The 41061-nt window shown below is 71.3% G+C and carries 38 protein-coding genes (1 of these 38 cut by a window edge); 24 read left to right on the top strand and 14 right to left on the bottom strand.

The features are described 5' to 3' along the window. Positions 1-438: ArsR family transcriptional regulator (locus AB0M30_RS28050; protein ID WP_364589296.1), on the top strand; the 438-nt coding region annotated here is incomplete at its 5' end. Further along, positions 435-1688 carry an MFS transporter gene (locus tag AB0M30_RS28045; RefSeq protein ID WP_364589294.1) on the top strand — a complete coding sequence of 418 codons (1254 nt, stop codon included), beginning with the start codon at positions 435-437 and terminating at the stop codon, positions 1686-1688. The genes AB0M30_RS28050 and AB0M30_RS28045, both read left to right, overlap by 4 nt. On the opposite strand, the gene glp is transcribed toward AB0M30_RS28045, so the two are convergent. Beyond that, the gene (glp, locus tag AB0M30_RS28040) at positions 1642-2835 is read right to left on the bottom strand and encodes a gephyrin-like molybdotransferase Glp (protein ID WP_364589292.1); all 1194 of its coding nucleotides are present in this window, start codon (positions 2833-2835) and stop codon (positions 1642-1644) included. The two genes, AB0M30_RS28045 and glp, sit on opposite strands and share 47 nt — an antisense overlap. A gap of 74 nt (positions 2836-2909) precedes the next feature. Between glp and AB0M30_RS28035 the strand changes: the two genes are divergently transcribed. The 5 genes from AB0M30_RS28035 to groL all read left to right on the top strand — a co-directional run bounded on the left by AB0M30_RS28035 (position 2910) and on the right by groL (position 7938). Beyond that, entirely contained in the window at positions 2910-3587 is a 678-nt protein-coding gene (locus AB0M30_RS28035) for a TIGR00266 family protein (RefSeq protein ID WP_013230282.1), read from the top strand. Beyond that, positions 3587-4210, top strand: coding sequence for an AIM24 family protein (locus tag AB0M30_RS28030; protein ID WP_364589289.1), 624 nt, complete (start codon positions 3587-3589; stop codon positions 4208-4210). The genes AB0M30_RS28035 and AB0M30_RS28030 overlap by 1 nt, the downstream gene beginning before the upstream one ends. A 111-nt stretch (positions 4211-4321) precedes the next feature. Next, positions 4322-4528, top strand: a complete 207-nt coding sequence (locus AB0M30_RS28025; RefSeq protein WP_003085446.1) for a cold-shock protein — start codon at positions 4322-4324, stop codon at positions 4526-4528. Between the two features lie 66 nt (positions 4529-4594). Beyond that, on the top strand, positions 4595-6082 hold the full coding sequence (locus tag AB0M30_RS28020; RefSeq protein ID WP_364589286.1) for a serine/threonine-protein kinase: 1488 nt from the start codon (positions 4595-4597) through the stop codon (positions 6080-6082). A 227-nt stretch (positions 6083-6309) separates the two neighbouring features. Then, positions 6310-7938 (top strand): chaperonin GroEL, encoded by a 1629-nt coding sequence (gene groL, locus AB0M30_RS28015; protein ID WP_013230279.1) that lies wholly within the window; start codon positions 6310-6312, stop codon positions 7936-7938. 52 nt (positions 7939-7990) lie between these two features. Here groL and AB0M30_RS28010 read toward each other — a convergent pair whose 3' ends face one another. Next, entirely contained in the window at positions 7991-8311 is a 321-nt protein-coding gene (locus AB0M30_RS28010; RefSeq protein ID WP_103336389.1) for a hypothetical protein, read from the bottom strand. A 172-nt stretch (positions 8312-8483) separates the two neighbouring features. Beyond that, positions 8484-8699 (bottom strand): PspC domain-containing protein, encoded by a 216-nt coding sequence (locus tag AB0M30_RS28005; protein ID WP_364589282.1) that lies wholly within the window; start codon positions 8697-8699, stop codon positions 8484-8486. A 228-nt stretch (positions 8700-8927) separates the two neighbouring features. On the opposite strand from AB0M30_RS28005, the gene AB0M30_RS28000 reads away from it, so the two are divergent. Further along, complete coding sequence (locus tag AB0M30_RS28000) at positions 8928-9539, top strand: nucleotidyltransferase domain-containing protein (RefSeq protein WP_364589279.1); 612 nt, start codon at positions 8928-8930, stop codon at positions 9537-9539. A gap of 14 nt (positions 9540-9553) precedes the next feature. Here AB0M30_RS28000 and AB0M30_RS27995 read toward each other — a convergent pair whose 3' ends face one another. From AB0M30_RS27995 to AB0M30_RS27985, 3 genes are all read right to left on the bottom strand, one after another. After that, positions 9554-10483, bottom strand: coding sequence for an o-succinylbenzoate synthase (locus AB0M30_RS27995; RefSeq protein WP_364589276.1), 930 nt, complete (start codon positions 10481-10483; stop codon positions 9554-9556). 9 nt (positions 10484-10492) lie between these two features. Beyond that, positions 10493-11338: a DUF72 domain-containing protein gene (locus AB0M30_RS27990; protein ID WP_364589323.1), complete on the bottom strand. Its 846-nt coding sequence runs from the start codon at positions 11336-11338 to the stop codon at positions 10493-10495. Positions 11339-12474: 1136 nt separating this feature from the next. Then, entirely contained in the window at positions 12475-13236 is a 762-nt protein-coding gene (locus AB0M30_RS27985; RefSeq protein WP_364589274.1) for a DUF4253 domain-containing protein, read from the bottom strand. A 237-nt stretch (positions 13237-13473) separates the two neighbouring features. On the opposite strand from AB0M30_RS27985, the gene AB0M30_RS27980 reads away from it, so the two are divergent. Next, positions 13474-13866, top strand: coding sequence for an ankyrin repeat domain-containing protein (locus tag AB0M30_RS27980; protein WP_364589271.1), 393 nt, complete (start codon positions 13474-13476; stop codon positions 13864-13866). Between the two features lie 6 nt (positions 13867-13872). Here AB0M30_RS27980 and AB0M30_RS27975 read toward each other — a convergent pair whose 3' ends face one another. Further along, a complete protein-coding gene (locus AB0M30_RS27975; protein WP_364589268.1) occupies positions 13873-15519 on the bottom strand; it encodes a DNA repair helicase XPB in 1647 nt (548 codons plus the stop codon). An 89-nt stretch (positions 15520-15608) separates the two neighbouring features. Here AB0M30_RS27975 and AB0M30_RS27970 point away from each other — a divergent pair, with 89 nt between their 5' ends. After that, complete coding sequence (locus AB0M30_RS27970) at positions 15609-16244, top strand: hypothetical protein (protein WP_364589265.1); 636 nt, start codon at positions 15609-15611, stop codon at positions 16242-16244. 86 nt (positions 16245-16330) lie between these two features. Here the strand turns inward: AB0M30_RS27970 and AB0M30_RS27965 are convergent, their stop codons facing one another. Further along, positions 16331-17296, bottom strand: coding sequence for an ABC transporter substrate-binding protein (locus tag AB0M30_RS27965; protein WP_364589262.1), 966 nt, complete (start codon positions 17294-17296; stop codon positions 16331-16333). A 186-nt stretch (positions 17297-17482) separates the two neighbouring features. Between AB0M30_RS27965 and AB0M30_RS27960 the strand changes: the two genes are divergently transcribed. From AB0M30_RS27960 to mdlC, 8 genes are all read left to right on the top strand, one after another. Further along, positions 17483-20305 (top strand): nitrate- and nitrite sensing domain-containing protein, encoded by a 2823-nt coding sequence (locus AB0M30_RS27960; RefSeq protein ID WP_364589259.1) that lies wholly within the window; start codon positions 17483-17485, stop codon positions 20303-20305. Positions 20306-20317: 12 nt separating this feature from the next. Further along, positions 20318-20995: a copper homeostasis protein CutC gene (locus tag AB0M30_RS27955; RefSeq protein WP_360163935.1), complete on the top strand. Its 678-nt coding sequence runs from the start codon at positions 20318-20320 to the stop codon at positions 20993-20995. A gap of 160 nt (positions 20996-21155) precedes the next feature. Continuing rightward, complete coding sequence (locus AB0M30_RS27950) at positions 21156-21626, top strand: hypothetical protein (protein WP_364589256.1); 471 nt, start codon at positions 21156-21158, stop codon at positions 21624-21626. A gap of 44 nt (positions 21627-21670) precedes the next feature. Continuing rightward, entirely contained in the window at positions 21671-22633 is a 963-nt protein-coding gene (locus AB0M30_RS27945) for a hypothetical protein (RefSeq protein WP_364589253.1), read from the top strand. Between the two features lie 167 nt (positions 22634-22800). After that, on the top strand, positions 22801-24450 hold the full coding sequence (locus tag AB0M30_RS27940; RefSeq protein ID WP_364589250.1) for a S53 family peptidase: 1650 nt from the start codon (positions 22801-22803) through the stop codon (positions 24448-24450). Between the two features lie 81 nt (positions 24451-24531). Continuing rightward, the gene (locus AB0M30_RS27935; protein ID WP_364589247.1) at positions 24532-25383 is read left to right on the top strand and encodes a helix-turn-helix transcriptional regulator; all 852 of its coding nucleotides are present in this window, start codon (positions 24532-24534) and stop codon (positions 25381-25383) included. Beyond that, on the top strand, positions 25383-25541 hold the full coding sequence (locus AB0M30_RS27930) for a DUF397 domain-containing protein (RefSeq protein WP_364589244.1): 159 nt from the start codon (positions 25383-25385) through the stop codon (positions 25539-25541). Before AB0M30_RS27935 ends, AB0M30_RS27930 begins: the two co-directional genes overlap by 1 nt. A gap of 9 nt (positions 25542-25550) precedes the next feature. After that, entirely contained in the window at positions 25551-27137 is a 1587-nt protein-coding gene (mdlC, locus tag AB0M30_RS27925; protein WP_364589241.1) for a benzoylformate decarboxylase, read from the top strand. 70 nt (positions 27138-27207) lie between these two features. Here mdlC and AB0M30_RS27920 read toward each other — a convergent pair whose 3' ends face one another. Genes AB0M30_RS27920 through AB0M30_RS27905 form a run of 4 tightly spaced genes read right to left on the bottom strand, consistent with a single transcriptional unit; the run spans position 27208 to position 30697 of the window. After that, positions 27208-28068, bottom strand: coding sequence for an ABC transporter ATP-binding protein (locus AB0M30_RS27920; protein WP_364589238.1), 861 nt, complete (start codon positions 28066-28068; stop codon positions 27208-27210). 19 nt (positions 28069-28087) lie between these two features. Further along, entirely contained in the window at positions 28088-28921 is an 834-nt protein-coding gene (locus AB0M30_RS27915) for an ABC transporter permease (RefSeq protein WP_364589235.1), read from the bottom strand. Next, complete coding sequence (locus AB0M30_RS27910; protein ID WP_364589232.1) at positions 28918-29688, bottom strand: ABC transporter permease; 771 nt, start codon at positions 29686-29688, stop codon at positions 28918-28920. Before AB0M30_RS27910 ends, AB0M30_RS27915 begins: the two co-directional genes overlap by 4 nt. Position 29689: 1 nt before the next feature. Further along, positions 29690-30697, bottom strand: coding sequence for an ABC transporter substrate-binding protein (locus AB0M30_RS27905; protein WP_364589229.1), 1008 nt, complete (start codon positions 30695-30697; stop codon positions 29690-29692). Between the two features lie 723 nt (positions 30698-31420). On the opposite strand from AB0M30_RS27905, the gene AB0M30_RS27900 reads away from it, so the two are divergent. The 6 genes from AB0M30_RS27900 to AB0M30_RS27875 all read left to right on the top strand — a co-directional run bounded on the left by AB0M30_RS27900 (position 31421) and on the right by AB0M30_RS27875 (position 38825). Then, the gene (locus AB0M30_RS27900) at positions 31421-34567 is read left to right on the top strand and encodes a nitrate- and nitrite sensing domain-containing protein (RefSeq protein ID WP_364589226.1); all 3147 of its coding nucleotides are present in this window, start codon (positions 31421-31423) and stop codon (positions 34565-34567) included. A 20-nt stretch (positions 34568-34587) separates the two neighbouring features. Beyond that, positions 34588-35049 (top strand): roadblock/LC7 domain-containing protein, encoded by a 462-nt coding sequence (locus AB0M30_RS27895; protein ID WP_013230256.1) that lies wholly within the window; start codon positions 34588-34590, stop codon positions 35047-35049. Between the two features lie 25 nt (positions 35050-35074). Then, positions 35075-35854, top strand: a complete 780-nt coding sequence (locus tag AB0M30_RS27890) for a DUF742 domain-containing protein (protein WP_103336418.1) — start codon at positions 35075-35077, stop codon at positions 35852-35854. After that, positions 35835-36443 carry an ATP/GTP-binding protein gene (locus tag AB0M30_RS27885; RefSeq protein WP_013230254.1) on the top strand — a complete coding sequence of 203 codons (609 nt, stop codon included), beginning with the start codon at positions 35835-35837 and terminating at the stop codon, positions 36441-36443. The genes AB0M30_RS27890 and AB0M30_RS27885 overlap by 20 nt, the downstream gene beginning before the upstream one ends. Positions 36444-36845: 402 nt before the next feature. Beyond that, positions 36846-37262, top strand: a complete 417-nt coding sequence (locus AB0M30_RS27880; protein WP_003085368.1) for a roadblock/LC7 domain-containing protein — start codon at positions 36846-36848, stop codon at positions 37260-37262. A 6-nt stretch (positions 37263-37268) separates the two neighbouring features. Beyond that, on the top strand, positions 37269-38825 hold the full coding sequence (locus tag AB0M30_RS27875; protein WP_364589223.1) for a DUF742 domain-containing protein: 1557 nt from the start codon (positions 37269-37271) through the stop codon (positions 38823-38825). On the opposite strand, the gene AB0M30_RS27870 is transcribed toward AB0M30_RS27875, so the two are convergent. Both AB0M30_RS27870 and AB0M30_RS27865 read right to left on the bottom strand, forming a co-directional pair. Continuing rightward, positions 38822-39394 (bottom strand): hypothetical protein, encoded by a 573-nt coding sequence (locus AB0M30_RS27870; protein ID WP_364589220.1) that lies wholly within the window; start codon positions 39392-39394, stop codon positions 38822-38824. The two genes, AB0M30_RS27875 and AB0M30_RS27870, sit on opposite strands and share 4 nt — an antisense overlap. A gap of 56 nt (positions 39395-39450) precedes the next feature. Beyond that, positions 39451-41061 carry the 3' portion of a helicase-associated domain-containing protein gene (locus tag AB0M30_RS27865; RefSeq protein ID WP_364589217.1) on the bottom strand. It continues 627 nt past the right edge of the window, so the window shows 1611 of its 2238 coding nt (coding positions 628-2238); the start codon falls outside the window, past its right edge; its stop codon occupies positions 39451-39453.

The following is a 41061-nucleotide window of genomic DNA, read 5'->3' as shown; positions in this document are numbered from 1 at the left end:
GCGAAGACCGGCCAGGCGGTCGGCAACGTCAGCCACCACATGAAGGTCCTGGCCGCCGCGAAGCTGGTCGAGGTGGCGCCGGAACTGGCCCGTGACCAGCGGGAACGCTGGTGGAGGCGCAGTGCGAAGGTGCTGCGGTGGGCCGCGGGCGACTTCCCCGGCGACCCGGTCGCCGAAGCCGCAGAGGTCCTCGTGCTCGACCACCAGACGGCGGTCGCCCGCGACTGGATCGCGAACCGCGAGACCTACCCCGAGGAGTGGCGCGGTGCGCCGTTCAGCATCGACACGTGGGTCCGGCTGTCCAAGGACGAGCTCGACGAGCTGAACGAGCGGATCTTCCTCCTGATCAGCGAGTTCGAGAACCGCACCGAACCCGGTGACGGCGTCGAGCGCCGCCCGGTCTTCTTCGCCGCCCGGGCGTCGCTGGGCCAGCCGTGAAGGGGCTCTGGGGGAACAGGGACTTCCGGCTGCTCTGGACCGGCGAGACCACGAGCATGCTCGGCAGCATGGTCGCGAGCACGGCGTTGCCGCTGGTCGCGGTGGTCACACTGCAGGCGAGCACCTTCCAGGTCGCCCTGCTGACGGCGGCGGCCTGGCTGCCGTGGCTGGTGATCGGCCTGCCGGCCGGTGCCTGGGTCGACCGGCTGCCGAAGCGGCCGGTGATGCTGGCCTGCAACACGGCCTCGATGGCGATCTTCGGCAGCGTCCCGCTCGCGGCGGCCGCCGGGATGCTGACCATGCCGTACCTGCTGGGCGCCGCCCTGCTCGGCGGGGTCGCGAAGGTGTTCTTCACCCTCGCCTACCGCGCTTACCTCCCGGTCCTCGCCGGCGACGGCGAACTGCTCGAAGGCAACGCGAAGCTGCAGGGCAGCGAGTCCGCGACCCAGGTCGCCGGGCCCGGCCTGGCCGGGCTGCTGGCCCAGGCGTTCGGCCCGGTCAGCGGCATCCTGGCCGACGCGGTCAGCTTCGGCGTCTCGGTCCTGTGCGTCCGGGCGATCCGGGCGCGCGAAGTCCTCGTCCCGGCCGGACGCTCGCCGCTGCGCAGCCAGATCGCCGAGGGACTCCGGTTCGTCGTGCGCGACCGGTACCTGCGGTCGCTGATGACCTTCGGTGCCGTCTCGAACCTCGCGCTCACCGGCTACAGCGCCATCCAGATCGTGTTCCTGTCCCGGACGCTCGGCGCCGCGCCCGGGCTCGTGGGCCTGGCCCTGGCGCTGGGCGCGTCCGGCGGGGTGCTCGGCGCGGCCGTGGCCGGCCGGCTCGCCGCGCGCTTCGGTGCCGTGCGCGCGTGGCTGCTGTGCGAGGCCTTCGCGGCACCGATGCTGCTGCTCGGGCCGCTGAGCGGACCCGGCTGGGGCCTGACGCCGTTCGTGCTCGCGCTGTTCGGCGTGTGCGTCGGCGTGGTCGCCGGCAACGTCCTGGTCACCACGTTCCGGCAGCAGTACTGCCCGCCCGAGCTGATCAGCCGGGTCAACTCCAGCATGTCGATCGTCAACTACGGGTCGATCCCGCTGGCCGGTGTCCTCGGCGGCGTGCTGGGCGAGGCGATCGGTCTCCGCGAGACGCTTTGGGTGGCCGCGGGAGTTTCGATCCTCGCGTTGCCGCTGCTCGCGCCCTACCGGAAGCTGCGGGACTTCCCGGTCAGAGCAGCAGGACGTCCACCTCTTCCCCAACCGCTGCCGTCGTGACGTCTTCGGGCAGCACGATCAGGCAGTTGGCCTGCGTGAACGCGGCCAGCAGGTGCGAGCCGGGGCCGCCGCGCGGTCCGACGACCCCGGTGACCTCCCGGTCGGACGGCGTGAACACGCCCCGGCGGTACTGGCGGCGCCCGGCCGGCGAGCTCATCGCCTCGGTCAGCCGGGCGCGCACCCGCCGCCGCGAGACGTCGGTGTGGCCCAGCGCCGCCAGGATCGCCGGGCGCAGGAACGCCTCGAACGACACCAGCACGCTCACCGGGTTGCCGGGCAGCGCCACCACGGGCACGCCGTGCCAGCGCCCGCTGCCCTGCGGCCCGCCGGGCTGCATCGCGATCTTCGCGAACTCGACGCCCTGGCCGGTCAGTGCGTCCTTCACCACTTCGTACGCGCCCGCGCTGACGCCACCGGAGGTGACCAGCAGGTCGGCGCCGGCCAGCTTCGGCTCGATGACCTTCCGGAACTCCTCGACGTCGTCGACGACGCTGCGGACGACCTCGACCTCGCAGCCGAGGTCGCGGATCGCCGCGGCGAGCATCACGCTGTTGGACTCGTAGATCTGGCCGTGGCGCAGCGGGGCGGGCGCGTCGATCAGCTCGGTGCCGGTCGAGGCCACCAGCACCCGCAGCGGCCGGTGCACCTTCACCTCGGCGAGGCCGACCGCGGCCGCGAGGCCCAGCTGGGAGTGGCCCAGCACGGTTCCCGCGTGCAGGGCGACGTCGCCGGCGACGACGTCCTCGCCGATGTGGCGGATGTGCGCGCCTTCGCGGGCGGCGGCCGAGAACGTCACCGTTTCGGTGCCGCCGTCGGAGTCCTCGACCATCACGACGGCGTCCGCGCCGGGCGGCAGCGGCGCGCCGGTCATGATCCGGTGCGCGGTGCCGGGTTCCAGGGGCCGGACGTCGACCCGGCCCGCCGGGATGTCGTCGGCGACCGGCAGGGTCACCGGAGCCGCCTCGACATCGGCGGCGCGGACCGCGTAGCCGTCCATCGCGGAGTTGTCGAAGGGCGGCAGCGAGACGCCGGCGCGCACGTCCTCGGCCAGGACGAGCCCGGCCGCGGCGGCGAGGGGCAGGGTGGTCGCGGAGGCCGTGCCGAGCAGCCCGGCAACCCGGTCGCGGTAGTCGTCGACGGAGATCACCGGACCATCCTCCACCCCGGGAGGGGGCGTGCAAGACTCTGCGTCGTTCGAGAGCACGCCTCAGGGGAGCACGCATGCAGGTCGGAATCCGTCAACAGCCTTCGTTCGCCGTCGCCCGGCTGATGCTGGCGCCCGGCGAGCCGTGCCAGGTCGAGTCCGGCGCGATGATGGCCACCAGCTACGGCGTGCAGGTGCAGTCGCAGGCGCAGGGCGGGATCATGAAGGGCCTCGGCCGCGCGTTCCTCTCCGGCGAGTCCTTCTTCATCTCCACCTTCACCGCCCCGCCGAACGGCGGCTGGGTCGACGTCGCCGCCAACCTGCCCGGCGACATCCAGGTGATCACCCTCGACGGCCGCACCGGCTGGGCCGTCACCCGCGGCTGCTGGCTCGCCTCGTCGCACGGCGTGCAGACCGAGACCAAGTGGGGCGGGATGAAGAACCTGATGGGCGGCGAGGGCGGCTTTTTGACGCACGCCACCGGACAGGGCCAGCTGCTCGTCAGCTGCTACGGCGCGGTCGAGACGATCACGCTGCAGCAGGGCGAGATGGTGACCATCGACACCGGGCACGTCGTCGCGTACGCCGACACCGTGCAGTACCAGATCCGGAAGGTCGCGCAGGGCATCATCCAGTCGATGAAGAGCGGCGAAGGCCTGGTGTTCGACTTCGTCGGTCCCGGCCAGATCATGACGCAGACGCGCAACCCGTCCGCGCTGGTCGGCTGGATCGTCTCCCACGTCCCGTCACGCTGATGCGCGTCCAGACCCGGCACACGCCCGCGTTCGGCGTCGCCCGCGTTCTGCTCGAACCGGGCGAGGCCGTGCGGGCCGCGCCGGAAACCTTGCTCGCCAGCCGGTTCGGGGTCACCGAGACGCCGGTGGGCCGCGGTGGCGTCCGCGCGGGCAAGAGCACGACGGTCCTCTACACCGCGCCGTCCGACGGCGGCTGGATCGACTTCGCGCCGCTGCGCCCCGGCGACGTCTACCCGCTCGACGTCAGCGGTGGCACGGGCTGGTCGGTCCACCGCGAAGCGGTGCTGGTGCGACCTTCGTCGGTTCGTCACGACACCGGGTGGGTGCCGCTGCAGCAGCTTTTCGGCGCCGATTCGGGATTCCTCGAGCACTACAGCGGGACCGGGCCGCTCGTGCTGGCCGCGCCCGGCCCGGTGGACGCGTTCGAGCTCGGCCAGGGCGAGCTGGTCACGGTCCGGCCCGACTACCTGCTGGCCTACCCGGACTCCGTCCAGTGCCGGTTGCGCGCCCTCGATCCGGGCGGCTCGCAGTCGCTGCGCACCGGCGAAGGGCTCGCGATCGACTTCGCGGGTCCCGGGACGGTGCTCGTGCACGCGCGGAACCGGCGCCTTTCGGGTTCGTGATCTTCGGACGAATTGCCCATTGCCGAGGGGAATAATTCCGGTAGCGTGATTGGCACTCCGCCGCTGGCATCCGCTCGGGCCAGCGGATCCTTTGTGCTGAGGGAGGGCGCCGTGGCTGTCGGCACCGTCAAATGGTTCAACTCGGAAAAGGGCTACGGGTTCATCGAATCCACGGAGGGGCCGGACGTGTTCGTCCACTATTCGGCCATCCAGTCCGAAGGATTCCGCACTTTGGACGAAGGCGATCGCGTCGAGTTCGAAGTGCAGTCCGGCCGCGACGGTCGTAGCCAGGCAGCCGACGTGCGCAAGGTTTCGTAACACGGCCGCTTCAGCTGATCGGTGAACCCCCGGCAGCCGCCGAACCAGGGGCGTTAGGCTGCGGGCGTGACAGGCGATGTGTCGGGGGACCTCACCGGTCGCCGGCTGGGCAACTACCGCATCGACGGGGTGCTCGGCAAGGGCGGCATGAGTGTGACCTACAAGGCCACGGATGTGCGGCTCGGCCGCAAGGTGGCGCTGAAGGTCATCGGTGACCACCTCGGGGCCGACGCCGAGTTCCGCGAGCGGTTCGTCGACGAGGCGCGCAACACCTCGGCGATCGACCACGCCAACGTCGTGCCGCTGTACGACTTCGGCGAGCTCGACGGCATGCTCTACATCGCCATGCGGATGGTCGACGGCGGTGATCTCGCCGGCCTGATCTCCGGCGGCCCGATCGCCCCTGCGCGCACCCTGACGATGCTCGACCAGGTCGCGGACGCCCTCGACACGCTGCACAACCGTGGTCTGGTCCACCTCGACGTCAAGCCGGCGAACGTGCTGGTGACGAAGAAGGAGACTTCGCGCGAGCACGTGTACGTCGCCGACTTCGGGCTGACGCGGCGCGGCGCGACCGGGCATCGGACGCGCGGTGGCGACTTCCTCGGCTCCCCCACTTACGCGGCCCCCGAACACCTGCGCGGGGAACCGCTGGACGGGCGCACCGACCAGTACGCGCTGACGTGCGTCCTCTACGCCTGCCTCACCGGCCGCCCGCCGTTCAAGGGCGACGTCCCGACGGTGATCAAGGGGCACCTCAACGGCGAGCCGCCCGCGATCTCCCGCGCCGTCTCGCTGCCGCCGGCGATCGACGAGGTGATCCGGCGCGGCATGGCCAAGAACCCGGCCGACCGCTACGCCAGCTGCGTCGAGATGATCGCGGCCGCGCGCCGCGCGCTCGGCCCGCTGGCGACGTCCGACACCCCGCCGGGGCCGCCGGGCTCCCATTCGGGCGGAATCCCCGCGCCGCAGCGTCCTGGTCAGGTACAACAGGGGCCGCACCAGAACAGCGCAGCGCAGGGAGAGGGGGCCCCCGTGCACCCGTACGGAGGACAGCAGCAGCCCGGCTACGGCCAGGGGCCCGGACCGCAGGGACCCCCGGGGCCGCCCGGGCCGCCGCCGCAGGGTCCGCCGCCCGGGTACGGCTACCCCCAGCAGCAGGGCCCGCCGCCCGGGATGCCGCCGCAGGGACCGCCCCCCGGGTACGGCTACCCGCAGCAGCAGGGCATGCACCCGCAGGGCCCGCCGCCCGGCTACGGCCCGCCCGGCGACCCGATGCGGCTGCGCCCGCCCCTGCCCGCCGGCGGCGCGGGTGCGTTCCACCAGCCGAAGAGCAGCGGCGGCAAGAAGTGGATCTTCCTCGTGCTCGGTCTCGTCGTGGTGGCCGGCCTGGTGGTGGGCGCCATCTTCCTCTTCGGTGACAACGGCGGCAGCGGTGGCGGCGGCCAGACGACGGCGCCGAACATCCCGGTCGGCCCGGGTGACTCGCAGGCCAACCCGACGTCGTCGCTGAACGCCCCTCCGACGTCGATCAGCATCAAGCCGGGCAACTGATCGTGCGGCGCTGAGCAGGTCTTCTTGCACTCTCCCCGTGAGAGTGCTAAACACGAACCTGGCACTCGACGCCGTCGAGTGCCAAAGGTCGGGACGGTGAGGCTGCCCCCCACCCGGGTGCAGTCGTCCGTCGCGGGCACCGAGCCTGGCCGAGGAAAGAGTCCTGCTGCCGCCGCTGCAAGTAGTCAGCGCGGCGGTGGCGCCCAATACCGGAGGACCACACCGCAATGGCCAAACTGATTGCGTTCGACGAGGACGCCCGCCGCGGTCTCGAGCGCGGCTTGAACATCCTCGCCGAAGCCGTCAAGGTGACCCTCGGCCCGCGGGGCCGGAACGTCGTGCTCGAGAAGAAGTGGGGCGCGCCGACCATCACCAACGACGGCGTCTCCATCGCCAAGGAGATCGAGCTCGAAGACCCGTGGGAGAAGATCGGGGCCGAGCTCGTCAAGGAAGTTGCCAAGAAGACCGACGACGTCGCGGGTGACGGCACCACCACCGCCACCGTGCTCGCCCAGGCCCTGGTCAAGGAAGGCCTGCGCAACGTCGCGGCCGGCGCCGACCCCATCAGCCTGAAGCGCGGCATCGAGGCGGCCGTCGAGGCCATCACCGAGCAGCTGCACAAGGCCGCCGTCCAGATCGAGACCAAGGAGCAGATCGCTGCTACCGCCTCGATCTCGGCCGCTGACCGCACCATCGGCGAGCTGATCGCCGAGGCGCTGGACAAGGTCGGCAAGGAAGGCGTCGTCACCGTCGAGGAGAGCAACACCTTCGGTCTCGAGCTCGAGCTCACCGAGGGCATGCGCTTCGACAAGGGCTACATCTCCGGTTACTTCGTGACCGACCCGGAGCGTCAGGAAGCCGAGCTCGAGGACCCGTACATCCTCCTCTTCGGCTCCAAGATCTCCACCGTCAAGGACGTGCTGCCGCTGCTGGAGAAGGTCATCCAGTCCGGCAAGCCGCTGCTGATCATCGCCGAGGACGTCGAGGGCGAGGCCCTGGCCACCCTGATCGTCAACAAGATGCGCGGCACCTTCAAGTCCGTCGCCGTCAAGGCCCCGGGCTTCGGTGACCGCCGCAAGGCGATCCTGCAGGACATCGCGATCCTGACCGGTGGCCAGGTCATCTCCGAGGACGTCGGCCTCAAGCTGGAGAACGCGGACCTGTCCCTGCTGGGCAAGGCCCGCAAGGCCGTCATCACCAAGGACGAGACGACCATCGTCGAGGGTGCGGGCGACGCCGACCAGATCCAGGGTCGCGTCAACCAGATCCGCGCCGAGATCGAGAACTCGGACTCGGACTACGACCGCGAGAAGCTGCAGGAGCGGCTCGCGAAGCTGGCCGGCGGCGTGGCCGTCATCAAGGCCGGCGCCGCGACCGAGGTCGAGCTCAAGGAGCGCAAGCACCGCATCGAGGACGCGGTGCGCAACGCGAAGGCCGCCGTGGAAGAGGGCATCGTCGCCGGTGGTGGCGTGGCCCTGATCCAGGCCGCCGAAGCCGCGTTCGCGGGCCTGAAGCTCGAGGGCGACGAGGCCACTGGCGCCAACATCGTCAAGGTGGCCGTCGAGGCCCCGCTCAAGCAGATCGCGATCAACGCCGGCCTCGAAGGCGGCGTCGTGGTGGAGAAGGTCAAGGGCCTGCCGCAGGGTCACGGCCTCAACGCCGCCACGGGTGTCTACGAGGACCTGCTCGCCGCCGGCGTGCCGGACCCGACGAAGGTCACCCGCTCCGCGCTGCAGAACGCCGCGTCCATCGCGGCGCTGTTCCTGACCACCGAGGCCGTCGTGGCGGACAAGCCGGAGAAGGCTTCGGCCGCTCCCGCCGACCCGTCCGGTGGCATGGGTGGCATGGACTTCTGATCCACGCGCTTTTCGGGGAAAGCCCGGTCCGCTTCGGCGGGCCGGGCTTTTCTTATGGCTTCGTGAAGAACCAGACGGCGTAAGCGCCGACGATCACGACGCCGAGGGCGAGCACGCCGAGGCCCCCGAGCCACGCCGTGCTCTTCTGGTCCGCTTCCAGCCCGACGACGATCGCGCCGATCCCGGTGAGCATGACCCAGATGGCCAGCCCAGCGGCGGTGTAAAGCACGACCTTGGCGGCTTTGACGCCGTCGGTGTCGCCGGAGGCCAGCACGCTGTAGGCGGCGAAAGCGGTCAACCCCAGCCCCGCGAGCAAGTACAACCCGCCCAAGATCCCCACGACGACCTTGGGGGCGGTCTTTCCGTGATCCACGAGCGCGAACCCTAACCCCTCGAACGGGATTCGCGTCGTGGTTTTGGGCCACCCGGCCCAACGGCCGCGGCCGAACGGCCCGGACGTCCCCTGGCGTCCGAGCCGTTCGGTTCACGCACCCCCGGTCTTGCGGCGGGCGCCGGCTCCCCCTGCGAGCCCGCGCCCGCCCGGTTCAGGAGCTCTCTTCGGGCGTCAGAATGGCGGCGGCGACGTAGATCGGGATGGCGATCCCGACCGAGAGGAACACGGCGGCGACCATGCCGATGCGCAGGACGCTGGCGTCGACGCCGAGGTAGGTGGCCCAGCCGCCGCAGACACCGGTGAGCATCTTGTCGCTCCGGCTGCGGCGGAGCTGCTTGGTTTCGGGGGTGTACACGCTGTTCGTCATGGCTCAATGGTGTCTCCCGGGGCCGGCTGCCCACATCCGGAACGGCCCGGACCCCGACCCTGAACTTGCCCTCGGGGATCCCCGGTGTCGTCGAGCTTCCGCGCCGGGTTGTCCCCATGCCGGCCGAGAAGTGGACAGGCCGTCGACGGAACCGGACTTTTCCGGCTTTCGTCGGTGGGTGCCGATAGAATGGACTTGGGGACCCCCCCTGGGAGCGGCGGGGGATGTTTGGCCTGGTGGCGGCCTTCCTGTGCAGAGCTGCCGGGCCCGCCCGCGCGGTCCGGGCGCGGCGATCTCGACCTCATCGTCTACTCGCTGCGCAAGTGGATGCGCCTGGTGCTGACCGGGAACCCGACCATCCTGCTGCCGCTGTTCGTGCCGGACGCGGAAATCGTGCGGATCACCGAGCTCGGCCACGAACTGCGCGCCAACGCCGACCGGGTCGTCTCGCGGCAAGCCGGCCCGCGGTTCGCGGGATACCTGCGGACGCAACGGAAACGGATGCTCGAAGGTGCGCTGACGGTCAACCGGCCCGAGCTGATCGCGAAGTACGGCTTCGACACGAAGTACGCGATGCACATGGTCCGGCTCGGGGTCCAGGGCGTCGAGCTGCTGGAAACCGGGCGGATGACGCTGCCGATCGCCGAGCCGTGGCTGACCTGGCTGCGTGATCTGCGCCGGGGGAAGCACACGCAGGACGAAGCCGTCGAGGCCGCGGCCGAGCTGGAAGATCGGCTCGACCAGCTCACCCGAGGTGCGTCGCCGCTGCCGGACGAGCCCGACCGGGACTGGGCGAACCGGTGGCTGGTGCACGCCTACGACTCGGCCTGGCGGGCTTGACGCCGGGTCCGCGCTCAGCTCAGCGCGCGGACCCGGCTCAGCCGGGCTTCCCAGGCGGCGGCCACCTCGGGCGGCGCCGCGAAAGCCCTCGCCGGTTCCGGGGCGGTCCGCGGCACCGGCAGGTATCCGTCCACTGGGGACAGTGATTCCGCGCAGACGTCCCCGTCCAGCAACGAAAGCGTCCCGAGTCCACAAGCGAACTCCAGCGACGGCAGCGCGCCGGCCAGTGCCAGGCCCGCCGCCAGGCCCACGCTCGTCTCCACCGCCGACGACACCACACACGGCAGCCCGCACGCCTCGGCGACCTCCAGCGCCCGCCGGACGCCGCCGAGGGGGGCGACCTTCAGGACCGCGATGTCCGCCGCTCCGGCGACCGCCACCTTCAGCGGGTCCTCCGCGCGGCGGATCGACTCGTCCGCGGCGATCCGGACGTCCACCCGGCGCCGGACCGCCGCCAGGTCCTCGATCGACGGGCACGGCTGCTCCGCGTACTCCAGCCCGCCCGCCGCCTTGTCGAGGTCCGCGATCGCGCGCACCGCCGTGTCGACGTCCCACGCCATGTTCGCGTCGACGCGGATGGCGCCGTCCGGGCCGAGCGCGTCGCGGACCGCCTCGACCCGCGCGCAGTCGTCGGCCAGGGAGACGCGCGGGTCGGCGACCTTCACCTTCGCCGTCCGGCAGCCGGACGCGCGGACCAGCTCGTACGCCTGCTCCGGCCCGACCATCGGCACCGTCGTGTTCACCTCGACCCGGTCGCGGACCGGCGCGGGCCACCCGGCTTCGGTCGCCTCCAGCGCCGCCCGCAGCCACGGCACGCTCTCGGCGTCGGAGTAGTCGGCGAACGGGCAGAACTCGCCCCAGCCCGCCGGGCCGTGCAGCAGCACGCCCTCACGGACGGTGATGCCGCGGAACCGGGTGCGCAGGGGGATCGCGTAGACCTTCATCGAGGCCGATCATGCCACCGTGACGGGGGCAACCCCGAGCAGGTCGGCGAGGCATTCGGCGTTCCGGGGCGCCTCGACTTTCACGTCGTTGTCGAAGTAGACGTGCACGTCACGCCGCCCGCCGTCGTGCCATTCCCGGATTTTCCGGGCCCACTTGCGCAGGGCACGGTCGGAATAGCCGCTGACGTAGAGCTCTTCGTCGCCGTGCAGCCGGACGTAGGCGAAGTCGGCGGTCTGGTCTTCGAGGAACGGCCACTTCCCGGCCGTATCGGCGACGACGAGGGCGATGCCGTGTGTTTCGAGGAGTTTTTTGGCGGCGGGTTCGGCGAAGCTGGGGTGCCGCACTTCCAGGGCGTGCTGCAGGGGCCGTTTTGGTCCGGCTTCGAGATACGGCGTGCCCTTGAGTTTGTCGTCGTGCTTCGCCGCCAGCCGGGCGGCGTCGGTGGTGGTGCGCGGAAGCAGGGCGAAGAAGTTCTCGAGCCGATCGGGATCGAAGGCGAGCCTCGGCGGCAGCTGCCAGAGGAAGGGGCCGAGTTTCGCCCCGAGCGCGAGGACGCCGGAAGCATAGAAGTTCGCGAGGGCGGTCTCGACGTCGCGAAGCTGCTTCATGTGGGTGATGAAGCGCCCACCCTTGACGGCGAAGAGGAAGTCGGCGGGGGTTTCGTCGAACCAGGCCCGATACCGCTCGGGACGCTGGAGCGAGTAGAAGGAACCGTTGATTTCGACGGCGTTCATCCGCCGCGAGAGGTATTCGAGTTCCCGCCGCTGCGCGAGCTTGGGTGGGTAGAAGACCCCGCGCCACGGGGGATAGCGCCACCCAGAGGTCCCGATCCGGATCTCGGCGATCGCTCTCACCGCCTTTCCGTTGCCGCGAGAGGTGATTCCCGCTCGCTTGGCCGGCCAAACGCGCCGGCGGCCGGACAGGCGGACCGGAGGGTGGGACAAGCGACCCAACTTGGCGGACGCGCGTCTTACTGGGCCTTTGGAGTGGTGGCTCAAGTGGTGGGCTCCCCGGGGGTGTGGCTGGCGGAGGTTGCGGAGTTCGCCTTGGACCGACGGCGGCGTTCGGTGGGCGGAGCGGCAGCGTGCGTGCGGGCGCGGGAGGTGCCGATGCCGGCCGCGGTGTGCGGAGTTCGGCAGGTCGGAATGTGCGGCGAGGTCGGACTTCGGGAGGTGCGCCCTCGGCGAGGGGCGCGCGCTGCTGTGGGCGCGAGGTGGCGGAGGTGTGGCGGGCGCTGCCCCCGGCCCCGGCCCGCCCAGCCTGGCCCCCAAGCCCGGCTCGCCCAACCTCGACTCGGCTCGCCCAAGCCGGTCTGGCCCGCCAAGCCCCCCAAGCCGGCCTGGGCAACCCAAGCCACGCCTGCCCCGGTCCCGCCCCTCCCGGCCCCGGCCAGCCTGGCCACCGAAGCCCGGCTCGCCCCAAGCTCGGTTGGCCTGGCTCGACTTGCCCAAGCCCGGCTCGCTTGGCCACCGAAGCCCGGCTCGCCCCAAGCTCGGTTGGCCTGGCTCGGCTTGCCCAAGCCCGGCTCGCTTGGCCACCGAAGCCAGGCTCGCCCCAAGCTCGGTCGGCCTGGCTCGACTTGCCCAAGCCCGGCCCGCTTGGCCACCCAAGCCAGGCTCGGCCCGGTTCGGCTCGCCCAAAGCTCGGCTCGGGCCGCCCAGGCCCTGTCCTGCCCGGCCACCCGCGTCCAGCCAAGCCCGGTCCGTCCAGCGTGGCCCCAAGCCCGGCTCGCCCAACCTCGGCCCCGCTCCGCCAGGCCCGGCCAACCCGGCCCGACAAGCCCCCAAGCCGGCTTGGGCCACCCAAGCCCCGCCGGTCCCGGCTCCGCCCCCTGCCCGGCTCCGCCGCCCCCGGCCCCGCCGGTCCCGGCTGCGCCCGGCCCGGCTGCGCCCGGCCCGGCTGCGCCCGGCCCGGCTGCGCCCGGCTCCGCCCCAGGCCCAGCCCTGGCTCCGGCTCCGCCCGCCGCCCCGGCTCGCCTCACCCCCATCCCTCATGCCCAGGAAAACCGCCAGTGCCGCGACTGCACCAACCCCGACGCGTACTCCCGCAGGTTCCCCGGCTGGCCCGCGAACGTGGGCAAACTGAACGCCCGGTGCTCCGCGGCCACCGTCAATGCCCGGGCCTGGTTCCGCGGGGGTGCCGCCACCGACAGCTCGATCGCGTCGAACCCCAGGACCACCAGCGTGGCCCCGAACCTCTCCTCCCAGCTGCGCAGCACCGCCGACAGCTCCGCCACCTGGTCCGTGCACTTGATCATCCCCGTCCAACCCAGCAGGGCCGGGATGTCGGCCGGGCGTTCCGTCTGGACCAGGCCGAGCCGGTGGGGGGCTCGGTTGGCCAGGATCGAGCCCGTGTTGCCCGCCTCCGCCAGGGGGTCGGACCTGCGGGGGCTGCGCTTGGCCAGCCCCGGGAACCGCGCGCCGAAGGGCCTCAGGCAGGCGCCGTTGCAGCACGACGTGTCCCACCAGCGGGACAGGGCCGCCGCCGGGTCGGCCGTGGCCACCCGGTGGCCGGCCGGGGACAGCCTGCCTCGGTCGTCGATCCAATCCTCGCCGTTCGCCGCGAAGCGCTGGTCGTGGGGGATCAGCACCGGCCACAGGCCGGACCGCTCGAACTCGGCCACGCAGCCCAGGTAGCGCTCGGGCCGGGTCAGCGGCAGGTCGGACACCCACAGCCGGCCGTGCCAGGACCCCGGTGGGAGGGTCTGGACCGGCGGCGCGGGCGTACCGGGGCGGAGCGGTGCGATCGTCATGGACGTCCCCTCGAACTTGTGTTCGGTTGCTGCATGTCGAACAGTAGTTCGAGGGTCCGACAATTCCCAGTACCGCGCCCGCTCATCCGTTCGAGTGAATCGGTAAATCCGCTGGTCAGCGGCTTGTGCGCGACTCCTGTGGCGCAAGTTGTTCCTGTGACGATTCGCTAGGCCGAACGAGTCGGTGCGCAAGCGGACCGAGACGAATACTGTGCTCTCCAGCAGGAGGGGGCGAACGTGGTCGATCGGCACGGGCGATCCGAGCTGCACTACTGCGCGCTGGACGGCGACGGTGCGCAAGCGCGGGCCCTGCTCGCCGCGGGGCACGATCCCGACTCACGCGACCGGCAGGGCTTCACCCCGCTGCACCTGGCCGCCCAGCAGGGAAACCTCGAGGTGGCCACGGTGCTGCTGGAGGCGGGCGCCCAGGTCGATCCGGTCAACGCGTACGGAAACTCGCCCCTGTTCACGGCGGTGTTCGCCTACCGGGGCGGTGGCGAGCTCATCGAGTTGCTCCGGCGGCACAACGCCGACCCGCGCCAGGCCAACCTCTCCGGGCAGACGCCGGCCGGCCTGGCACGGCTCATCGCGAACTACGACGTCGAAAAGTTCTTCACCGACGTCGGCTGAGCGGGCTCAGAGCGGCCGGAGCAGGTCGTCCGCGTCCACGATGTGGTACGCGTAGCCCTGCTCCGCGAGGAACCGCTGCCGGTGCGCCGCATACTCCGTGTCCACCGTGTCGCGCGAGACGATCGAGTAGAAGTGCGCCTGCCGCCCGTCGCCCTTCGGGCGCAGCAGCCGCCCGAGGCGCTGGGCCTCCTCCTGGCGCGAGCCGAACGTGCCCGAGATCTGGATCGCCACCGAGGCTTCCGGCAGGTCGATCGAGAAGTTCGCGACCTTCGACACCACCAGCGTCTTGATCTCGCCGCGGCGGAACTTGTCGAACAGCTCCTCGCGCTCCTTGTTGCGGGTCGCGCCCTGGACCACCGGGGCGTCGAGCTCGTCGCCGAGCATCTCCAGCTGGTCGAGGTAGGCGCCGATGACCAGCGTCGGCTCGCCCGCGTGCTTGGCCACGATCGACTTGATCACCGGCGTCTTCGTCAACGCCGTCGCCGCCAGCTTGTACCGCTCGTCGGCCTCGGCCGTGGCGTACTCGAGCCGCTCCGCGTCGGTCAGCGTCACGCGGACCTCGGTGCACTCCGCCGGGGCGATCCAGCCCTGCGCCTCGATGTCGCGCCACGGCACGTCGTAGCGCTTCGGGCCGATCAGCGAGAACACGTCGCCCTCGCGGCCGTCCTCGCGCACCAGCGTCGCCGTCAGGCCGAGGCGCCGCCGCGACTGCAGGTCCGCCGTCATCCGGAACACCGGCGCCGGCAGCAGGTGGACCTCGTCGTAGACGACCAGGCCCCAGTCGCGGGAGTCGAACAGCTCCAGGTGCCGGTACTCGCCCTTGGTCTTGCGGGTGATCACCTGGTAGGTGGCGATGGTGACCGGCCGGATCTCCTTCTTCTCCCCGGAGTACTCGCCGATCTCTTCCTCGGTCAGCGACGTCCGCGCGATCAGCTCACGCTTCCACTGCCGCCCGGCGACCGTGTTCGTCACCAGGATCAGCGTGGTGGCCTGCGCGCGAGCCATCGCCGCCGCGCCGACCAGCGTCTTCCCGGCGCCACAGGGCAGCACGACCACGCCGGAGCCGCCCGCCCAGAACGCCTCCGCGGCCATCCGCTGGTAGTCGCGCAGGTGCCAGTTCTGCTCGTCCAGGGCGATCGGGTGGGCTTCGCCGTCGACGTACCCGGCCATGTCCTCGGCGGGCCAGCCGACCTTCAGCAGCGCCTGCTTCAGCCGCCCGCGCTCGGACGGGTGCACGAGGACGGTGTCTTCGTCGATCCGGGCGCCGATCATCGGGCTGATCTTCTTGTTCCGGACGACCTCGGTCAGCACCGCGCGGTCGGTGGTCGACATCACGAGCCCGTGCGCCGGGTGGTTGGCGATCTGCAGCCGCCCGAACCGGCCCATGACGTCGACGACGTCGATCAGCAGCGGCTGCGGCACCGGGAAGCGCGAGTACGTCGTCAGGGCGTCGACGACCTGCTCGGCGTCGTGGCCCGCGGCGCGCGCGTTCCACAAGGCCAGCGGCGTGATCCGGTAGGTGTGCACGTGCTCCGGCGCCCGTTCCAGCTCGGCGAACGGCGCGATCGCGACGCGCGCGTCACCGGCCTGGGGGTGGTCGACCTCCAGGAGCACGGTCTTGTCGGACTGGACGATCAGCGGGCCATCAGTCACAACTACTGTTATACGTGCCTCGCTCCGGTCCGCTCCGCTCGCGGGTCCGCCGGTGGGACGAGGTGCCGAGGGGATCACTGGAGGGCACGTTGACCACACCGCCGTTCGACGACAACCCGTTCCGGTCGCCGGGCTACGCGCAGCCCGCGCCGATGCCGGGACAGCCGCCGATGCCGCCGGTACCGGGGCCGCCGCCGATTCCGCACTGGTTCACCACGAAGGTGCGGATCACGCTGGTCGCGTGCGTCGTCGTCGCGCTGGGCCTGGGCGTGCTGGGCGCGATGGGCGTCTACTGGGCCGGCCGCAACGGCCCGCCGTCGGACGGTGACTGCCTGTACCTGACCCAGGAGACGGCCGGCCGGCTCGCCTACCACCGCGTCGGCTGCACCGCGAACAACGCGACGTACAAGGTCGAGACCGCCGCCAGCCGGAACTCGACCTGCTCCTCCAACGGCTACGTGCGGTTCCGGACCACGAGCGGCTCCGACTCCGGGCGGACGCTCTGCCTCGCGCTGAACGTCCGCACCGGCGACTGCCTCCGCGACATCGAAGACGAGGTCGCGATCGCCAAGGTGAGCTGCTCCGACCCGGCGGCGACGGACCGCGTCGAGGTCTTCAGCAGGTCTCGCGACGACAAGCAGTGCGAAGACGCCGACGACATCCGGATCTACTACGGCCCGCCCATGCGCGTCGTGTGCATGCTGCCGCGGGGCGAGAACATCTAGTGTCGCGCGTCCGAAGTTCAGTGACAGCGGCCCGGTCCCCGCTCTTCCCGGACGTCAAACAAACTTGCGACGCGCGACACTAGCTCTCAGTACCCGGTCTGCTCGGGCAGCAGGCTCTGGACGTCGAGGCGGTTCGCCAGCTGTCCCGAGTTGTGCATCAGGTCGGCCACGCGCTGTAGCCGGATGCCGTTGAGCGACACCGGGTACGAGCCGAGCGAGATCAGCGCGGCGGTGGTCGCGTCGATGTCGGAGAACTTCGGCAGCGCGTCGCGCACGATCGCCGGGTCCGTCGCGCTCTGCTGGGCCGTGCTCAGCGCGGTGCGGAACGCCCGGAGCGTCCGGGGGTTGGCCTGCGCGAACGGTTTCGCCGCCGCGTAGCCGGACAGCGGGAAGTCGAGCGTCGAACCGCGGGCGCCGTCGGCCAGGATGTGCGCGCCGAGGTCCTTCTCGGCCCGGGTGGTGTACGGCTCGATCATCAGCGCGGCGTCGGCGTCGCCGGCCTGCAGCGCCTGCGGCATCCGGTCGAACGGGGTGGGGACGAACTTGATCTTCGCCTGGTCGACGCCCGCGGTGACCAGCACCGAACGCGCGACGAGCGCGCCGACGTCGTCGAGCATGTTCACCGCGATCTTCGGCGACCGCTTGCCCGTCGGCACGGTGTAGTCCGAGTTGGGCAGCGTCACCAGGGCCATCGTGTTCGGGCCGGAGGTGTAGGCCTCGCCCTGCAGCTGCAACGCCGTCCCGCCGGCCGCGGCGCGGAACATCGCGATGTCGGAGGCGAAGGTGACGTCGAGGTCGCCGGCGGCCAGTTTCGCGAGCCCGTCGTCGGCGCCGAGTTCCACCAGCTGGACGTTCAGTCCCGCGGAACCGAACTTCCCGGCCGCGACGGCGATCCGCAGCGGGGCCGTGTCGATGGCGTTGCCCACACCGACGCGCAGGGTGGTCCGCTCCAGCGGCGGCGGAGGCGCGGGAGTGCCGGAAGAGAACACGCTGCAGCCCGCGGTCGCCAGGAGCGCCGCTACCAGCGGAATCATCCGTCCGCGTCTGATCATGAACCTTCACCTACCGCGAGAATCTGGTTCTCGTGCTGGATCGTATGGTCCGCGCCCCATACGATCGCGGGCAGGGCCGTCTCGTGCCAGCGCGGCTTTCGGATCTTCATGGGGCGGGCTACCGTTCAGTAGGTTCGTGTGTCGTTCGATCCGCGGGTTCCCGCCCGCGGCGGAAAAGGAAACCAGGTGACCCGTCGCGACAAGCGTCCCCGCAAGGGCGGCGACGCGGCGGACCCGCGTCCGGCGGGCGGCCGCTGGCGGTTGCGGAACTGGCGTCTCGGCACGAAGCTCTTCGCCGTCCTCCTCATCCCGGCGCTGGCCGTGATCGCGCTCGTCGGCCTGCGGATCAGCTCCGACCTGCGCGACGCCCGGCAGCTGGCCGAGTTCGCCACGCGCGGCCGCGTCGACAGCACGGTCGCCGAAGCCTTGCACGAGCTGCAACGCGAGCGCGACCTCACCGTCCGGTTCGTGGCCCAGAACCGCCAAGGCGACACCGCGGACCTGACCGCCCAGCGCAACCGCGTCGACCAGGCCATCGGCGGGTTCGAGCGCACCCTCGCCGAGAGCAAGGCGCGGCTCGACGCGAACGCCGCGGAAAGCCTGCAGCAGACCGACGACCGGCTGCGCGTGCTCGGTGGCCTGCGGTTTTCCGCGGAGCATTCGGCGTTCCCCGCCGACGCCGTGCTGCGCTCCTACAGCGAGCTGATCTCCGGCCTGCTCGACATCAGCGACTCCGCGGCCGCCGACGTCTCCGATTCGGACCTCGCGCGGATGCGGCTGGCGGGCAACGCACTCGCCCGGATCAAGGACCAGATGTCGGTCAAGCGGGCGGTGATGGCCGAGGCGCTCGCGGCGGGCACCCTCAACCGCGACCGCACGCGTGCCCTGCTCGGCGCGGAAGCCGAGCTGGCCGCCGCGCGCAGCGACTACCGCACCTTCGCCACCCCCGACCAGCAGCGGATGTTCGACGACACGGTGATCGGCCTGGTCGTCGACATCGGCAACGACATGGTCGAATCCGCGCTCACCCGCACCGAAAACGGCCAGAACCTCTCGGGCCTCGACCCGAACCAGTGGGACACTTCGGCTACGCACACGGTGAACCTCGCCCACCAGGTGCAGCAGGCGCTGCTGGTCCAGTTGCAGGAACGCACGGACAGCCTGGCGGCGCAAGCCCGGACGGCCGCGTTGTGGGACGGCGGCGTCGTCCTCGGCGTCCTGCTCGTCGCGGGTGTGCTGTCGGTGGTCATCGCGCGGTCCCTGTTGCGTCCCTTGCGGATCCTGCGCCGGACGGCGCTGGAAGTGGCCGAGCACCGGTTGCCGGCGGCCGTGCAGAACCTGCTCACCGACCCCGAGCCCGCGCCCGAGAACCTGCGGAAACGGCTTGCCGTCGCGCCCGTGCCGGTGTTCACCCGCGAAGAGCTCGGCCAGGTGGCGCGCGCGTTCGACGCGGTGCACGGCGAGGCGGTGCGGCTCGCCGGCGAACAGGCCATGCTGCGCGAGAACGTCAACGCGATGTTCGTCAACCTCTCGCAGCGCAGCCAGGACCTCGTCGAACGGCAGCTGTCGGTGCTCGACCGGATGGAGGCCGGCGAGCAGGACCCGGACACCCTCGCCGGGCTCTTCGAACTCGACCACCTCGCGACGCGGATGCGGCGCAACAGCGAAAACCTGCTGGTGCTCTCCGGCCAGGACTCCGCGCGGGAGGACGCCGGCCCGGTCGCGGCCGACGAGATCATCGGCGCCGCGCTCTCGGAGGTCGAGGACTACCAGCGGATCGAGCTCGGCCCGGCGCCGCAGGTCGCGGTCCGCGGCGAGGCCGTCAACGACCTCGTGCACGTCGTTTCGGAGCTGCTGGAGAACGCGACGCGCTACTCCGCCGACGAGACGGTCACCGTGGCGAGCGCCGAAACCCACGACGGCGACTGGCAGATCGAGATCATCGACCACGGCGCCGGCATGCCGCAGGCGGAGATCGACCGCACCAACGCGCGGCTCGCGCACCCGCCGGACGTCGACGTCGAGGTCTCGCGCCGGATGGGCCTGTTCGTCGTCGCGACGCTGGCCACGCGCCACCACATCGACGTCAGCCTGAGCGCGGGCGCGGACTCCGGGCTGGTCGCGACCGTGCTGGTGCCCGCCGCCCTGATCGTCGAGCTGCCGCCGATGCCGGCACCGCCGCCGCCCGTCGAGCCGCTCGCCGCCCCGGAACCGGAGCTGCTGGCGCCGCTGGCCCCGCTCACGCCGCCGGAGCCCGAACCCGAGCCGGAGCCGGAAGAGCTGACGCCGCCGTCGATCGAGGCCGGGCCGCCGCGCCGGGCCCCGGTGGTGGCCCGCGACCAAGCCCCGGAGTGGCCGACCGTGGACGAAGAGGCGCACCTGGACCTCGACGCCCCGACCGAGCGGATGCCCGCTTACCGCGACGTCCTGTCCCGCTGGTTCGACGCCTCCGCCGCGCCCGAACAGCCGCGGAAGCCGGCCGAGCCGCGTCCGGTCGCCGAAGAGCCGCGGCCGGTCGAGCCCCAGCCACGGCACGCGCTCACCACGCGGCCGCCGATCCGCGGGCCGCAACCGGCGCCCGCACCGCAACTAGCGCCCGCACCGCCACCGCCACCGCCACCGCCACCGGCGCCCGCACCGCCGCCACCGGTCCCGGTGGCCGCTCCGGCCCCGGCTCCCGCACCGCCACCGGCTCCGGTGGCCGTCGCGCCCGTGCGCACCCCGGACGACGAAGACACCGAACCGCGGCTGACACCCGTCGCGCCGCCCGCCGCGATCGAGCCCTCGTACGAATGGCCTACCCCGGCCGAACTGGAGCAGGAGGACGGCGCGGAGGACACCTGGCCGTTCCTGCAGCCGCTGGATTCCGCGGCCAGCCCGGGAGCGGTGCCGGAGCAGCGGCCGATACTCTCTCTTTCCCCGGAAGCGGTACGCGAGCGGATGACGAGCCTTCAAGGCGGCTTCCGGCGAGGGCGGCACGCGAGGGGAGACGACACCCGGAACCAGTGAAACGGATGAGGCATGAGCTCGAAGACGCCCCTGCTGGAAGTGATCGCGCTGGACGCGGCGGATGCCGAAGGCGCGCAGGCGGGCGGGGCCGACCGCCTCGAACTGGTCGCGGACATGGCGCAGGACGGCCTGACGCCGTCGCTCGAAACGCTGCGTGACGTGCTCTCGGCCACCGACCTCCCGGTTCGGGTGATGCTGCGGGACAACGGTTCCTTCGCCATCGGCGATCTGGAAGGGCTGCGCGCGGACACCGCCCGGCTGATCGACGCGGGCGCGCGGGAGTTCGTCTTCGGCTTCCTCACCGTCGACAGCGAAATCGACCTCGACGCCTGCGAAGCGCTGATCAAGGAGGTCGACGGCCTGCCCTGGACGTTCCACCGCGCCATCGACCGCACGCGCGATCCGTTGCGGGCGTACGACCAGCTGGCCTCGCTCGGCTGTGACACCGTGCTCGCCGCCGGTCACCCGAACGGCGTGGCGAGCGGCCTTTCGGTGCTGCAGCGGCTCGCGCAGCGCGACGGCGGCCCGGAACTGCTCGTCGGCGGCGGCCTGCGCGCCCAGCAGGTGCACCTCCTGCGCGCGGGTGGCGTCCGGGGATTCCACGTCGGCAGCGCGGTGCGGCCCGGCGGCTGGCAGGCACCCGTGGACGCCGGAACCGTGCGCACCTGGGTCGACCTCGTCAAATCCTGATCGATTACCCGCGTTTCACGGAGGATCGGCGGAGCGGAAACGATTTCTGCCGATGTTTTCGCGTTGCGGTGACAATCGTGACCTGGCTCGTGAAATTGCATCCGCCGTGTGCAATGTCGTGCGCTGGGCTGCGCGTGCGGTTGCACGGGCGGTTTCAGGTTTGACCTGGTTGGTGGCTGATTTTCCGACGATCGGCTGGCTACGGTTGTCCCGCATTTCGCGATCCGGCCGATCTTCAGGAATCGATCTGCAGTGCGGGAGGCGGCGCCGTGTGCGCGCGTATTCAGTTCCAGAACTCGTTGCGTGGACAGCAGGAGACCAGGATGCCGGCCATCAGGTGGATTTCCGCCACCTGGGGCAGGCTGATTCCCCGCGGATATCGCCCGAGTACCGCAGTGGCAAGCCGGAGGGCCGAATCGTGACCGGCGCGATACCGCGTCAACGCGGAACCGAAACCGCCGAAGACGATTTCGCGAAACTGGGGCTCGGCGGCTCCCTCGCCCTGACCGGGCTGCTGGCCGTCGTCAAGATCGCGGAAACCGCCACGGGTGTGGTGCTGACCGCCACCGGGGTGCTGCCCGGTGCCACTCCCTCGAAGGAGCGGGCTCCGGCCTGGCCCGGCGGGGAATGAGCGGAGCTGCCCGATCGGCAGCTCTCTACGGACGGAGGGCTGCCATGACCGGCAGTGACGAGCGGGACGGCTTCAGCGGCGCACGCGTGGGTCTCGCCGACGTGCAACGGCTCGAGGACACCATCGCGCGGCTTCGGGCGCAGGACTACCGCTACGGCGGCGGTGCTTGTGGCGAGGCCGTCGCGGAGGTGCTGCCCCACGCCGTCGGGCTGCTGGGCGGCACCGTGCGCGGCAAGGTCCGGCCGCGGCTCTGCACCGCCGTCGCCGACCTGTACAACCTCGCCGGCTGGACCAGTTTCGACGACGACCGCCCCGAGGCCGCGCTGGAATCGTTCGCGCAGGCGATGGAACTGGCTGTCGAAGCGGGCAACGACGACCTCCAGGCCAACATCCGGTACCGCGCCGGGCGGCTGCTGCTGCACTACGACGCGGTCGATCCGGCGCTGGCGGAGTTCGCGCGGGGCCGGGAGGCGGCGCTGCGGGCGCGCTCGCGGCTGGCCCAGGCGATCCTGTCGGCCAACCAAGCGTGGGCGCACGCCAAGAAGGCCGACGTCGTCGCCGCGGTGGCGTGCCTGCACCGGGCGCGCAGCGAGTTCGCCGACGCCGCGGGCGTGGAACCGTCGCCGTGGGCGGCCTTCTTCGGCCCCACCGACCTGGCGGCGATGGTCGGCACGGTGCACGGGGAACTGGCCCAGGTCGTCGACGTCCGGCACGGCCGCGAGGGCATCCCCGCGCTCGTCGACGCCATCGCCGGCTACGGCCCGGAAATGGCCCGCAGCCGGTCCCTGACGGTGATCTGGCTGGCCACCGTGCACGCGCTGGACGGCGATCTCGACGTCGCCGCCGAAGCCGGCCGGGAGGCGATCGAGCTGGCCGGCGTGCTGCGCTCGCCCCGGACCCGGCAGCGGCTGCGGACGTTGTCGGCCGCGGCCCGCCGCCACCGGCGCGACCCGCGCGCCCGGGAAATCATCGAACGCATCGAAATGGTCGGGCATTCCGGACAATAATCGGTTTGCCATGGAAAGGTAAACCTCTCGGAAAATGAAAATGGGATCCGCTGAAGACCGGCCAAAAGTAGGTTCCTTGGCGTGATCACGTCTTCTTATGCTGCTCGGCAACCTGCGGCGAGCATTCCGCGCAGGCCCGGTCCCCACCGCCGAGAGGAAATTCCCCCATGCGCTTGCGCAAGCTCGTCGCGGCCGCTGTGCCGCTGCCTGCGTTGCTCGGCCTCGCCGTGGCCGTGCCGGCCGCCGCCGCGCCGGAACCCCTGGTCACGCTGGCCGACAACGCCGCGCCGCTGATCAACAGCGCCCGCACCGGCGACGTCGCGGCCGACCGGCCGATCGCCGCCGCGCTCTCGCTGAAACTGCACAACCAGCAGGCGCTCGAAAAGTTCCTCGCCGACGTGCAAAATCCCGCTTCGCCGCAATACCACCGGTTTCTGACCCCGGCGCAGTTCAATGCCAGGTTCGGCCCGACCCAGGCCGACGTTGACAAGGCCGTCTCATTTCTCGGGAAAGCGGGGCTGTCCGGGATCGAAGTTTCCGGCAACCGGCAGGCGATCACGTTCACCGGCTCGGCGGCGCAGCTCGAGTCGGCGTTCCGGACCCGGATCGGGACCTACCGCGACCAGGCTTCCGGGCGGGACTTCTTCGCCAACGACGCCGTCCCGGCCGTGCCGGCGAGCGTCTCGGACGTCGTGGGCGGGGTCATCGGCCTCGACGACCACGCGGTGCGGACGCACGCGTCGAAGCCGCTGGCGCAGCCCAACGTCGTCAAGTCCGTCACCCCGCCGGTGCTCAAGACCGCGTACGGCACCAGCGGCCTGTCGGCGACCGGCCGCGGCGTGAACGTCGGGTTCGTGGAGTTCGACGGCTACCAGAAGTCCAACATCACCAAGTACGACAGCACGTACGGCCTTTCCGCGGGCACGGTGACGACGGTCGGCGTCAGCGGCGCGAACTACGACTCGTCACCGGGGGACGGCCAGATCGAGGTCGAGCTCGACATCGAGGTCGTGCACGCGCTGGCCGCGGCGGCCAACGACTACGTCTACGAGGCACCGAACTCGAGCGCGGGCGAACTCGCGATGTACCAGAAGATCGCGTCCGACGCGAAGGTCAACGTCGTCTCGATCTCTTGGGGCGCCTGCGAATCCGCGGAAGGTTCGAGCGCGGCGAAGAGCGTCAGCAGCGCGATCGCGACGGGTACGGCGGAGGGTATTTCCTACTTCGCGGCGGCGGGCGACGACGGCACGACCGACTGCTACCGCCAGACGGGTTCGGCGGCGAAGGGCGTCGACTTCCCGGCGTCGAGCCCGAACGTGTCGGGCGTCGGCGGCACGAAGCTGAGCGTGACCTCGTCCAACGGCTACAGCAGCGAAGTGACCTGGAACGACGGCAACAGCGGCGGCTCGACCGGCGGCGGCATCTCGACGGTGTTCACGGCGCCCTCGTGGCAGTCGTCGCAGAGCACGACGTACCGCAAGGTGCCGGACGTGTCGGCGGACGCCTCCCCGACGTCGGGTTACTACATCTACAGCGCGGGCAGCTGGGGAACGGTCGGCGGCACCTCGGGCGCGGCCCCGCTGTGGGCGGCCTTCGCGGCGCTGCAGAACCAGGTGCACGGCGGCGGCCTGGGCAACCTGAACCCGAAGTTCTACTCGATCGGCAACGGGTCGTCCTACGGCACCGGTTTCCACGACGTGACGTCGGGCAACAACACCCTCCACGGCACGACCGGGTTCAGCGCCGGGACCGGGTATGACCAGGTCACGGGTTGGGGTTCGTTCAAGGCGAGCGGGCTGTCCGGCCTGATCGGCTGAGTGTGCGGAACCGGGGCTGTCGCGAGTTTGCGACAGCCCCGGTTTCCGGTTTCTGTCGGTGGTCGATGACACAATGTGTGCATGGCGACACTGGTAGCGACGCCGAGGTCCCGCGCGCTGGGCTTCGGGATCCGCGCGGCGAGGAAGGCGCGCAACCTCGGCGTGCGCGAACTGGCGCGGCTGGCGGGGGTGGTGGCGCAGGATCTCTCGCACTGGGAGAGCGGGACGCGGGTGCCCAAGATCGAGCAGGTGGCGCTGCTGCTCGGGGCGCTGCGGGTGGAGCCGGCCGAGCGGAAACGGTTGCTGGAGCTGGCGAGGAACGCCCGCGAGCCCAACTGGCTCGAGCACAGTATTCCCGGGATCTCGCCGCGGCTCTCGGCTTTCATCGAGTACGAGCGCACGGCCTCGGCGATCTTTGCCTGGGAACCGCTGCTGATCCCCGGACTGCTGCAGACCCCCGACTACGCCTGGGCAATTCTCGGTACCGGCGGTCGGCGGCGGTCGGAGGAGGAGTTGCGCCTGAGGCTGAAGGTTCGCTTGCTGCGGCAGGAGGTGCTGACCGGTCGCAATCCCTCTCCTTACACCGTTTTCCTCGCCGAGCCGGTGATCCGCCAGCGGCTCGGCGGCCGCGAGATCATGCTTCCGCAGCTCAGGCACCTCGCCGAGTTGGCCGAGCGGCGGAACATCAGCTTGCGGGTTCTGCCGGAGAGCGAGGAGTTCCACCCGGGCCTCAACGGTTCCTTCATCATCTTCGACTACTCCGACCTGCCGCCGATCATCTTCGTGGAGCAGTACCGCGGCAGTGCCTACCTCTACGATGAGCAGCAGGTGGCCGACTACCGGGCGGCCCAGCGGGCGATGGCGGCACTGGCCCTGAGTGAGCAGGATTCCTGCGTGCTCATCCGGGAGGTGATCGCCGACTTGGAGGCGTGATGTGGCGTAAGTCCAGCTACAGCGGCAGCGAAGAGAACTGCGTCGAGGTCAAGCTCGGGCCGGTGTCGCAGATCCGGGACACCAAGGACCGCTCGGGTGGCACGCTCACCGTCGGTTCGGCCGCTTGGGGGGCTTTTCTTCGCAAGGCTAAGCGTTAACCTGGGCGCATGATCAAGCGCACGGTGCTGGACGCCACCCGCGAGCTCCTCCGCGAACTCGGCCTCACCACGGTGTTCGGCAATCCCGGCACCACCGAAGTGCCGTTCCTCACCGACTGGCCCGACGACTTCGACTACGTCCTGGGCCTGCAGGAGTCCGCCGTCGTGGCGATGGCCGATGCCTACGCGCAGGCCACCCGGAAAGCCGTGCTCGTCAACCTGCACTCCGCGGGCGGGGTCGGGCACGGGCTCGGCAGCCTCTTCAACGCCTACCGCAACCGGACGCCGTTGATCGTCGTCGCCGGGCAGCAGATCCGGTCGCTCATCCCGCACGAACCCTTCCTCGGCGCGATGGAAGCGCCCGAGTTCCCGAAGCCGTACGTGAAGTGGTCGATCGAGCCCGCCTCGGCCGAGGACGTCCCGGCCGCGCTGGCGCGGGCCTACCACGTCGCCACGCAGGCGCCGTCCGGTCCGGTTTTCGTGTCCGTGCCCGCCGACGACTGGGCCGTCACCACCGAACGGCCCATCGTCTCGCGTCCTCGGATCCGCGGCTTCGCGCCCGATCCCGAGGCCGTCGACGAGCTCAACACCGCCCTGGAAGCCGCCGAACGGCCGGCGATCGTCGTCGGGGGAGCCGTCGACCAGGACGCGGCCGTCGTCGAAACCGTCGCGCTCGCCGAACGGCTCAACGCCGCCGTGTGGGTCGCGCCGATGTCGTTCCGCTGCTCGTTCCCCGAGGACCACCCGCTGTTCCAAGGGTTCCTCGACCCCGAACGCGGTGCGGTCGCCGACACGCTCGCGCCGTACGACCTCGTCGTCGTGCTCGGGGCGCCCGCCTTCACCTACCACGTCGACCGCGGGCGCGGGGAAGCTCCGCTGCCGCCGCTGTTCATCGTCAGCGACGACGAGCAGGTCCTCGCGCGCGCCTTCGAAGGCACCGGTATCCGGGCCACGCCGAAGCTGGGCGTCCGCGCGCTGCTCAACGTCGTCGAGCGCAGCACGCGGCCCGCACCGGCGCCACGGCAGCGTCCCGCGAAACCGGCCGGCGACGCGCTGACCGGCGAACTCGTCTACTCGACGCTCGCGGACCTGTTGCCGGACAACGCCTTGGTCGTCGAAGAAGCGCCCAGCCACCGCGGGATCCTGCACGACCACCTGCCGATCACGGCCACCGACACCGGCTTCCTGACGATGGCCAGCGGCACGCTCGGCTACGGCGTCCCCGGCGTGGTCGGCGCGGCGCTCGCCCGCCCGGACCGCAAGGTCGTCGGCGTGATCGGCGACGGCTCGAGCATGTACGGCATCCAGGCCCTCTGGACGGCGGCGCGCGAAGAACTGCCCGTGACGTTCGTGATCCTGGACAACTCCGAGTACGCGGCGGTCCGCATCCTGGGCGACGCGATCGGCGGCGCGAAGCTGCCGGGCACCGAACTGGGCGGCATCGGGTTCGCGGCGCTGGCGGAGAGCATGGGCTGCCACGGCGTGACGATCACCGAGCCGGCCGAGCTGGTCCCCGGTCTCACGGCGGCGCTGGCCGACCCGCGCCCGACGCTGGTCCACGTCCGGGTGGCCGCGTCGTCGAAGTCGCTTTACTGATAACCAGATAGCCGCCGCTGGTGGTCCACAGTGGATATCCACTGTGGACCACCAGCGGGTCGGCTGTGGGTCAGCTGCGGGTCCGGCTTTCCCGGACGTCCGAAGTCCGCTCGGCCAGCTCCCACTCCGCGGCGTCGGACGCGGCCGTGGCGGCCTCCGCCGGCGTGCCGCCGTTCAGCAGCCGGGCCACTTCGCCGCGCAGGGTCACGAACTCCGCCGACTCGCGCGTCGTGATCTGGTTCCGCGCAGCGGGCAGGCCCACCGGCAGGTCCGCCACGATCGTCGCCGGTGACTTCGACAGCACCAGCACGCGGTCGGACAGGTAGACGCTCTCGTCGATGTCGTGGGTGACGACCAGGACCGTGCTGCCCTGCTCGCGCTGCACGCGCCGGGTCAGGTCCTCGAGCTCGAAGCGCGTCTGGGCGTCGACCGAGGCGAACGGCTCGTCCATCAGCAGCAGCGCCGGGCGGCTGGCCAGCGCGCGGGCGATCGACACCCGCTGCTGCATGCCGCCGGACAGCTGCCACGGGTACTTGCCCCCGACGCCCGACAGGCCGACCTGCTCGAGCGCCTCGGCCGCCCGTTCCCGGCGTTCCGCGCGGGAGATCGGGCGCCACCGCAACGGGAACTCGACGTTCTTCTGCACCGAAAGCCAGGGGAACAGCGAACGGCTGTAGTCCTGGAACACCACGGCCAGGTCGTCCGGGACACCGGAGACGCGGTCGCCGTGCAGGCTGACCGTGCCGTCGGTCGGCGGGGTCAGCCCGGCGATGCAGCGCAGCAGCGTCGACTTCCCGCAGCCCGACGGGCCGACGATGCTGGCCAGCTGCCCGGCTTCGACGGTGAACGAAAGGTTGTTCACCGCGGTGTGCGCTCCTGTGCCACTGCCGTAGGTGTGACTGAGGCCGGAAACTTCGAGCATGGTGGACATGGGAGAGGCCTTTCCAGCGTCAGTCGCGGCCGAGACGGGCCGGCTGCCAGGCCAGCACCCGCCGTTCCGCGGCCAGGAAGATCGTGTTGAAGACGTAGCCGAGGATGCCGAGCAGCACCAGCCACGACCACATGGTCGGGAACTCGAAGTCCTGCTGGGCGTTCAGCAGCGACCGGCCGATGCCGTTGTAGGCGCCGACGAGCTCGGAGACGACCATCAGCAGCAGCGAGATCGACAGGCTGACCCGCAGCCCGGCGAAGATCTTCGGGGCCGCCGCCGGCAGGACGACCATGCCGAGCCAGTACGCCTTGGGCGTGCGGAACGACCGCGCCGTCTCCACCTTCACCTGGTCGACCGAGCGGACGCCGTCGACGGTGTTGAGCAGCACCGGCCACACCGCGCCGAAGATGATCGACCCGATCTGCATGCCCGAGCTCAGCCCGAACAGCACCCCGAACACCGGGATCAGGGTGGGCGGCGGGATCGACCGGAAGAACGCGAACAGCGGGCCGGCGTAGTCCATCGCCGTCGCCGACCGGCCGAGCAGCACGCCGAGGACGATGCCGACGACCGCGGCCAGTGCCCAGCCGCCGAGCGTCCGGCCGAGGCTGGGGAACACGTTGTCGAACACGGCGTCGGTGAGGAACAGGTGCGACACCGGCCCGGTGAACCACAGCTTGGCGGCGGTGCCCGCGATCTCCGACGGCGGGGGGAAGAACTTGCTGCCGCCGGCCCGGGCGGCGAACTCCCAGCCGACCACCAGGAGCGCGAACAGCAGCCAGTTGCGCAGGACCGTGGCGGCACCGCGCGCGGCGCGCCGGCCCACCCGGCCCGAAAGGGTTGCCGCCGTCACGCGATCGCCTCCCGGTCCACCGAGCTCCACTTGAACAGCCGCTTGCCGAGCTGTTCGAGCCCTTCGTTGATCAGGTAGCCCAGCACCCCGGCGACCACCGTGCCGGCCAGGACCAGGTCGAACCGGACCGAACCGGTGCTGGCGACGATGATGAAGCTGCCCAGCCCGAGCTGGGAGCCGGCCAGGAACTCGACGCTGACGACGGCGATCAGGGAGATCGTCGCCGACAGCCGGACGCCGGTGAAGACGAACGGCGCGGTCTGCGGCAGCGCGACCGACGTCAGGATGCGGAACCGGCTGGTCCCGCACGCACGGGCGGTCTCCATCAGCACCGGGTCGATTTCGCCCATGCCGTAGATCGTGTTGAACATGATCGGCCACAGCGAGGCGTAGACCGCGAGGGTGATCTTCGCTTCGGGGCCGGAGCCGATCACCAGCAGCACCAGGGGAACCAGCGCGGTGATCGGGATCGGCCGGAGGAACTCCACGATCGAGGCGGTGGCCGTGCGCAACGCCGGGACGCTGCCCAGCAGCAGTCCGGCGGGTACGCCGACCGCGATCGCGACGGCGATGGCGATCAGCCAGGCCAGCATGGTCGCGACGATGTCCCGGATGAACTCGGGGTCGCCCAGCAGGTCCCCGACGGTGCGCAGCACGACGCTGGGCGGCGGGGTGAACGTCCGATCGACCAGGCCGACCTGGACGACGACCTCCCAGAGCAGGAGGAAGCCGACCAGGCCGGCCAGGCCGCGAAGCAGCTTCTTCACGTCAGCTGGTCGCCTGCGGGGCGATCATCGGCGCGGCGTCGACCTTGCTGGTGATGACGCCCATCTGCAGCAGCAGGTCGGGCACCCGCTGCAGGCGCCGGGCGTCCAGGACGGAGCCGTAGCCGGGCAGGGTGAGCAGCTTGGCGGTGTCTTCGTCGATCTTCGCGTACTTGACCAGCAGCGGCTCGACCTTCGAGCGGTCGTTGATGGCGTCGCTGGTGGCCTTCTTCATCGCTCGCTGGAAGGCGGCGAGGGTCTTCGGGTTGCCCTGGACCCACTTCGTCATCGAGCCGTAGCCGGTCAGGGGGAAGTCCTGGCTGGCGCCGGTGTTGATGTCGATGACCGGCGTCGCGCCGACGGTCTTCGCCGCCTGCGTGAGCATCGGCTCCGGCATGTAGGCCGCGTCGACCTGGTTGTCCTTCAGCGCCGCCGCCATGTTCGGCAGCGTGACCAGGGTCCACACGACCCCGGTGAAGTCGACGCCGTGGTCCTTCATGACGGACTTGGTGAGGATGTCCGACGCGGTGTTCTTGGCCGTGATCGCGATCCGGCGGCCCTTGAGGTCGTTGACCGTCTTCACCGGCGAGTTCGGCACCGTGACGATCGCGTTGCTCTTCGCGTTCACCGACGTGCCGTCGGCGACCAGCTGGATGTCCGCGGCGTCCTTGCTCTTGGCGATGAAGAACGGCGTGTACGTCGAGAGGGCGATGTCGACCTCCCCGGAGATCGCCTTCTGCATCGACTCTTGGCCGCTCTTGGCGACGACCTGCTCGACCTCGAGACCCTCGGCCTTGAAGTAGCCGCCGTCCTGGGCCAGCCAGAAGGGGCCGAGGTCGGTGGTCGGCATGATCGAGACCTTGATCTTCGACTTCTCCAGGCCGCCCCCGCTCGACGAGGCGTTCGAGCTGTCCGAGCCGAGCGCACTGCAGCCGGTGAGGGCCGTGGCGGCTGCGACGGTGAGGGCGAGCCCGAGCGCGGCGCGGCGAGTGCGAACCCGGCCACTGCTCATGGCGTTTCCAAGCAAGGCCTGCTCCTTGAAGAAAGTGACGGTTCGGGAACCGATTCCAGTGGAAGTGCGTGACTCATTCTCGGAAGTCACGCGGGCCACTGTAGAGAACGTGACAGCTTGCTCACAATGGGTGGAATCACTACCTAACCGAGTGGCGCACGTCACTCTTTCGGCCTCTGGTCTAGACCCACTGCTCCACTCGCCGTAGCTGTTCACCCAGCGTAGGGTGGGGTTCTCGAATTCAGGACGGCTGCTGTGCGTCGACTGAGCGAACGCTGTGCAAGATTGAGTGGGTCCTGTCGGGAGGGTTACATCTTCCCTTGCCGTTCGCTACCCTCTGCACCTGCGGGGAGGTATCAACCTCCGATGTAGTGAGAGAGAGTGCCTGGATGGCCGATCAAGAAGTCCCACTTCGGTGTACCAGCACACACTGTGCTTTTCCTGAGAGAATCTTCCCCGCGAAGACCACTGCCTGGCCGGGCACAACCGCCGCGCCGGTGGGTTAGGCCGACCAACAGACCGATGCAGGACCAGCGCAGGGACCGACCGTGATGCTCGAGCTGAACCGATTCCGTCCGGCTGGACGGGGTTCAGGAACCCCCAGTACCGATACTGGAGACGATCTTTTCACCCGTACGGGTAGCGTCTTGCGCTGGGCTCCTACCGATGGGCCGGAGCGCCGGAACGCCGGGAGCGTGCAGACGAGTGGCTGAGGAGAACGCGATGCGCCCTGGCGGGCGCTGGACCGACCAGGGTTTCCCGAGCACGAACGATGATGGTGGAGCGGCGGTGCCGAACGAAGACGCCGCAGGGGTGGGAGGGGCCCCTGCGCAGTCGCCCGGAGCGGATCCGGGCCGGAAGACCGGGCTGTTCTCCGGCATGCGTGACTGGCGGCTGCGGTCCAAGCTGGCCGCGGTCCTGATCATCCCGACCCTCACCGCGCTCGCACTGGGTGCGGTGCGCGTGATCGACGACGCCCGCGAGGCGGCCGAGTTCCAGCGCACCGCCGACCAGGTGGCGTTCGCCGTCAAGGTCACCACAGTGGTGCACGAGCTGCAGAACGAACGCTCGCTGTCCGTGGCGCGGATCTCTTCGCAGAACCAGCTGCTGCAGACCGGGCTCGACTCGCAGATCGCCAAGGTGGACCGCGAGGTCCAGGACCTGCGCGGCGCGGCCGGCACCCTCGACTACGACGACCAGGCGACCAAGGACCGCTACACCCGCGGTCTCCAGCGCCTCGACGCCCTGCGTCCGCTGCGGGCGGCGTTCAACACCTCCAACAGCCTGCCCGACATCACGGTGCTCACCGCCTACTCGGGTGTCATCGACTCGCTCATCGAGCTCGGCCGCGAGGTGACCACCGCGGTCACCGACCGGGACGTGCTGCGCCTGGGCACGAGCACGCAGGCGGTCAGCGAGGCCAAGGAGTTCACCACCCGCTCCGACGCCGAGCTGCAGATCGCCGCGTTCCGCGGCAACTTCCCCGGTGACCTGCTGGACCAGACGCGTGCGTCGGCGTCGAGCGCGGACGCCTCCGTCGCGGCCTTCCTCGCGAACGCCGACGACGACCAGCGCCAGCTCTACAACGACACGTACTCCGGCCCGGAGGTCGACGACCGGCGCCGGATCCAGACCTCGGCGTTCTCCTTCGCCCAGCTGGGTGACCCGCCGAACATCGACACCACGGCGCTCAGCAAGGACAGCACCGTGTCGGCCGACAAGCTGCACGCGGTCGAGTCGAACCTGCTCGCCCAGCTCAAGACGCGCGCCGACGACCTCGCCACGCAGAAGGTCAACTCGGCGTGGGTCGGCGGTGCCGTGGTCCTCGCGGCCCTGGCGCTCGCGGTCGCGCTGATGCTCCTGGTCGCCCGCCTGATGCTGCGCCCGCTGCGGGTGCTGCGGAAGAGCGCGCTGGACATCGCCTACACCCGGCTGCCGGAGACCGTGCAGGGGATCCTGGACGACCCGGATCCCGTCGGCGCCTCGAAGCGAGCCGTCCAGCCGGTGCCCGTCAACACCCGCGACGAGATCGGCGAGGTCGCGCGGTCGTTCGACATCGTCCACGAACAGGCCGTCAAGATGGCCGCCGAGCAGGCCCTCCTGCGCGAGAACGTCAACGGCATCTTCGTGAACCTCTCCCGGCGGTCGCAGCGGCTGGTGGAACGCCAGCTCGGCGTCATCGACCGCCTCGAGGCCGACGAGCAGGACCCGGACCACTTGGCCAGCCTGTTCGAGCTCGACCACCTCGCGACGCGGCTGCGGCGCAACGGTGAGTCCCTGCTGGTGCTCTCCGGCGCCGGCCTGGCCAAGTCGGTGCCCAAGCCGGTGCCCGCCGCCGACGTCATCGGCGCCGCGGTGTCGGAGATCGAGCAGTACGCCCGGATCGAGGTCGGTATCGTGCCCGACGTCGCGGTCCAGGGCCTGGCGATCCACGACCTCGTGCACGTCCTCGCCGAGCTGCTCGACAACGCGACCTACTTCTCCGAGCCGGAGACGAAGGTCATCGTGCGGGCCGTGGTGACCCGGCGCAAGGCGCTGGCCATCCAGGTCACCGACCACGGTGTCGGCATGAGCGAGGAGCGGCTGGCCGAGGTCAACGCGCGCCTGGCCGACCCGCCGGACCTGGACGTGTCGGTGACCCGGCGAATGGGCCTGTACGTGGTCTCGCGGCTGGCCAAGCGCCACGGCATCGAGGTCCGCCTGCGCGAGAACGAGGACATCGAGGGTGGCGTGATCGCCCGGGTCGTCGTCCCGGCCGAGCTGCTGACCCAGCTCCGCCCGGGCATGCAGCGGCAGACCCCGCCGCCGGCGAACCGCTCCGAGACGTCCATGTCGATGCCGAGCATCCCGATCCCGGCCGCGCGTTCGGACTTCGACCAGACGCAGTCGTTCGCGCAGACCCCACCGCCGCCGTCGGCACCGCCACCACCGCCTCCGGTGCACGACCCGGTGCCGAACCAGGGCGGCCTCGTGCCGCTCGACCAGCCGATCAGCCTGGACGACCTGGTCAGCGGCGGCCGCGCGGCGGGCCCGTTCCTGTCGCCGGACCTGCCGAAGCCCGAGACGCCGGCCTGGCCGACGGCCGAGGACCTGGCGCCACTGGCACCTTCGTCGAACGGCGACGGGGCGAGCTCGCGGGCCGCGGACACGCAGTTCGCGCCGCTGGTCCTGCCCAAGCGCGAGCCGAAGTTCGTGCCGCCGGAGGAGCCGCCTCCGCCGCCACCGCCCGCGCACGAGGTCGGTTCGTCGGCGCTCGAGGACGATGTACCCACCCGGCGGTTGCCGATCTACCAGTCGGTGCTGTCACGCTGGTTCAGTGAAGGTGACGACGCGGCAGCCGACCCGGTGCCGACGCAGAGCGAGGGCGAAGACCCCAACCTGCCGCCGCTCACCGGTACCGACGAGCAGCCGGCCCCGCCTCCGCCTCCGCCCGCGCCGGCCGAGCCGTCCCGTGACGAGCTCCAGCCGACCGCGGCGACCCGGCACCCGCTCCTCCCGGCCGACGACGGCTGGCACAGCGCCTCCGACGACGGCTGGCAGGCGGCACAGTCGCTGCTCGAGTCGAAGAACGAGGAGATCACCCCGGCCGGGCTGCCGAAACGCGTCCCGAACGCCTACCTGGTGCCGGGGTCGATCAACAGTCCTTCGGCCGACGCCCCGCCGCAGAACAGCTTCGCGGACAACACCGCGGGCATGCCCGGAACGGGTGCGATCACCCGCTCGGCGTCCGCGGCGCGGAGCCGGATGGCAAGCTTCCAACGGGGCTACACCTCGGGACGGCACGCCTTGAAGGAACTTCCGGCCGAAGAACAGCTGCAAGGCAGCAGGGTTCCGGGGCGTGGCAACACCACAGACAGCAGTGAGGAGTGAAAGTGACACGGGCGGGTGCAATGCAGCCGGGTGGCTCCGCGCAGCCGAACGGCCAGGCGCATGCCAAGGCGAACAATGCCGGCAGCTTCGCTTGGCTGATCACGGATTTCGTGCACCGGGTGCCCGGCGCGGCCCACGCGGTCGTGGTGTCGGCCGACGGCCTGCTCCTGGCGGCCTCGCGAGGTCTGCCGAAGGACCGGGCGGACCAGCTGGCCGCGGTGGCGTCGGGGCTGACCAGCCTCGCGCGCGGTGCGGCCAAGGTGTTCGAGGGCGGCACGGTGGCGCAGACCGTGGTCGAGATGGCCAACGGTTTCCTCTTCCTCATGTCGGTTTCCGACGGTTCGTGTCTGGCGGTGCTGGGATCGCCGGAAAGTGACATCGGCCTGGTCGTCTACGAGATGACCTTGCTGGTGGAGCGGGTCGGCCAGCAGCTGACTCCGGAGATGCGGGCGCAACTGCAGGGTTCGGCAGTTCGCCGCTGAGGACCTGGGAACCGAGGAGAGAGCCGTGGACGACGGGCGCTTGAGGGGTGAAGGGCGGCTCGGTGACGACTTCTCCGGCGGGTGGTCCGACCAATCGGACGACGGCCGGGAGGACTGGCAGTCGTTCCGGGACCGCGTCGACCGCGAGTGGCGCGCGCGGCGGGTGCAGGCCTCCGACAGCGACCCCGTGCGGGAGCCGCCGAACTGGCTGACCGACAGCAATGCCGGGCAGGAACCGATCCGGCCGATCGCCGGGGGCACCGAGTACCGCGACCGCCTCCTCGGCGGTCCGGGCGCGGAGCTGTTCGGCGGTTCGAGCGGGCCGCTGTACGACGCGCACGAGTTCGCCGCGTACAGCGCCGAGCGGGACTTCTCGTCGGGGCCGGACTCCGGGGAGCTGGCCGCGGCGCTGCCGCGGCAGGCCCACCAGGAGTACGTCGACGAGCCGCCGGCGACGGAGATGGAGACTTCCGGCCTGGTCCGGCCGTACTTCCGGACCCGTGGCCGGACGAAGGCGACGCTCGACCTGGCCATCGAGGCGCTGATTTCGACTAGTGAACAGGGCCGGATGCTCGACCGGGTCCGAGTGCCCGAGCACCGGTCGATCTGTGACCTGTGCCTCGACACCAGGTCGGTGGCCGAAGTGGCGGCGCTGCTGCGCCTGCCGCTCGGCGTGGTGCGCGTGTTGATTGGTGACGTGGCGGGCCTCGGGCTGGTGCTGGTGCACTCCAGCAGCCCGACCGTGGGCGACCGCCCGAGTATCGAGTTCATGGAAAGGGTGCTCAGTGGGCTTCGGAGAATTTGACTCCGACGCGAACGCGCCGCAGGTGACGGGTCCGACCTCGTCGGCCAAGATCGTGGTCGCCGGCGGGTTCGGTTCGGGGAAGACGACCATGGTCGGGGCGATCTCGGAGATCGACCCGTTGACCACCGAGGCCATGATGACCGAGGCGAGCGTCGGGCACGACGACACCACGGCCACGCCGAACAAGACGACCACCACCGTGGCGATGGACTTCGGGCGCATCTCGCTGGACTCGGACCTGGTGCTGTACGTGTTCGGTACCCCGGGTCAGCACCGGTTCTGGTTCATGTGGGACGACCTCGCGGTCGGTGCCATCGGCGCGGTCGTGCTGGTCGACACGCGGCGGCTGGCCGACGCGTTCCCCTCGATCGACTTCTTCGAGAACCGGAAGCTGCCCTACGTCGTGGCCATCAACTGCTTCGACCGGCTGCTGCACCACCAGATCGAGGACGTCCGGCACGCGCTCACCATCGCGCCGTCGGTCCCGATCATGGCGTGCGACGCGCGGGAACGCGAGTCCGCGAAGCAGGTGCTGATCTCGGTCGTCCAGCACGCGATCGCGCACGATTCGGCGCTGCGCGCGGGATAGCCCATGACGCCCCGATCCGGATGCGGCCGTTGGAGTGAACTCCGCGTGCTTCACCCACTTCGGGGGGTGCTGTCACCGTCCGGAGGAGTAACCGGGCGGGGCGGCCCGGTGGCGCCGACGGCGGTGGTGCCCGCGTGGGCCGGTCGCACCCGGGTTGACCTGCGCGGACAGCCCACGGGTGCGAGCCGTGGACGACGCCGTGGTGCGTCCCCCGGATGGGGGAGGCGAGCCGGGCTGCCGCGGAACTCGGCCGGGTGCACACGTAGGGTGCGCAGCGGCCGGCCGGTGGCGGGCTCGACACCATCGGCGGTGCGAATACGCTTTACCGTGGCGTCGCCGACCGGCCGTGCCGGGCGCTCCGGGGTGCGGCAGGCGACGCCGCACGAGCAAGGAGGAGCAGTAGTGACGGCTTCCGGCCAGGGCACGTTCGGCTGGCTCATCACGGACTTCGTCCGCCGGGTACCCGGTGCCGCGCACGCCGTTCTGGTGTCCGCGGACGGGTTGCTGCTGGCACCGTCGGAGGGGCTGCCCCAGGAACGTGCCGAGCAGTTGTCGGCGGTGGCGTCCGGGTTAATCAGCTTGACGGCGGGGGCCGCGCGCTGCTTCGAGGCGGGCGGTGTCAACCAGACCGTGGTGGAGATGGAGCGCGGCTACTTGTTTTTGATGTCCGTTTCGGACGGTTCTTCGCTGGCGGTGCTGGCCGCGCCGACGTGCGACATCGGCACGGTCGCCTACGAGATGACCCTGCTCGTCGAGCGGGTCGGCCAGCAGATCACCCCCGAGCTGCGCGCCCAGCTCCAGGGCGGCGTGCGTGGGTAGGGCGAGATGAGGATTTCGGGATTCGACGATCCGGACTCCAGCGGCTGGGACGCACTGCACCGCGGCACCGAACGCGAGGGCTTCGATTCGCCCAGCAAGTTCGACATGTCGACGTTGTCGACGATCATGCCCAAGCGCAAGCCGGCCCGTCCTCAGCCGGACCCCCAGGGCTACACCGACGAGGACACCCGCGAGTGGGGTTCTTCGGACGACGACGAGGATTACGCGGCTCCTGCGCCGGATTTCGCGGGCGACGACGGCGAGCCGACCGGCCGCCGGGCCAGGCGCGCACGTTCGCGGGAGTACGCCGGCGAGGATGACGTCCGCCCGGAACCCAGGGCCCTCCCCGGCCGCCGCTCGGCGGAGTACACCGGCGGCGGTTACCAGGGCGAGCGCTCGCCGGAGCCCGGCGACGAGTCCGCCCGCCCGGCCTTCGGCGGCTACCAGGGCCGCCGCCGCTCGCCGGAATCCGGCGACGGCTACGCCCGCCCGGATCCCGTGGGTTATCAAGGCCCGCGCTCGGCGGAGTCCGAAGACGGCTACTCCCGCCAGGATCCCGTCGGTTATCAGGGCCCGCGCTCGGCGGAGCCCGAAGACGGCTACTTCCGCCCGGACCCCGTGGGTTATCAAGGCCCGCACCCGGGGTCCGGCGGCGACTACTACCGTCCGGATCCCGTGGGCTATCAGAGCCCGCGCTCGCTGGAGTTCGGCGACGATCACGCCCGTCCGGATCCCGTGGGCTACCAGGGCCCGCACTCGCCGGAGTCCGGCGACTACTCCCGCCCGGATCCCCTGGGCTACCAGAGCACACACTCACCGGTGGTGGACGAGGACGGCTACGACCCCGTCGAGCCGGAGTGGCAGGACGGCGACAGGTCCGAGCCGGAACCCCCGCCGCTGGAGCCGGCGTGGACCCCGCCGCGGGGTGCCCGCTCGCCCGCGCCGCCGCGGCCGCCGGTCCACCCGGCCGCCCCGCGTCCGCCGGCACCCCGCCCGCCCGCACCGCGGCCGCCCGCCCCGGTGTCGCGGCCCGTGCACCCGGCGACCCCGCCCGCACCCGTGTCGCGGCAGGCGGCGCCCCCGCCCGCGTGGACCCCGCCGCCCCCCGCCGACTGGACGCCCCCGCCGGACCCGGAGACCCGCTGGATCCCGCACCCCGAACCGTGGGAGGACCCGGCCTGGAACGAGCCGGCCCGGGTGGCGAGCCCGGTGCCCGTCGCTTCGCCGGGGTCGCGGGTCCGCCCGTACACCCGCACGGGCGGCCGCACGCGGTCGGACCACAACCTGGCGCTGGAGGCGCTGGTCTCGACGTCCGACGACGGCCGCCGCTACCGCGGGGTCCGCTCGGTCGAGCACCGCCGGATCTGCGACCTGTGCCTGGACACCCGGTCCGTGGCGGAGATCGCCGCGCACCTGCGGCTGCCCCTGGGCGTGGTGAAGGTGCTGGTCGGCGACATGGCCGACATCGGCTTGGTGCTGATCCACCAGACCGAGCTGATCCTCGGCGACCGGTCGTCCCGCGAGTTCATGGAACGCGTCCTGGCCGGCCTGCGCGCCCTCTAAGCCGGGGTGAGGTCGAGGGTCAGGGTGTTGCCGTCACCCGGCACGAACCCGTTGATCAGCGGCGTCGCCGAACCGCAGTTCTCGAAGGCACCGATCGTGTAGGTCGATTCGACGCGGCCGCCCTTGCCCACGGCGAAGTCGTCCGAGGTCCATTCGGTCGTCACCGGCTCGGCTGTGCCGCACTTCGCGCCGACGTCGTACGGCATCCCGTTGACCCGGACGTCGGACAGCGTCACCGGCCAGGTGGCCGAGCCGGAGAAGCCGCCGGACACCGAGCCCTCGGCGTGGCCGGGGCCGAACGTGACGGTGCCGCGGACCCGGCCCACGCCCGGCACCGGCCGGGTGACCTCGGCCGGCGGCAGCGTGATCGTGCCGGCGAACCTGCCCCGCCCGATGTCCACGGCGAGCTTTCCCGGCCCGAGATCGAGGTCGGCGTCCGGCTTCGCGATGTGCGTGGTGCCGGTGACGGTGTACTCGGAGTGACCGGGCGGCACGGCCGCCGCCGCGGTGCCGGCTCCGCCCAGCACCGTTGCCGCGACCAGCGCGGTCACGCGTGTTCCCCGCTTCATGCACCACGCTTACCACCGGCCCGGAGCAGTCCGGCGGGAATTCACCGGATCCGGCGTCAGTCCTCGACCAGCGCCGCGGACGTGATGCGGTGCAGCGAGTAGCGCTCGTTGTTTTCGCCTTCGAGCACGCCGCCGCCGACGCGCACGGGCCGCACGACGCGCTGGCTCGCCGTGCCCCGGGAGTCCACGAACCCGATCCACACCTCGCGGCGTTCCAGCGTCGCCCGGGACAGCAGTTCCAGCGTCGCCGACGTGTCCGCGCCGCCGCCGACCGGCGCCCGCACCGACGAGCCGCGGCGGCGGGCCGAAGCCGCGTCGCCGGCGCGGAGGTTGGAGACGATCCGGGCCGCCTGGTCCTCCGTCAGCACCGCCTGCTCACCCGGGCTGCGGCGCGCCGCCCGCGCCTTCGCCGGCAGCCGGCGGCCGCCGGGCCGGATGTCGACCACCCGGCCGTCCGGCCCCTCCGCCGCCGGGGCGAACCCGGCGCCGCGCAGCGCGGTGAGGACCTCGTGCAGCGGGTCCGGGCTGATCACGACCGTCGGCGCGATGAGCCGCAGCGCGTGCTCCGCCGCGACCGGGTGGGCCAGCACCTCGGCCAGCAGCGCTTCGTCGTCGCACCGCAGGAACGACGCCGCGACCCCGCCGCGCAGCCGGCCGTGCCGCCGGGCGACGTCGTCGATCAGGTAGCTCAGCCCCTGCGGCACCGGCGTCGCCGACTTCGACTTGAACAGCGCGTGCAGCTCGTCGGCCGTGCGGCCGGTGTCCAGCGCGCGCCGCACCGAGCCCTCGGTGATCCGGTAGACCGTGGCGTGTCCCGACGACTCGACGTCGGCGGTGGCGGCGATTTCGGCCGCCAGCTCCGGTTCCAGCGGTCCCGGCGCGACGACCGTCAGGTCGGCCTGCAGCAGCACGCGGTCCACCGGCGCGGGCAGCGCGTCCATGATGGCCTCGACCGCGCCCGGCCGGTCGTCGGCGAGCAGGGCCCGCGTCGCCGTCGTGACGCCCCCGAGCCCGACGATCCCCAGCGCGCTCGCTTCGGCCATCGTCCAGCGGACGGTCTCGTCCCGCAGCCGCCCGCCCCGGCGAGGCGCTCGCCAGGCCAGCACCGCGACGAGCTCGTCGACGCTCTTCACACCTGCGCCGCGGGGCAGGTCGGCCAGCGCGGCGAGGATCCGCCGCCGGGCGACCGGGGCCAGCGGGCGGCGGAGGTCCTCCGACAGCGGCGCGATCGGCTTGTCCTTGGCGTCGCGCCCGCCGGCCATCCCCGGCAGGCGCGGCAGCTCCAGCCACGCCTGGGCGAGCGTCATCCACCGCTGCGCGGTCGGCGACGCGAGCCACGTGTCGGTCAGCGTCGTCGGCACCCACTCGGGCACGGTCGCCTCGCTGTCCGCGACGAGCCCGGCGCCCACGGCCAGCTCGGCGAGCAGGATCGCCTGGGTGTCGTCGATCTCCAGGTCCTTGGCGAGCTTCTTCAGCTCGCGGACACCGAGGCCGCCCGACTTGAGCACCGGCGGCGGGGCCGCCGACCACGCGCGCAGCAGGGCTTCGGTGTGGCGCAGGAACTCCATCGCCTCACCGGCCGCCGCCTCGTCCAAAGTGGACGGCTGGTGCGGGTGGACCGGCAGCTCGGGCTCGGTGAGCGTGCCGGGTGCGAACGCCCCGCCGCG

Source organism: Amycolatopsis sp. NPDC051716 (assembly GCF_040681595.1).
GTDB lineage: Bacteria > Actinomycetota > Actinomycetes > Mycobacteriales > Pseudonocardiaceae > Amycolatopsis.
Note: the sequence above shows the minus strand (reverse complement) of the source record. Positions and strands in the feature narration are given on the sequence as shown.

Coding starts and splice junctions, on each gene's coding strand:
- AB0M30_RS28035 (WP_013230282.1), top strand. CDS start 2,910: ATGCAGGTCGGAATCCGTCAACAGCCTTCGTTCGCCGTCGCCCGGCTG.
- AB0M30_RS28030 (WP_364589289.1), top strand. CDS start 3,587: ATGCGCGTCCAGACCCGGCACACGCCCGCGTTCGGCGTCGCCCGCGTT.
- groL (WP_013230279.1), top strand. CDS start 6,310: ATGGCCAAACTGATTGCGTTCGACGAGGACGCCCGCCGCGGTCTCGAG.
- AB0M30_RS28005 (WP_364589282.1), bottom strand. CDS start 8,699: ATGACGAACAGCGTGTACACCCCCGAAACCAAGCAGCTCCGCCGCAGC.
- AB0M30_RS27995 (WP_364589276.1), bottom strand. CDS start 10,483: ATGAAGGTCTACGCGATCCCCCTGCGCACCCGGTTCCGCGGCATCACC.
- AB0M30_RS27985 (WP_364589274.1), bottom strand. CDS start 13,236: ATGACGATCGCACCGCTCCGCCCCGGTACGCCCGCGCCGCCGGTCCAG.
- AB0M30_RS27965 (WP_364589262.1), bottom strand. CDS start 17,296: ATGATCAGACGCGGACGGATGATTCCGCTGGTAGCGGCGCTCCTGGCG.
- AB0M30_RS27955 (WP_360163935.1), top strand. CDS start 20,318: ATGAGCTCGAAGACGCCCCTGCTGGAAGTGATCGCGCTGGACGCGGCG.
- AB0M30_RS27945 (WP_364589253.1), top strand. CDS start 21,671: ATGACCGGCAGTGACGAGCGGGACGGCTTCAGCGGCGCACGCGTGGGT.
- AB0M30_RS27940 (WP_364589250.1), top strand. CDS start 22,801: ATGCGCTTGCGCAAGCTCGTCGCGGCCGCTGTGCCGCTGCCTGCGTTG.
- AB0M30_RS27935 (WP_364589247.1), top strand. CDS start 24,532: ATGGCGACACTGGTAGCGACGCCGAGGTCCCGCGCGCTGGGCTTCGGG.
- AB0M30_RS27930 (WP_364589244.1), top strand. CDS start 25,383: ATGTGGCGTAAGTCCAGCTACAGCGGCAGCGAAGAGAACTGCGTCGAG.
- mdlC (WP_364589241.1), top strand. CDS start 25,551: ATGATCAAGCGCACGGTGCTGGACGCCACCCGCGAGCTCCTCCGCGAA.
- AB0M30_RS27920 (WP_364589238.1), bottom strand. CDS start 28,068: ATGTCCACCATGCTCGAAGTTTCCGGCCTCAGTCACACCTACGGCAGT.
- AB0M30_RS27905 (WP_364589229.1), bottom strand. CDS start 30,697: ATGAGCAGTGGCCGGGTTCGCACTCGCCGCGCCGCGCTCGGGCTCGCC.
- AB0M30_RS27900 (WP_364589226.1), top strand. CDS start 31,421: ATGCGCCCTGGCGGGCGCTGGACCGACCAGGGTTTCCCGAGCACGAAC.
- AB0M30_RS27895 (WP_013230256.1), top strand. CDS start 34,588: ATGCAGCCGGGTGGCTCCGCGCAGCCGAACGGCCAGGCGCATGCCAAG.
- AB0M30_RS27875 (WP_364589223.1), top strand. CDS start 37,269: ATGAGGATTTCGGGATTCGACGATCCGGACTCCAGCGGCTGGGACGCA.
- AB0M30_RS27870 (WP_364589220.1), bottom strand. CDS start 39,394: ATGAAGCGGGGAACACGCGTGACCGCGCTGGTCGCGGCAACGGTGCTG.